The organism is Photobacterium sp. GB-72, assembly GCF_003026095.1.
GTDB lineage: Bacteria > Pseudomonadota > Gammaproteobacteria > Enterobacterales > Vibrionaceae > Photobacterium.
In genome coordinates, this window is sequence record NZ_PYNV01000001.1 from 692058 (window position 1) to 741612 (window position 49555).

General features: G+C 41.1%; 42 protein-coding genes (1 of these 42 running past the window's edge). 16 read left to right on the forward strand and 26 right to left on the reverse strand.

All coding sequences use genetic code 11. The features are described 5' to 3' along the window. The 4 genes from C9J40_RS03125 to C9J40_RS03140 all read left to right on the forward strand — a co-directional run. On the forward strand, nucleotides 1-1136 hold the 3' portion of the coding sequence (locus tag C9J40_RS03125; RefSeq protein ID WP_107245668.1) for an MFS transporter. The gene continues 259 nt to the left of window position 1, outside the view; 1136 of the gene's 1395 nt are visible here — the last part of the coding sequence; the start codon falls outside the window, past its left edge; it ends in the stop codon at nucleotides 1134-1136. A gap of 321 nt (nucleotides 1137-1457) precedes the next feature. Next, nucleotides 1458-2210: an outer membrane protein OmpK gene (locus C9J40_RS03130; protein WP_107205426.1), complete on the forward strand. Its 753-nt coding sequence runs from the start codon at nucleotides 1458-1460 to the stop codon at nucleotides 2208-2210. 116 nt (nucleotides 2211-2326) lie between these two features. Then, a complete protein-coding gene (panE, locus tag C9J40_RS03135) occupies nucleotides 2327-3223 on the forward strand; it encodes a 2-dehydropantoate 2-reductase (RefSeq protein ID WP_233220291.1) in 897 nt (298 codons plus the stop codon). Continuing rightward, nucleotides 3216-3833, forward strand: a complete 618-nt coding sequence (locus C9J40_RS03140) for a DJ-1 family glyoxalase III (RefSeq protein WP_107205424.1) — start codon at nucleotides 3216-3218, stop codon at nucleotides 3831-3833. The genes panE and C9J40_RS03140 overlap by 8 nt, the downstream gene beginning before the upstream one ends. 88 nt (nucleotides 3834-3921) lie before the next feature. Here C9J40_RS03140 and thiI read toward each other — a convergent pair whose 3' ends face one another. The 3 genes from thiI to pomA form a co-directional block, all read right to left on the reverse strand. Next, nucleotides 3922-5373: a tRNA uracil 4-sulfurtransferase ThiI gene (thiI, locus tag C9J40_RS03145; RefSeq protein WP_107205423.1), complete on the reverse strand. Its 1452-nt coding sequence runs from the start codon at nucleotides 5371-5373 to the stop codon at nucleotides 3922-3924. Between the two features lie 364 nt (nucleotides 5374-5737). Then, entirely contained in the window at nucleotides 5738-6661 is a 924-nt protein-coding gene (locus C9J40_RS03150) for a flagellar motor protein MotB (protein WP_107205422.1), read from the reverse strand. An 11-nt stretch (nucleotides 6662-6672) separates the two neighbouring features. After that, complete coding sequence (gene pomA / locus C9J40_RS03155) at nucleotides 6673-7434, reverse strand: flagellar motor protein PomA (RefSeq protein WP_107205421.1); 762 nt, start codon at nucleotides 7432-7434, stop codon at nucleotides 6673-6675. Between the two features lie 347 nt (nucleotides 7435-7781). Between pomA and xseB the strand changes: the two genes are divergently transcribed. The 3 genes from xseB to dxs are packed head-to-tail and all read left to right on the forward strand — an operon-like array spanning nucleotide 7782 to nucleotide 10809. Then, nucleotides 7782-8027 carry an exodeoxyribonuclease VII small subunit gene (gene xseB / locus C9J40_RS03160; RefSeq protein WP_005370105.1) on the forward strand — a complete coding sequence of 82 codons (246 nt, stop codon included), beginning with the start codon at nucleotides 7782-7784 and terminating at the stop codon, nucleotides 8025-8027. Then, a complete protein-coding gene (gene ispA / locus C9J40_RS03165) occupies nucleotides 8017-8919 on the forward strand; it encodes a (2E,6E)-farnesyl diphosphate synthase (protein ID WP_107245671.1) in 903 nt (300 codons plus the stop codon). The genes xseB and ispA overlap by 11 nt, the downstream gene beginning before the upstream one ends. Before the next feature lie 24 nt (nucleotides 8920-8943). Next, nucleotides 8944-10809, forward strand: coding sequence for a 1-deoxy-D-xylulose-5-phosphate synthase (gene dxs, locus C9J40_RS03170; RefSeq protein ID WP_107205419.1), 1866 nt, complete (start codon nucleotides 8944-8946; stop codon nucleotides 10807-10809). Between the two features lie 93 nt (nucleotides 10810-10902). Here dxs and C9J40_RS03175 read toward each other — a convergent pair whose 3' ends face one another. From C9J40_RS03175 to glyA, 10 genes are all read right to left on the reverse strand, one after another. Further along, nucleotides 10903-12990, reverse strand: coding sequence for a hypothetical protein (locus C9J40_RS03175; protein ID WP_107245672.1), 2088 nt, complete (start codon nucleotides 12988-12990; stop codon nucleotides 10903-10905). A gap of 187 nt (nucleotides 12991-13177) precedes the next feature. After that, on the reverse strand, nucleotides 13178-13666 hold the full coding sequence (gene pgpA / locus C9J40_RS03180; RefSeq protein WP_107205417.1) for a phosphatidylglycerophosphatase A: 489 nt from the start codon (nucleotides 13664-13666) through the stop codon (nucleotides 13178-13180). A 9-nt stretch (nucleotides 13667-13675) separates the two neighbouring features. Then, nucleotides 13676-14659 (reverse strand): thiamine-phosphate kinase, encoded by a 984-nt coding sequence (gene thiL, locus C9J40_RS03185; RefSeq protein WP_107245674.1) that lies wholly within the window; start codon nucleotides 14657-14659, stop codon nucleotides 13676-13678. Nucleotides 14660-14791: 132 nt separating this feature from the next. After that, nucleotides 14792-15262 (reverse strand): transcription antitermination factor NusB, encoded by a 471-nt coding sequence (gene nusB, locus C9J40_RS03190; protein ID WP_107245675.1) that lies wholly within the window; start codon nucleotides 15260-15262, stop codon nucleotides 14792-14794. A gap of 2 nt (nucleotides 15263-15264) precedes the next feature. Beyond that, nucleotides 15265-15735: a 6,7-dimethyl-8-ribityllumazine synthase gene (gene ribE / locus C9J40_RS03195; RefSeq protein ID WP_005370076.1), complete on the reverse strand. Its 471-nt coding sequence runs from the start codon at nucleotides 15733-15735 to the stop codon at nucleotides 15265-15267. A 234-nt stretch (nucleotides 15736-15969) separates the two neighbouring features. Then, nucleotides 15970-17073 (reverse strand): bifunctional 3,4-dihydroxy-2-butanone-4-phosphate synthase/GTP cyclohydrolase II, encoded by a 1104-nt coding sequence (gene ribBA, locus C9J40_RS03200; RefSeq protein ID WP_107245677.1) that lies wholly within the window; start codon nucleotides 17071-17073, stop codon nucleotides 15970-15972. 51 nt (nucleotides 17074-17124) lie between these two features. After that, nucleotides 17125-17781 carry a riboflavin synthase gene (locus C9J40_RS03205; RefSeq protein ID WP_105060781.1) on the reverse strand — a complete coding sequence of 219 codons (657 nt, stop codon included), beginning with the start codon at nucleotides 17779-17781 and terminating at the stop codon, nucleotides 17125-17127. Nucleotides 17782-17810: 29 nt separating this feature from the next. Further along, nucleotides 17811-18935, reverse strand: coding sequence for a bifunctional diaminohydroxyphosphoribosylaminopyrimidine deaminase/5-amino-6-(5-phosphoribosylamino)uracil reductase RibD (gene ribD / locus C9J40_RS03210; RefSeq protein ID WP_107245679.1), 1125 nt, complete (start codon nucleotides 18933-18935; stop codon nucleotides 17811-17813). A gap of 10 nt (nucleotides 18936-18945) precedes the next feature. Next, nucleotides 18946-19395 (reverse strand): transcriptional regulator NrdR, encoded by a 450-nt coding sequence (gene nrdR / locus C9J40_RS03215; RefSeq protein WP_107205413.1) that lies wholly within the window; start codon nucleotides 19393-19395, stop codon nucleotides 18946-18948. A 213-nt stretch (nucleotides 19396-19608) separates the two neighbouring features. Next, the gene (glyA, locus tag C9J40_RS03220) at nucleotides 19609-20859 is read right to left on the reverse strand and encodes a serine hydroxymethyltransferase (protein WP_107205412.1); all 1251 of its coding nucleotides are present in this window, start codon (nucleotides 20857-20859) and stop codon (nucleotides 19609-19611) included. Between the two features lie 393 nt (nucleotides 20860-21252). Here glyA and C9J40_RS03225 point away from each other — a divergent pair, with 393 nt between their 5' ends. Beyond that, nucleotides 21253-21867: a YitT family protein gene (locus tag C9J40_RS03225; RefSeq protein ID WP_107205411.1), complete on the forward strand. Its 615-nt coding sequence runs from the start codon at nucleotides 21253-21255 to the stop codon at nucleotides 21865-21867. 58 nt (nucleotides 21868-21925) lie between these two features. Here C9J40_RS03225 and glnB read toward each other — a convergent pair whose 3' ends face one another. From glnB to purL, 3 genes are all read right to left on the reverse strand, one after another. Next, nucleotides 21926-22264, reverse strand: a complete 339-nt coding sequence (gene glnB, locus C9J40_RS03230; RefSeq protein WP_006646656.1) for a nitrogen regulatory protein P-II — start codon at nucleotides 22262-22264, stop codon at nucleotides 21926-21928. Nucleotides 22265-22364: 100 nt separating this feature from the next. Continuing rightward, on the reverse strand, nucleotides 22365-22769 hold the full coding sequence (locus C9J40_RS03235) for a hypothetical protein (protein WP_107245680.1): 405 nt from the start codon (nucleotides 22767-22769) through the stop codon (nucleotides 22365-22367). 178 nt (nucleotides 22770-22947) lie between these two features. Beyond that, nucleotides 22948-26865: a phosphoribosylformylglycinamidine synthase gene (gene purL, locus C9J40_RS03240; RefSeq protein WP_107205409.1), complete on the reverse strand. Its 3918-nt coding sequence runs from the start codon at nucleotides 26863-26865 to the stop codon at nucleotides 22948-22950. A gap of 446 nt (nucleotides 26866-27311) precedes the next feature. Here purL and mltF point away from each other — a divergent pair, with 446 nt between their 5' ends. Further along, nucleotides 27312-28802 carry a membrane-bound lytic murein transglycosylase MltF gene (gene mltF, locus C9J40_RS03245; RefSeq protein WP_107245682.1) on the forward strand — a complete coding sequence of 497 codons (1491 nt, stop codon included), beginning with the start codon at nucleotides 27312-27314 and terminating at the stop codon, nucleotides 28800-28802. Nucleotides 28803-28882: 80 nt separating this feature from the next. On the opposite strand, the gene tadA is transcribed toward mltF, so the two are convergent. Beyond that, on the reverse strand, nucleotides 28883-29410 hold the full coding sequence (gene tadA, locus C9J40_RS03250) for a tRNA adenosine(34) deaminase TadA (RefSeq protein ID WP_107205407.1): 528 nt from the start codon (nucleotides 29408-29410) through the stop codon (nucleotides 28883-28885). A gap of 30 nt (nucleotides 29411-29440) precedes the next feature. Beyond that, nucleotides 29441-30331, reverse strand: coding sequence for a LysR substrate-binding domain-containing protein (locus C9J40_RS03255; RefSeq protein WP_107205406.1), 891 nt, complete (start codon nucleotides 30329-30331; stop codon nucleotides 29441-29443). Between the two features lie 198 nt (nucleotides 30332-30529). Here C9J40_RS03255 and C9J40_RS03260 point away from each other — a divergent pair, with 198 nt between their 5' ends. After that, nucleotides 30530-31660, forward strand: a complete 1131-nt coding sequence (locus C9J40_RS03260; RefSeq protein WP_005370059.1) for an S-(hydroxymethyl)glutathione dehydrogenase/class III alcohol dehydrogenase — start codon at nucleotides 30530-30532, stop codon at nucleotides 31658-31660. A gap of 83 nt (nucleotides 31661-31743) precedes the next feature. Then, entirely contained in the window at nucleotides 31744-32592 is an 849-nt protein-coding gene (gene fghA, locus C9J40_RS03265) for an S-formylglutathione hydrolase (protein WP_045129331.1), read from the forward strand. Between the two features lie 124 nt (nucleotides 32593-32716). Here the strand turns inward: fghA and C9J40_RS03270 are convergent, their stop codons facing one another. From C9J40_RS03270 to guaB, 3 genes are all read right to left on the reverse strand, one after another. Beyond that, on the reverse strand, nucleotides 32717-34273 hold the full coding sequence (locus tag C9J40_RS03270) for an AbgT family transporter (protein WP_107205404.1): 1557 nt from the start codon (nucleotides 34271-34273) through the stop codon (nucleotides 32717-32719). A 437-nt stretch (nucleotides 34274-34710) separates the two neighbouring features. Then, a complete protein-coding gene (gene guaA / locus C9J40_RS03275; RefSeq protein WP_107245712.1) occupies nucleotides 34711-36288 on the reverse strand; it encodes a glutamine-hydrolyzing GMP synthase in 1578 nt (525 codons plus the stop codon). A gap of 111 nt (nucleotides 36289-36399) precedes the next feature. Further along, on the reverse strand, nucleotides 36400-37863 hold the full coding sequence (gene guaB / locus C9J40_RS03280) for an IMP dehydrogenase (protein ID WP_107245683.1): 1464 nt from the start codon (nucleotides 37861-37863) through the stop codon (nucleotides 36400-36402). A 273-nt stretch (nucleotides 37864-38136) separates the two neighbouring features. Between guaB and xseA the strand changes: the two genes are divergently transcribed. Then, entirely contained in the window at nucleotides 38137-39486 is a 1350-nt protein-coding gene (gene xseA / locus C9J40_RS03285) for an exodeoxyribonuclease VII large subunit (RefSeq protein WP_107245685.1), read from the forward strand. Nucleotides 39487-39543: 57 nt separating this feature from the next. Here xseA and C9J40_RS03290 read toward each other — a convergent pair whose 3' ends face one another. From C9J40_RS03290 to C9J40_RS03305, 4 genes are all read right to left on the reverse strand, one after another. Continuing rightward, nucleotides 39544-39789 (reverse strand): zinc ribbon domain-containing protein, encoded by a 246-nt coding sequence (locus C9J40_RS03290; protein ID WP_045150963.1) that lies wholly within the window; start codon nucleotides 39787-39789, stop codon nucleotides 39544-39546. A 409-nt stretch (nucleotides 39790-40198) separates the two neighbouring features. After that, a complete protein-coding gene (locus tag C9J40_RS03295) occupies nucleotides 40199-41074 on the reverse strand; it encodes a metal-dependent hydrolase (protein ID WP_107205401.1) in 876 nt (291 codons plus the stop codon). A 78-nt stretch (nucleotides 41075-41152) separates the two neighbouring features. Next, on the reverse strand, nucleotides 41153-41560 hold the full coding sequence (locus C9J40_RS03300) for an META domain-containing protein (protein WP_107245687.1): 408 nt from the start codon (nucleotides 41558-41560) through the stop codon (nucleotides 41153-41155). Between the two features lie 196 nt (nucleotides 41561-41756). Continuing rightward, a complete protein-coding gene (locus C9J40_RS03305; protein WP_107205399.1) occupies nucleotides 41757-42773 on the reverse strand; it encodes an OmpA family protein in 1017 nt (338 codons plus the stop codon). A gap of 689 nt (nucleotides 42774-43462) precedes the next feature. Here C9J40_RS03305 and C9J40_RS03310 point away from each other — a divergent pair. Then, a complete protein-coding gene (locus tag C9J40_RS03310) occupies nucleotides 43463-44137 on the forward strand; it encodes a winged helix-turn-helix domain-containing protein (protein WP_107245689.1) in 675 nt (224 codons plus the stop codon). Next, nucleotides 44124-44561 carry a hypothetical protein gene (locus tag C9J40_RS03315; protein WP_107205397.1) on the forward strand — a complete coding sequence of 146 codons (438 nt, stop codon included), beginning with the start codon at nucleotides 44124-44126 and terminating at the stop codon, nucleotides 44559-44561. Before C9J40_RS03310 ends, C9J40_RS03315 begins: the two co-directional genes overlap by 14 nt. A 38-nt stretch (nucleotides 44562-44599) precedes the next feature. Here the strand turns inward: C9J40_RS03315 and cueR are convergent, their stop codons facing one another. Next, the gene (gene cueR, locus C9J40_RS03320; protein ID WP_107205396.1) at nucleotides 44600-44995 is read right to left on the reverse strand and encodes a Cu(I)-responsive transcriptional regulator; all 396 of its coding nucleotides are present in this window, start codon (nucleotides 44993-44995) and stop codon (nucleotides 44600-44602) included. Between the two features lie 120 nt (nucleotides 44996-45115). Between cueR and C9J40_RS03325 the strand changes: the two genes are divergently transcribed. Next, nucleotides 45116-48046 (forward strand): copper-translocating P-type ATPase, encoded by a 2931-nt coding sequence (locus tag C9J40_RS03325; protein WP_107245690.1) that lies wholly within the window; start codon nucleotides 45116-45118, stop codon nucleotides 48044-48046. A 180-nt stretch (nucleotides 48047-48226) separates the two neighbouring features. Next, nucleotides 48227-49114, forward strand: coding sequence for a TraB/GumN family protein (locus C9J40_RS03330; RefSeq protein WP_107245692.1), 888 nt, complete (start codon nucleotides 48227-48229; stop codon nucleotides 49112-49114). Nucleotides 49115-49555 lie beyond the last annotated feature (441 nt).

Here is a 49555-nt window from a genome sequence, read left to right on the forward strand (position 1 = left end):
TATTTGGTCGACGTCGTGGCTGGATGTTATTTTCGCAGCTGATCATTATTTTATCGCTATGTGGTATGGCGACCAGCAACCCACAAACTGATCTTCTTCAATTTGCCTTATTTGCGATTGTTGTCGCCTTTGCTTCTGCGACACAAGATATCGTCATTGATGCATTTCGTATTGAACTTGCTACCGTACGCTTACAAGCAGCATTATCTGCAACCTATATGGCAGGCTATCGATTAGCGATGATCATGGCAGGAGCTGGCGCACTGGCTTTTGCTGCATGGTTCGGCTCTGATAGTGGTTATGATCCTGCAGGCTGGAAAGCCGCTTACTTTATCATGGCGGGTATGATGTCAATTGGCGTGATCACCACCCTCTTTGTTAAAGAACCAAAGATCGACAGCTCATCAATTCAAAAAATCGAACATAACTACCAACAAAAATTACAGCAAAAAGGGATAGGTAAAAAACAAGCAAGACTCGCTGCGTGGTTTTATACCGCTGTCGTCATGCCTTTCCAAGACTTCTTTCAGCGCTATGGTAAAAACGCACTACTGATCTTATTGCTCATTAGTTGTTATCGCATTTCTGATGTGGTGATGGGCGTAATGTCTAATGCGTTTTATGTTGACATGGGCTTTACTAAAAATGAAGTGGCGTCTATTTCAAAAGTCTTTGGGGTGATCATGACCTTAGTGGGCGCTGGTTTAGGCGGTATTCTTGTCAGTAAATTTGGCACCTTACGTATTCTTGCCTTAGGCGCTTTATTATCCGCAATGACCAATCTGTTGTTTATGGTATTTACCTATGTTGGTAATAACCTCGAGATGTTAACTTTAGTTATTTCAGCAGATAATTTAGGTGCAGGTATTGCAACCGCTGCTTTCATCACCTTTATGTCTAGCCTAACCAATGTGGCTTTCTCTGCAACCCAGTACGCATTATTTAGCTCTATTATGCTACTTTTCCCGAAATTTATTGCGGGATTCTCTGGCGTTTATGTCGACCATTTCGGCTATAACATCTTTTTCCTCACCACCGCATTGATAGGTATTCCAGTATTATTTTTAATCAAACTCGTTGCTAAGAATGATGCTTTAACCCTTCCTGAAACAACTGATACGTTGGAAGAAAAATAACCTCACCTATGATAAGTAAGGTTTCTGTTGAAAACGGAAGCCTTAACTTACCTTTCTCATGTAAATTGCGAATTTTTGCCACCAAAAAAATTAGCACAGAGTATTAAAGTCAAAAAAAGTTCATTTAAATCGCAATATAAATTCAGATTCATCACATTTTTAATGTAAATGTAATCGATTTCAGCCGATCATGATCACAAAAAGCAAAGGTTTGCGCAAACGTTACATTCCCAAACGAGATATAAAACACTAGAATCAGCGCCAGAAAAACGGGGCGGCCAAAAATCCCTATATTTAGACCATATTGAGTGAGATAAAAACATGCGCAAGTCACTAGTAGCTTTAGGCGTTTTAACAGCAGCATCAACATTCCCAGCACAAGCAGAGTACTTGTATGGTTTTGGTGATATGAGCGTTAACTACTTAGATTGGTCTAACGGTACAGAAGAGCGTGCTGGTCACCAAAAAGACTTCTGGTACTTAGAACTTGAAGGTGGTGCTGGTTTTAGCTGGGGTGAATTATACGGTTTCGCTGACTTAGAAAATGCAGATCAAGGTTCTGATAAAGCACGTACATCGGTTAAAGGTACAATCGCTTACAAAACTGGTATTGCAGAGCTTCGTCTATACGGACAAGTTTACAACACGAACAGCGATGGCTTCACTGCACAAAATAACGTGCTAGGTCTATCTTACGCATTCAACGGTGATGGCTGGTTCTTCAACCCATTTATCGGTTTCCACCACACAATGACATCTGCTGATTGGAAAAATCCTTCATCTTTTTCTGGTATGAATGGCGGTATGTTTGGTTGGGTTGCAGGCTACAACTTTAATGCATTCGGCGAAAAATTCATGATCAGTAACTGGCACGAGTCTGAGTTTGGTCGTAATGACAACTACATGATCGTTGCAGGTGAAGGCGATGATGTAAGCGCAAACGGTGCACTAGCACTATGGTGGAACGCAACGGATCACGTAACAACAGGCATTCAGTACCGTTACGCTTACAACAAGCTAGGTACTAAAGGCAACCAAAATGCTGTAATTTACTCAGTTAAATATAACTTCTAATCAATAAGTTATTGAGTAATTAATGAGAAAAGGCGCTATATCAGCGCCTTTTTTGATCCTGCACTATTTGAACAATGTTACTATCTACATCAATATAGTTAACAATGGATTGCAGTGTGAAAATCACAATATTGGGTGCAGGCGCAATCGGCTCATTATGGGCTATCGCTTTGCAACCGCAACATGATGTTCAAGTTTGGACCCGTTCATCCATAACCCGCTATCCACTCACGTTTCAATCTTTGAGTGGTAAAGTAAGAACTTACTGTTTCAATGCTAATCACATAGATCATTTACAACAAAGTGATTTACTCCTTGTGACAGTAAAATCGTTCCAAGTCATCACCGCCTTACATCCCCTTATTAACGATCTTTCAGCGCGATGCAAGATAGTGATCATGCACAATGGGATTGGAAGCCATGACGCTGTTAAGCAACTCTTTCCTAAACATACTATTTATTATGCCACCACATCCCATGCTGCTTTAAAAACAGCTGAAAGTACGCTACGCCATACAGGGCTTGGACAAACGTTTATTGGCCCATTGTCCTCTGTCATCTCCACTGATAACTCCATCGCTGACATGTTCAATCAAGCATTATCACCGTGCTATTGGCAAGATGACATCATGGAGCCATTATGGAAGAAACTCGCCATTAATTGTGCAATTAATCCATTAACAGCCATTCATCAATGTACTAATGGTGAGCTTGCTAATGAAGGCTATCAAGCCCAATTAATCCAAATTTGTAATGAAGTCACGCTCGTTATGCGAGCAGAAGGCTACAGGATAAAAAATGGTGAGCTTTATCAACAGGCACTCACGGTAATAAAAGCGACCGCTGATAATTATTCTTCAATGAATAGAGATGTTTTTTATCAGCGCCCAACAGAAATCGACTATATTACTGGCTATCTTATTCACCAAGCGAAAATATTCGATATTGCTGTGCCTGTGAATACCCAGTTATGGCAAACCATTACATCTATGGAGTCCTCATATCATGCTTGAACCAATAACGACTGCTCCTCGCGTTGCTGTTTGTCTTGCTCCTGGCAGTGAAGAAATGGAAGCAATTAATACAATTGCGATTTTAAAGCGGGCTGGATTTGAAGTAACGATTGCAAGTACTGCAGAAGATGGCGCACTAATTTTAGAAGGATCTCGCGGGATCAAGCTCGTAGCAGACGTGCCTTTGATCAATGTTGCCGATGAGCCATTTGATTGCGTGGTGTTACCCGGCGGTTTAAAAGGCGCGGAACATTTTCGTGATAGCCCACTGGTAGTTGAATTTGTAAAGCAGCATCATTACGACGGTAAACTGATCGCCGCGATCTGTGCAACGCCTGCGGTGATGTTTATTCCACATCAAGTGTTCACACATTCAATCATGACATGTCATCCTGCTTTTCAACATCATATACCAACACATCAATTACGCGTTAAACGTGTGGTGTATGATAAAAATACACGTCTATTAACCAGTCAAGGCCCCGGAACTGCACAAGAGTTTGCGCTAGAGATAGTGACGCAACTGGAAAATAAAGCCAAAGCGGCTGAAGTTGCAGAGCCTATGGTTGTATGGCCGAATATGCATTACGACGTATTACCACGTACTTAATCTGTTGAGACTAAGTAATAGAAACTCGCCCGATAACAAAAAGCCTCGCAATTACGAGGCTTCTTTTATTTATACAAAGCAGTGGCGATTATAAAGGACGGTAAACTTTTACGTTCTCGAAACCATTCTCTTTTAGGTACAGCGCCTGAAGGCGGCTCATCACACCACGATCACAGTACAGAAGGTACGTCTTATCTTGCGGTAAGTCACCGAACTGCGTTGCTAGCTTATAGAAAGGTAAATGCTTAACTTCGATACCTTCAAGCTCTAATGGGCTTTCATCTTCTTCATCTGGGCTACGAATATCAAGTACAATGGCATCACCAGCGACCTGCTCAACTAATTCAACTTCAGGAGCTTGTTCTTGGCTTTGCTTTTCGATGTCACGAATATCCATCACACGCGCCTCATCAACAACACGATCAAGAATAGAGAAATCAAATTTGTCTTCTTCAATTTCAAGCTTCGCTTTGACCGCTTTTACTGTTGGGCTCTTAGAAATCACGCCACAGAACTCAGGCATGGTTTTCGCAAAGTCTTCAGTGCCGATTTCACGTGCAACATTGATGATATCTTCTTTATCCCAGTTAATCAGTGGACGAAGAATTAGGCTATCTGTTACGCCGTCAATATGACGAAGGTTAGTTAATGTTTGGCTTGAAACCTGACCTAGCGCTTCACCCGTTACTAATGCTTCGATACCGAATTTATCAGCAACTTTACCCGCAGCACGCATAAACATACGCTTAAGGATAACGCCCATTTGACCATCGTCGACTTTCTCTAAAATCTCACCAACAACAGGTTCAAAATCAATCGCGATAAATTTAACTTTTGCTGAAGAACCAAACTTGTTCCAAATATAATGCGCAACCTGCTTAACACCGATCTCGTGTGCAGGACCACCTAAATTAAAGAAACAGTAATGGACTTTACTACCACGTTTGATATGCAAGTAGCTTGAAACACCAGAATCAAAACCACCAGAAATTAAACTTAATACATCTTCTTGTGTACCTAGCGGGAAGCCGCCTAAACCTTTATGGCGGAATAATACAAGGTTCAATAGATTATGTTCAATTTCAATGTTAACTGTCACATCAGGCTTTTTCAGTCTTACTTTTGCAGACTCGATAGCTTGATTAAGACCACCACCGACATAACGCTCAGCTTCAATCGAAGTAAAATCATGCTTACCAACACGCTTAGCACGAACACAGAATGTTTTACCTTCCAGCTCAGGGCCAACAAGCGCTAATGTTTGTTCAAAAACATTATGAAGATCAGTAAATTCCGTTTGCTGTACTTCAAGGGTATGGTGAATACCAGGTGTCTGCGTCAGAATCGCTAAAATCATATCGCGCTTTGATTCATCAGATTCATTAATTTCCAATGAAAAACGGCGGTTATAAACGCTAACAGACTCTGACTGGCGCTTTAAGATGATGCGTAAATTAGACTCAAGAATTTTGATAAAACGCTTACGCACTGAATCACTTTTAACAAAAATCTCTGGGTGTGGCTTAACAATAAATTTCATAACACGCTTCGCTTCACAGGGCTTACAGTACAGAATCAATTCATTAACGGATGATTTTTAACAGATCATATCGTGAAAATTGACAGAGAGTACCAAACGGAATTAAAGGCGCGAATTATACAGCAAGCTACCGACCACTGAAACAAAGATATGAAAACTCACGACGTTATCTTCGATTAGACTTACCGCATGTTATTGGCTTTCAATTATATTTACCTTAGTCATGATCATCTCTGCCAGCAACTCTCATCGACGAAATTCAGCGTAAATATCTTAAGCTCTTGATAAACAGCCACTCTATTTGCCCCAATAAAAATGGCAGCGCTAGCGCTGCCATTATGGTAATAACCTTAAGTACTACAATCTATTGAGCACTAAAGTTACTGCTGATCTCATCACTAAAATGCGGTTTACCTTGCATGATAGATATTTCCACTCGACGGTTTTTAGCTTGCCCTTCTCGAGTTTTGTTATCAGCAATTGGCTGAGTATCTGCCAATCCAACCACCCGCATTTTTGTATGATCAAACCCTTCTACTTTTTCCATTTCTTGCGCTACTGACACTGCCCGCTGCGCTGATAAATCCCAATTAGATCGGTATAACTCTGAATCCAATTTATCACTCGCGGTATGTCCCGTAACTCGAATAATGCCCGGCACATCTTTAACGAGCATCGCAACTTGGCGTACTAATGGCTTAAATTTAGGTTGTAAAAACGCCGAACCTTCTGGGAACGAACCTTTTTCACGAATACGAATTACCAACTGCTGGCCAAGATTCTCAATTTCTATAATTTTGTCACTGATCTCACGTTCTAATGCTTTAGTCAGTATCTCTTTTAATTTCTCTTGTATTTGATCGGCTTCAGATTCGTCATTTTCATTATTTTGTGTCGCCGTTTTTTTACTTTGTCCACCTGTTAGTTTACCCGCATCACGTTGTGTGCCCCCAGCTCGATCAGACTCGCCTTCGTGAAAATCTAATGAACGCTGCGTCATATCAATCGTTTGTTGCATAATCACTTCGATTGGCGTTGGCTCAGGCCGGCCTGGCCTAAACTCTTGCGCAATAACACTTGTACCTTTAGGGATATCATTAACTTCAAGCATATTTTGCACCCCGAAAGCGTATTTCATTGAACCTGCAATTTGCTTAAATTTCAGTACATCCATTTCAGAAAAAGAAAGTAGTAACACAAAGAAACACATTAATAGTGTGGCAAGATCAGCAAAGGTCGCCATCCATGGAGGCGCACCTTTTTTACATTTACAAGATTGCTCTTCCATAAAACTGTCTCTTACTCGTCAAGGATCACACTACGTTTCTTCTCATGAAGGTAGTTTTTCAAATAACCATCAATCACTCGTGGATTCTGCCCATCCTGAATTGCCAGCACGCCATCTAAGATTAAACGCTTATTTAAACGCTCTTGCTCTTTACGCAAGGTTAATTTATCCGCGATAGGTATCGCTACCATGTTTGCCAACATCGAGCCATATAGCGTCGTTAATAAGGCAACGGCCATTGCAGGACCAATAGCTTTCGGATCATCCATGTTAGAAAGCATGGCAACCAAGCCAATAAGCGTACCTATCATTCCCATAGCAGGCGCAACATCACCAAAGGAGGAGAAGATCCCTACCCCTTGTTCATGACGTTCATTGGTTAATGAAATATCTTTTTGTAGCGTGACGCGAACCACATCAGCATCATGGCCATCCACCAGCATATCAATGCCTTTACGCATAAAAGGATTCGTAATTTCCATCTCTTCTAATGCTAAAAATCCACCTTTACGCGCCGCATCAGCCATTTCTACAATTTTGGCAATTAACTCTTCTGGATTATCAGTCTTAAACATAAAGGCTTTAATGGCGATTTTTGCAGCACCAAAAAATTGCCCAATGTTGTATTTCATTAACACAACAAAAGTACTGCCGCCTAATACAATCAAAATCGATGATGTATCGTAAAACATAACCAGATCGCCGCCGAGCAGCATAGCCATAACAATGAATGCGAATGCACCAAGCAATCCTATAAGCGTCGCCAAATCCAAAGCATGATCCTCTTTTGCTAGGTAAAAATAATGGCTTGCGTTTATTGAACATCAATCAACACATCTGAATCTATCACTGAGATAATACGCTCTAAAGACAGCCAAAACTTTAAAGCCACCGCCATATTCACTATTTCGCCAAGGCACTTCTTAGCATTAAATGATGAATGTCATCAGCAAAGTAACTCTTTATCGACCAATTCAGCTTTTCATTTAGCTTTTTATTAACCAATTAATGAAGACTATTTATTAAAATTACTGTCAGCGACACAGATTCCTGTGACATAATTTGACCCCAGTAATTCTCTACGTTATTTTTCGTGCACTTAGATAAGAGTGAAAATGATATGGCAGCAAAAAAACCAGAAAATATGGCATTCGAAGCCGCCCTTGATGAGCTAGATGCCATTGTCAATGAACTAGAATCTGGCGATATCCCACTGGAAGATGCGCTAAAAAAATTCGAACGAGGTATTTCTCTTGCTCGCAGCAGCCAACAAAAGCTGACACAAGCTGAGCAACGTGTAGAAATTTTGCTTCAGGCAGATGATGAAGCTCCACTGACTGATTTTGAACCAAGCCATGACCAATAGTTCTTCTTTATCGCTATCCCTTAAGTGCTATCAACAACGTAGTAATGACGTATTAGCAAACTGGTTATCAACTCAACCATTTGCAGATAAAGCCCTACTTAAAGCCATGCAATACGGAACACTGCTGGGTGGCAAACGTGCGCGTCCTTTTCTAACCTATGTAACCGGTGAAATGTTAGGGGTAACTCAGGACTATCTTGACACGCCAGCCGCTGCGGTTGAGTGTATTCATGCGTACTCATTAATCCATGATGATTTACCTGCGATGGATGATGACGCATTACGTCGTGGTCAACCCACTTGTCATATTGCGTTTGATGAAGCCATTGCCATTCTTGCGGGTGACGCACTACAAACACTGGCTTTTGATATTTTGGCGAATGGACAATTGAGCCAAGATGGCAACACCCAACGTATTGCTATGGTAAGTGAGCTTGCAAAAGCATCAGGCGCTGCCGGAATGTGTCTAGGGCAAGCCTTAGATCTTGATGCTGAAGGTAAACATGTTGGATTAGAACAACTAGAATTAATCCACCGACACAAAACAGGGGCTTTGATTCGCTGTGCCGTCCGCTTAGGAGCATTAGCTGCTGGTGATAAAGGCGTAGCAATTTTGCCGCAACTTGATCAGTATGCAGAAGCTATTGGCCTTGCATTCCAAGTGCAAGATGACATTTTAGATGTGATCAGTGATACCGAAACCTTAGGTAAACCACAAGGTTCTGATCTTGCCTTGGATAAAAGTACCTATCCAGCCTTGCTTGGCTTAGATGGTGCACAAGAAAAAGCACAACTACTTTATCAAGAAGCACTACAAGCATTAGCGGCTATACCCTACAATACATCCCAATTAGAAGTTTTTGCCCGATATATTATCGAACGCAAAAGCTAAATCAGTATAAGCGCCGACACTGTTATGACTTTGGATATCTCAAAATACCCTCATCTGGCCCTCGCAAACACGCCTGATGAATTACGATTATTGCCAGCTGAAAGCCTTCCACAAGTATGCGATGAACTTCGTACCTATTTGTTGAAATCTGTGAGTCAGACCAGCGGCCACTTTGCCTCCGGACTCGGTACAGTCGAGCTTACCGTTGCGCTTCACTACGTCTACAATACGCCTTTTGATAAAGTTATATGGGATGTTGGTCATCAAGCCTACCCACATAAAATTTTAACAGGGCGTCGTGATGATATGGCAACCATTCGCCAAAAAGGCGGTTTGCACCCATTCCCATGGCGCGGTGAAAGTGAGTACGACACACTTTCGGTTGGTCACTCATCAACTTCCATTAGTGCAGGTCTAGGTCTCGCGATTGCAGCAGAAAAAGAAGGCCTAAATCGCAAAGTTGTTAGCATTATTGGCGATGGCGCTATCACCGCAGGCATGGCGTTTGAAGCGATGAACCATGCTGGTGATGTTCACAGCGATATGCTAGTTATCTTAAATGACAATGAAATGTCGATTTCTGAAAATGTCGGCGCGTTAAATAATCATTTAGCCCATTTACTATCGGGTAATTTCTATACCTCTATTCGTGAAGGTGGTAAGAAAGTTCTATCCAATGCGCCTCCTATCAAAGAAATGGTAAAACGCGCAGAAGAGCATATCAAAGGCATGGTTGTGCCAAGCACTATGTTTGAAGAGTTAGGCTTTAATTACATTGGCCCTGTTGATGGCCACGATGTGCATGAGCTTGTTAAGACACTGAAAAACATGCGTAACCTAAAAGGCCCACAATTTCTTCATATTATGACGAAAAAAGGCAAAGGTTATGCGCCAGCTGAAGCGGATCCAATTAATTACCATGCCGTTCCTAAATTTGATTTAAGCCAGAAACCATTACCCAAAGCGAAGGATGCAAGTCCGACGTTTTCTAAGATTTTCGGTGATTGGCTATGTGATATGGCCGCTATTGATGACAAATTGATGGCTATCACACCGGCTATGCGTGAAGGCTCAGGTATGGTGCGCTTTTCTAAAGAGTTCCCAGATCAATACTTTGATGTGGCGATTGCTGAACAACACGCGGTGACACTGGCAACGGGCATGGCAATTGGTGGTTATCATCCTATTGTCGCTATCTACTCAACTTTCCTTCAACGTGGATATGATCAATTAATTCATGATGTTGCTATCATGGATCTTCCTGTGATGTTTGCCATTGATCGTGCAGGCTTAGTCGGTGCTGATGGTCAAACCCACCAAGGTGCATTTGATATTAGCTTTATGCGCTGTATTCCTAACATGGTGATTATGGCACCGAGTGACGAAAATGAATGTCGTCAAATGCTCTATACTGGTCACCAATACCAAGGACCAAGTGCGGTCCGTTACCCTCGTGGTTGCGGTATGGAGGTCGATGTCGATCCTACAATGACAGAGCTTGAAATCGGTAAAGGTATCATTCGCCGTGAAGGTGAAAAAATCGCAATTTTAAACTTTGGCAGCATGCTCGGCTATGCATTAGAAGCAGCAGAAAATTTAAATGCGACTGTTGCTGACATGCGCTTTGTGAAACCGCTTGATGAAGCCTTAGTACTTGAATTAGCAAAAACTCATGATGTTCTTGTAACTGTTGAAGAAAATGCGATTGCTGGCGGTGCGGGTAGCGGCGTTATTGAATTTTTAATGAAAGAGAAGACACTGAAACCAGTACTGAATATTGGTTTGCCTGATCGATTCATTGAACAAGGAACACAAGCTGAACTGCATGAAATGTTAGAAATTGATGGTGCGGGTATCGAAAAGCAAATTCGCACTTATTTAGCTAAGTAATTTCACCGTTCAAATAAGCACTATGAAAAAGGTTTTCTCTGTTATTAATCAGGAAAACCTTTTTCTTTATTAGCCTTACGTTTATTGTTCATCTCAGCCCTTCTCAACTTTCTTTAAAATCACACCCTCATAGCCATTGACTTCAACATACTGTGTCGGCTCACCGAGTGAACCATCGTAATTTACTTTTTGATACAGGCCAGATAATGGTACACGTATCGAATCAACTTGATAAAATTCAGCGTGATTACGGTATTTAGAACCGCGATATAGCACTAACCCTTGTGTATATTGCCGCGCGATAACTCCATCTTTAGGAACATCGTCAAACCACCCTGTTCGATATAACCAAAACCAATTCGCAGGCTCTAATGCAATATCCCCAAATTTTGTCTCATCCGTTGCTACTTTTCCTGTTTTAGATAGCCATTTAACCGCTTCAAAGCCGTTAGGTATGGTCGTTGGTTTACCTATATCAATCGATAATAACTTTTGGGGCTGATACGCCCAATTCTTAGGCTCTCCAGTGCGATACCAAATGGTTTTATTTAGCTGTTTCGGATCGGCATGGGTGTTATTACTGCCATAAATAAAGGTTTGATTCCAGCTGTGGTAGTAGGTTTTATTGGGAATATTAAACAGATAGTACAGGGCTAATCCGGTATAGATATCGTCTTCCCATGCTTGCTGAATTAATGGTGTTTGTTGGCTTTTGCCACCGCGAGTTGTGGTCATTATTAAGCTTTTATCGCCGAGTGCTGCTAACGCATAGCTGTCCCAATAGGATTGTAATCGCTCTAAGCCAATTGCAGGGCTTAAATAATGCTCTCGTAACCAAACATCCACCACCCCCCTTAATTGCTTTGGCCAATCAGGGTATTCCCACAAATTAAGCTCAGAAATATTAGCAGATAGCCACTGACTGCCCGTAGTCGATTTAACTAAATCAAGAAAATCAGACATTTTCGCTGCATAATATCCCGCCGCTTTTGAGGTGCCAGCTCGAATCGGCGCTTCTAATATTTGTCCGCCAAATTGAACATTAAATTGGTTGGTACTGAACAATTTGGCCATATCATCATTGTAAGCACCGGTTAAACCTTGACGTTTCCAATCATATTTATACCAATTAGCATGATTTTGATTAAAAGAGTCATCATTAAAATTAGTCCGATACCAGCAACTGCCCGCCCACATTTTTCCAGTAGGGATCACTCTAGCTTGATGTTTAAATCTCGCACTTGCCGCTTGATTAGCTCTTACTAAAAACTCATCATCATCAACATAACCATCACCATTAGGATCGTTTTTAGGATCCCAACCAGGAAACAACATCGTCGCTGTGGATTGCTGACCAGATGTATTCACAACGGATAACCAAGGCTCAATATTAACGCCTTTCACTTCCGCCTTGCTCTTCCAGTTTAAAACGACTACCCAACTACGATACCCCGCCTTTAATGCCTTATTTCCAGTATTCAGCTCACGTCCTTGGAACCTGGCGTTTGTCGGTAACCAGCGCTGGTTAATATGACCAAACCATTTACCTTCTCGTTGAATCCAATGTACATCTGCTTTTTCTAAACCACCAATATCACCATCATCATTTACTCTCGTGATCCGTAATTCAGGATGCTGATTACTATCAATGACGATATTTTCAAACGGGTAAGCAGCATGAAAAATAATTTGTTCATTATCATTAACGGTTAAAGGAAAACGCGCAGTCAAGAAGTCATTATTTCGAATAAGAATACTTAACATCGATTCGCCATTTAATAGGTAATCTAACCCTTGGCTTTGATCAGGAACGGTAAGTTGAGTATCATTTTTATAATGCATGTAGCCCTTTTCAGGATCGTGCCCATTCAGGTAAGCATGGCGGTGAAGCCACCCTTGCTGTTCATCTGGGCGACAATCAAGTTTGTGTACGTAGATATAACCCATCGCAATGGTCTTTTGATTTAAATCGACATCTTGTAAGCTACCAAATACAACATCAGCATGATCCGCTTCCCAGCGCCTAACTTCTTTAATCGTATTTAATTCCGATATTGCGGTTGGCTGTTGCCAGTTTCCCGTTAACACCCAAGCCGTTTCCGTTGATGGATAAACTTGTCCATCAGCCATCGAAGCAACGGTTAATAAACCAACACTGATTATTTTCAGATAGGTACTCATAGAGCAATCCCTTCTCTCTATCTACATAATTTGAGACTAGTTAAACCGTCAGATTTATGATGAAAAATAAATGATTTTATTAGGAATGCGACACATTATATTTTGTAAAAATTGAGGAGATAAAAACAAAAAAAGCTGCACGAATGCAGCTTCTAAATCAATTTTATAATGTGATCGTTAGGTTTAACTAAAAACCAAGCCAGTAACCAACCACCCATAACGCAATCATTGCCATGAAACCGGCAAGAATATCGTCAACCATAATGCCAAAGCCACCTTTAACATGTTTGTCTAGCCAGCTAATTGGCCATGGTTTTACCATGTCGAAGAAACGGAATAAAATAAAGCCCGTTAATACCCACTGCCATGTGGCTTCTGGGGCGATTGCCATTGTGATCCAAAAACCAACAAATTCATCCCACACAATACTGCCATGATCATGTACCTGCATATCGTTAGAGGTGATGGTACAAATTTTTATACCAATCAACGCAGCAATAAACACGACAACTAAGTACCAGCTAAAAGGTAACTGTGCTAACAGTAAATAGAGTGGAACAGCAGCTAATGTACCCATCGTGCCAGGCACGTACTTCGCTAAACCACTACCAAACCCTGTTGCTAATAAATGCCAAGGGTTACTCATTTTCAATAAATCTTTAGGATTTGTAGACACGCTGATACCTTACTTATTTGAACTCATAAAATGATCCCACCCTGACACTTGCCAATCAATAGGCTCACCTTGTTGTAATAAAACAATACCACTAGATTGAGTTAACTGACCAATACGAGACACTTGAATACCTTTTGCCATCATTAAAGATTCAACTTCAAGACATTGATGCTTCGGTACAGTAAAACACAATTGGTATTCTTCACCGCTGCTTAATGCCAATTGCTGCGCTTGCTCTGGTGTCGAACAATAGGCGATTAGCTCAGAAGATAAAGGAAGCTGCTCGATATAAATTTCAGCTCCGACACCTGAACGTTTAACTATATGATCTAAATCTGCAATTAAACCATCGGAAATATCTAACGCAGCAGATGCAATACCACGCAATGCAATTCCTGCTTCTACCTGCGGTGTCATCATAAAATGACGTTCTTTTAAGGCATAAGACAGAGCAAGATCATGATATGGTTTGTCCGTTAATAATAACGCTAAACCTGCTGCGCTATCACCCAATTGACCGGTCACATATATTGAATCACCTACCTTAGCACCACTACGTGTCAATGCTTGCCCGTTAGGAACAAACCCTTGAACCGTTAGAGTAATACTGAGAGGACCTTTGGTGGTATCCCCACCAATAAGTTGAACATTATACTGTTCAGCTAATTGGAAGAACCCCTCACAAAACTGATTTAGCCAATGATCATCAAACGTCGGTAGTGTTAACGCCAAAGAAACCCAAGCAGGCGTTGCGCCCATGGCGGCTAGATCACTTAAATTTGAGGCTAATGCTTTATGTGCGACTAATTTAGGATCAGCATCTTGCAGAAAATGCGTGCCGGCAACTAACGAATCGGTACTGATCGCTAATTGACACCCTTCTGGAACACGAACTAATGCGCAATCATCACCAATCGCAAGATCAACATCTTCTCGCTTAACATTCTGGTGTTCAAAGTACCGCCCAATTAAATCAAATTCACCTTGTGCCATAATCGTTCAACTCATCCATTATCAGCCACCATTATAATGCCCTTATCTTTACGATTGCTTCATATCAACACAATAGATAAAAAAAAAGCCAGCTAAGCTGACTTCTTTTATCTAGTTTCGTTACTTCGAAAATTACTTTTCTTTACGAAGTATTGGTGCAGCTTTATCAAGTACACCATTAACGAACTTGTGGCTATCTTCCGCACCGAATAGCTTAGCTAATTCGATTGCTTCGTTAATAACAACTTTAAATGGTACGTCTTCACGCTTAACCATTTCGTACATTGCAAGACGAAGTAGCGCAAGTTCCATCTGATCAAGATCCTGTAGAGGACGAGATAAGTATGGACGCATCTTGCTATCAAGTTCTTGGTGGCTTAGTACTACGCCTGTGAACAGATCACGGAAGTAGCTAACATCAGTATGTGGTGCAGCAAGAACTGGCGCATCAGCTTGATGTTCTTCTTCTTCAAACTTATCGCCAGAAAGAAAATGTTGCTCAATATCAGCAACATTACCTTTCGTAAGTTGCCAAGAGTAAATAGCTTGTACAGCAAACTGACGTGCATTACGACGTGCGGCTGGTTTCACAGTAACCCCCATTATTAGGATTCGATTTGGGACAGGACATTAACCATTTCGAGCGCGCTTAGTGCAGCCTCTGCCCCTTTATTACCAGCCTTGGTACCGGCACGCTCAATGGCTTGTTCAATAGAATCTACAGTCAAAACACCAAAAGCAACTGGAGTATTATACTCAAGTGCAACTTGTGCTAGACCTTTATTACACTCACCGGCAACATAATCGAAGTGCGGTGTACCGCCACGAATAACTGAGCCTAGAGCAACGATTGCATCATAACGGTCGCTTTTAGCAACCTGTTGAGCAACAAGTGGTAGCTCGTAAGCACCTGGACAACGAACAACAGTAATGTTGTCTTCGCTAACCTGTCCTTGACGTTTCAGCGCATCTAATGCACCTGAAAGTAAGCTTTCGTTAATAAAGCTGTTGAAGCGTGCAATTACGATAGCAACTTTTGCGTTTGGTGCCGCGATGGCGCCTTCAATTACCTTCATGGGCCTTCCTGTGACTATGTCTTTCCGGTTTGAGAAACCGCGGGAGTCTATCACACTTTGCAATATCTCTGCTATGGACAACCGTCGGTTTCAACAGATTTGTTAATATTTGTTGCTTATCTGTCCTTGATTCGACCAATAAACAGCATTGAAAACGGTAGTTAAAAATAATAATTGTCTTTAGCTACCGCTGATATCAGTTATTTTATCACTAGCATCTAACATTTGGTGAATTTAATCACAAATATACTCAACAACTTCTAAACCAAAGCCTGATAGTGAATGATAACGTTGCGTACTTGATGACAATAAACGCATTTTGCTTACGCCTAAATCAGAAAGAATTTGTGAGCCAACACCAACTTGGCGAGACGGATCTTTCTGTGTCACTTTCACTTTAGGTTGACCTGCTTCTTCCGCCGCAATATTTTTCACTTTATGAATAATGGCATCAGTTGGTTCTTGTTTACTTAAAATAACCAATACACCATTTTCTTCGCTAATGCGCTTCATTGCTGCAGGTAACGTCCATTGCGTTGCACCTGATTGCAGAATATCTTTAAATGTATCTTGCAAGTGAACACGTACAAGTGTTTCTTCACCCACTTTAATATCGCCTTTACGCAGCGCGTAGTGCACTTCGTTATCAATCTTGTCACGGTAAGTGATCATCTCAAACTCACCGAACTCTGTTGGTAATCGACACTCAGCTACACGCTCAATCGTGGTTTCATGATTATTACGGTATTCAATCAGATCAGCAATTGTACCTAATTTAAGGCCATGTTTTTCCGCAAACACTTCAAGCTGCGGGCGACGTGCCATCGTGCCATCTTCATTTAAGATCTCAACAATCACACTTGATGGCTCAAGGCCAGCTAAACGCGCAACATCACAACCCGCTTCAGTGTGACCTGCGCGGGTTAATACGCCACCTTCTTGTGCCATTAATGGGAAGATATGACCCGGCATAACAATATCAGCTGCCGTTGCATTTGCTGCAACGGCTGCTTGTACTGTGCGAGAACGATCAGCGGCTGAAATACCCGTAGTTACCCCTTCAGCTGCTTCAATAGAAACAGTGAAAGGTGTGCCAAACTGTTCGGTATTTTCTTGAACCATTAAAGGCAAGTTCAATTTTTGACAACGGGCTTTGCTCAGTGTCAGACAAATTAGACCACGACCATAGGTCGCCATAAAATTAATAGCTTCAGGTGTAATTTTTTCAGATGCAATAATCAGATCGCCTTCATTTTCACGATCTTCATCATCCATCAGAATAACCATTTTGCCCTGACGAATATCATCAATAATTTCTTTTGCGCTGCTTAAAGCCATAACACTACCCTTAATTCTTATGTACCTTAGCTGACTAGCTAATCATCATATTTAGCCAAGAAAACCCGTTCTCGCTAATAAATCCATTGTGACTTGCGGTTTTTTATCTGCAGCTTTATCACCCAACATTAAACGCTCTAAATAGCGGGCAATCACATCTACTTCAAGATTTATCATTCGGCCTGGTTTGAATGCGTCCATTGTTGTTTCTAATGCTGTATGCGGAACAATGGTTAACTTAAATTCATCACCATTAATTTCATTCACCGTTAAGCTAATCCCATCAACCGCAACCGAGCCTTTTTCTGAGATATATTTCGCTAAATGCGCGGGTACTTTTACCCAAAACTCAATAGCGCGTCCCGTATGGTGACGTTCAATAATCTCAGCAACAGCATCAACATGACCAGATACCATATGACCGCCAAAACGCGTCGTCGGTAACATCGCTTTTTCTAAGTTGACGACCTGACCAGCCTGATAATGAGCAAAAGCAGTACGTTTTAAGGTTTCTAATGACAGATCAGCAACATAGCCTTTACCTGTCAATTTAACCACAGTTAAGCACACCCCATTTGTCGCAATACTGTCACCCAATTTAACATCGGACAGATCAAGATTGCCTGAGTCGACAGTGACAGAAATATCAGCGCCTTTAGGTGTTAAAGCGGTAATGGTTCCAATTGCTTCAATGATACCGGTGAACATGGAGAGTCCTTGCTTCTTTATTCTATTGATTAACAGCGTTTAACGGTGGCTGTAATTTTTACATCACAATCAACCATACGTAGATCTGTAATATTCAGATCGATAACTTGATCCATCGCGGTTAATGGCGATAAATTCATTAAACTACGACTATCAGCCCCCATTAATTTTGGGGCCTGATATAAAATCAAACAATCAACTAATTGTGCTTCAAGTAATCCACCCGCAAGCCCAGCGCCAGCTTCAACCCAAATATGGTTTATGCCATTTTCTGCTAACTTACGCATGAGTAATGTGAGATCGAGTTGTTGGCTATTTTCTCGGGTAGGAATTATCCACTGAGACACGGAGTCAGGCCAATCTTCATTCCCCATTTCTGCGCGTGCCAAAATCGTTTCTCCCGGAAGGTGAAATAACTGATATGCCGGGGTTAATCGGTTTTGGCTGTCAATAATAACGCGAATAGGTTGACGAACATCTGCTTGTGGATATTCATCTTGAATCTGTGTACCCAACTCACTCCAACGCACATTCAGTGATGGATCATCAGCGATAACAGTGGCACTGGTTGATAATATTGCACCAGCTTGCGCACGATGACGTTGAACATCAGCACGAGCATAAGGCCCAGTGATCCATTTACTTTCACCGTTCGCTAACGCTGTTTTACCGTCAAGACTTGATGCCAGTTTTAATTCAACATACGGCATCTTGGTTGTCATTTGTTTAATGAACGCTTTATTAATGGCTTGAGCCTCTTCTTTAAGAAGCCCTACTTGCACATCTACCCCCGCTTTTTGCAACATTTCAACGCCACGTCCAGCCACTAACGGGTTAGGATCAACCATGGCACAAATAACTCTACTTACGCCTGATTTAATTAATGCTTCAGCGCAAGGTGGTGTGCGTCCGTAATGAGAGCAGGGCTCTAAAGTGACATAGGCTGTTGCACCTTTCGCGCGCGCACCTGCTTGTTTTAATGCAAACACCTCCGCATGGGATTCTCCCGCGCGAAAATGAAAACCTTCACCAAGGATTTCATCGCGATTAGCAATAACACAACCCACCTTCGGGTTTGGCGCTGTTGTAAAACAACCACGTTTAGCTAACTGAATAGCGCGTAGCATTAATCGTGTATCAAGGTTAGTAAACATTACACTCAGCTTAACGTTCTAGTTTGGCTATTTCTTCACCAAACTCACGAATATCTTCAAAACTACGGTAAACCGATGCAAAGCGAATATAGGCGACTTTATCGAGCTCTTTTAATGCTTCCATCACTAAGTTGCCGATCATCTCTGAAGGCACTTCTCGCTCTCCAGTTGCGCGTAAACGAGTTTTAATATTATTAATCGCACGCTCGATGTCATCCGTACTCACAGGACGTTTTTCTAATGCGCGTTGAATACCACCTCGAAGTTTTTCTTCATTAAACGGATCACGATTGCCATTGGTTTTCACCACACGAGGCATTACCAATTCGGCCGTTTCAAAGGTCGTATAACGTTCATTACAAGCTAAACATTGGCGGCGTCGGCGCACTTGGTGGCCATCCGCAACCAATCGTGAATCGATTACTTTGGTGTCATTCGCACCGCAAAAAGGACAATGCATTTAGCCTCCTACATTTAATCGCTTCAGTGTAACTCATTTAAAACCGTTAATGAGAATATTCACCCTGTTTTTCTACTCATTTTGATTAAAAAGCCACGAATAGTCGGTTTATTGTTCACTCCGAAAAAGCGCAAAATATAAAAAAGGCTTACCTAGTGGTAAGCCTTTATCATCATAACTCGACAGTTATGTTACTTAATGCATCTAAGTAGATTAAGCGTAAACAGGTAGACGCTTACAAATATCTAAAACTTTTGCTTTTGTTTCTGCAATAACTTCTTCGTTATCAACATTGTCTAAAACATCACACATCCAACCTGCAAGTTGACGCGCATCATCAGCAGTAAAGCCACGACGAGTAATAGACGGTGTGCCAACACGGATCCCTGATGTTACAAATGGGCTACGTGGGTCATTTGGTACACTGTTTTTGTTAACTGTGATGTTAGCGGCACCTAGTGCTGCATCGGCTTCTTTACCAGTGATACCTTTATCGATCAAATCAACAAGGAATAAGTGGTTTTCAGTGCTACCAGAAACAATCTTGTAACCGCGCTCTAGGAATTCACCTACCATTACTTTTGCGTTTTCAACAACACGTGCTTGGTAGTCTTTAAATTCTGGCTCCATTGCTTCTTTAAATGCGACTGCTTTTGCCGCAATAACATGCATTAGAGGGCCACCTTGACCACCAGGGAATACTGCAGAGTTCAGCTTCTTATAAAGATCTTCACCTTCATTAGAAAGGATAAGACCACCACGAGGACCTGCTAGTGTTTTGTGCGTTGTTGTTGTAACAACATGTGCATGTGGAACTGGGTTAGGATAAACACCCGCCGCAATCAGACCCGCTACGTGCGCCATATCCACAAAGAAGTACGCGCCAACTTTGTCTGCGATTTCACGCATGCGTTTCCAATCAACAATTTGAGAGTAAGCTGAAAAACCACCGATGATCATCTTTGGTTTATGCTCAAGCGCTAACGCTTCAACTTCAGCGTAATCAATTTGACCGCTTTCATCGATACCGTATGGGATCACGTTGTAAAGCTTACCAGAGAAGTTTACTGGTGAACCGTGAGTTAAGTGACCGCCGTGAGCAAGACTCATACCTAGTACGGTATCGCCAGCATTCAGAAGTGCCATGTAAACAGCATTGTTCGCTTGTGAGCCTGAGTGAGGCTGAACGTTCGCGTATTCTGCACCAAATAGCTGACAAGCACGGTCGATAGCCAGTTGCTCGGCTTTATCAACAAACTCACAACCACCGTAATAGCGCTTGCCTGGGTAACCTTCAGCATATTTGTTTGTTAGCTGAGAGCCTTGCGCTTCCATTACACGTGGGCTTGTGTAGTTTTCAGAAGCAATCAACTCGATGTGTTCTTCCTGACGAGCTGTTTCTTCCTGAATGGCTGCAAATAGTTCCGCATCATAATCAGCAATATTCATATCGCGCTTTAGCATCTGTATCTCCTAACTCAGCTAAGTTAAATACCATTTTGAGCAAAAACTGAAAAATCGCAATGCTAGGCGCCACGTGGACGCAAACGTTTTCGTCTTGCTTGTTAATTATCGTCTATCTTACATAAATTGATCTAAATCAGGTAGTCCTAATTGTTCTTTTTCTTAATGATTAACTCGGTTTATTTTCAATAGAGCATGAATAATTTTCATCTTGATATACGATTCATGGCTCGATTTTAAATCAAATATAGATGGCAAGTATTTTAACAATAAAATTATTTACAACAGTGTAAAAAATAAATTACAACGCTAAAAAGTGCTTTTCACACGTAAACTTTTATAAATTCTTATTCCCTCTTACTATGGCTTTATTATTTACAAGGAGTTGTTCCATTGAGTCGTATTAAACATCCTGTTCATGAAAATATGATCGCTATTTTAACGGGGACATTTATTGTTGCTCAGGGCATATTTTTTCTACAGCAAAGCCAGTTATTAACGGGAGGCACGACAGGACTCGCGTTACTACTCACCCATTTTGTCGATATCTCTTTTGGTAAGCTGTATTTTTTAATGAACTGTCCGTTTTATTTAATGGCATGGTTTAGAATGGGCAAATCTTTTGCTATTAGCAGCGTCTTATCTGGTGCATTGGTCTCTATTATGGTGGATAACCTTCACCATGTATTAGCTATCAGTTGGCTTAATCCAATTTACTGCGCAGTGATTGGTGGCTTATTGATGGGGCTTGGTATGCTGATATTATTCCGTCATCACACCAGTCTTGGTGGATTTAATGTTCTGGTTTTATTCCTTCAAGATAAATTTGGTATTTCAGCAGGAAAAATCCAAATGTCGATAGATATCTGTATCTTGGTTGCATCCTTTTTCTTTGTTACCCCAACCACTTTATTGCTTTCAATTCTTGGTGCAATTACCCTAAATATTGTCCTTGCAATGAACTACAAACCAGGCCGATATAACCCTGTGGTCCCTGATGTGAATTAGCAATAAAAAAGGAGCATTACAGTCAATGTAATGCCCCTTTTTTGTATTCTTATACAACTTAAATCGCGTCTTCGTCTTCTTCTCCGGTACGAATACGCACTACACGTTCAATATCAAACATGAAGATTTTACCATCACCAATCTTACCTGTTTGTGCCGTTTCAACAATCGTATCAATGCATTGCTCTGCTACTTCATCAGTGACAACAATTTCAATTTTCACTTTAGGTAAAAAATCGACCATGTATTCTGCGCCACGGTATAATTCGGTATGGCCTTTCTGACGTCCAAACCCTTTCACTTCAGACACCGTCATGCCAGTAATACCTACTTCCGCTAATGCCTCACGAACGTCATCAAGCTTAAATGGCTTAATTATCGCTTCAATTTTTTTCATTCTCATCATCCTTTACTGAGCAGAAGTAATATTTTTACTTACAAGCAATTGATTTAATTGCTCTCATTATCGCAGATCCTACAGACAAATTTAAATTTATTTAAACTTCATGCAGTAAGTTTCGATCCATCCTACGCAATAATAAAAAAACTGAATACACTAAAACTACACTATTTAGCCCTAAGATCACCTGATTGCGATAAACACTAGGGACAAGTTCGGGGAGTATCGGAATAATACTGATATTAAGAAACATCGTTGCAGCAGGTATGTAGAAATACAGAGGAAGAAATCCCCATTTTTGACCTTTTAGTAAACCAATAATTGCCAACACGCCAGAAAATAAGACCAGTAAAACGATAATATTTGGCACTATAACTATTTGAGAGGTAGTAAAAAATTGGTCAAATCGGTCGAATTGACGAAAAATGCTTAGCGCAACCAGCACTGCCAGTATTTGGGATGCAATACATAAACGTAAAACTCTGGGAATACCTTCTCCCATATATAATCCTTTATCGCAATAAAAATTCCATTACATCTTATTCCCCAATTATAACCGTCTATTTTCAATTTTTAATGTGATTATTATCAATTAAAGGGTTGAAAAAGTGATTTTTATACAAGAAGAATAAAAAACCGCCATTTCTGGCGGTTTTTTGATTCTTCAACGCTGTTCTTTATTAACCTAAATTAACACGCGCATTTCTAAACATACGCATCCATGGGCTATTTTCACTCCAGTCATCTGGGTGCCATGAGTTTGCAACGGTTCTAAACACACGCTCAGGGTGCGGCATCATGATGGTTACACGGCCATCTGTTGTCGTCACACTGGTAATACCGTTTGGTGAACCATTAGGGTTCGCAGGGTACTGTTCTGTTAGCTTACCGTAGTTATCAATATATCGTAGTGCAACAATATCGGCTTGCTCTAATGCAGCAAGATGATCAGCATTACGCACTTCAACACGACCTTCACCATGAGATACCGCAATTGGCATGTGAGAGCCTGCCATTTCGTTAAAGAATAATGATGGGCTTTGTTGTACTTCAACCAAGCTAAAACGAGCTTCAAAACGCTCAGATTCATTGCGTACAAAACGCGGCCATAAATCAGCACCTGGAATTAAGTCGCGAAGGTTAGACATCATCTGACAACCGTTACAAACACCTAATGCCAACGTATCATTACGGTTAAAGAAAGCTTCAAATTGATCACGCGCAATATTGTTAAACAATACTGACTTCGCCCAACCTTCACCCGCACCTAATACATCACCGTAAGAGAAACCACCACAAGCAACTAAGCCGTTGAAACCATCAAGTTTCACGTTACCCGCTAAAATGTCACTCATATGAACATCTTTCGCATCAAAGCCTGCACGATCAAAGGCTGCCGCCATTTCAACGTGAGAGTTAACCCCTTGCTCACGTAAAATCGCCATTTGCGGTTTAGCGCCAAGATTAATCGCAGGGGCAATAAATGGAGCCGCTACATCATCATTAATATCAAACGTCAGCTTCACATTTAAACCAGGATCTTGGGTATCTTTCTTGGCTTCAAATTCTTGCAATGCGCCAGCTGGGTTATCACGCATCGCTTGCATTTGGTAAGTAGTTTCAGCCCATACGGCACGAAGTTCGGTACGGTTTTGCTCTAGCACTAAGTCATTGCCATTCCAAATACGAACAACATCTTCTTCAACCACAGTACCTAAAATATGGCTGCATGCTTCAAGACCGTTTGCTGCAAGTACCGACTGAACAAAATCAAGATCATCAGTACGTACTTGAATAACGGCACCTAACTCTTCGTTAAATAGCGAGGCTAATACATCATCAACTGCATCTTCACTGCCAGTATTAATATCAACTTCAATACCCGTGTGGCCTGCAAATGCCATTTCCGCTAGCGTGACGTATAAACCACCATCACCACGGTCGTGGTAAGCGAGTAGTTTTTCATCACGTACTAACGATTGCATTGCATAGAAGAAGCCTTTCAGTAATTCAGGACTATCTACATCAGCAGGCTTATCACCCAATTGCTTGTAAACCTGCGCCAGTGCTGTTGCACCTAGGCGGTTTTTACCACAACCTAAATCGACTAATAACAGGCTTGTATCACCTTTATCTGTACGCAGCTGAGGTGTCACGGTTTTACGCACATCTTCAACACGACCAAATGCAGTGATAATCAGCGACAATGGAGACGTCACTTCTTTCTCTTCACCATCTTGTTGCCACTTGGTTTTCATTGACATTGAGTCTTTACCAACAGGAATAGTCAAACCAAGTGCTGGACATAACTCCTCACCGACCGCTTTCACGGCTTCATATAAGCCAGCATCTTCGCCAGGGTGACCTGCTGGTGACATCCAGTTAGCCGAAAGATTGATACGCTTCATATCACCAATATCGCTACACGCAATATTAGTAACCGCTTCACCGACAGCTAAGCGTGCAGATGCGCCAAAATCGAGTAATGCAACAGGTGTACGCTCACCCATAGACATCGCTTCACCATGGTAGGTATCGTAACTAGCAGCAGTAACTGCACAGTTAGCAACAGGTACTTGCCATGGACCTACCATTTGATCGCGTGCAACCAAGCCGGTAACGGTGCGATCGCCAATTGTAATAAGGAAGGTTTTTTCAGCCACAGCTGGCAGACGGAGAATACGCTGCGTCGCTTCAACTAAGTCAATACCACTGCGGTCAATCGCTTGGCCTTCTACTTTTTGTGATTTTACATCACGGTGCATTTTCGGCGCTTTGCCCAATAGAATATCCATTGGCATATCAATTGGCGTATCGTCGAAATGGCTATCTTCTAAGGTTAAATGACGCTCTTCTGTCGCTTCACCCACAACGGCATACGGCGCACGTTCACGCTGACAAATCGCATCGAAAACCGCCATATGTTCTGGTGCAACGGCCATAACATAACGCTCTTGAGATTCGTTACACCAAATCTCTAGCGGGCTCATACCTGGTTCATCGTTAGGAACATCACGAAGTTGGAATTTACCACCACGCTCGCCATCATCAACCAACTCAGGTAAAGCGTTTGAAATACCACCCGCGCCCACATCGTGAATAAAGGCAATTGGGTTAGCGTCACCCAGCTGCCAACAGCGATCAATCACTTCCTGACAGCGACGTTCCATTTCTGGGTTTTCACGTTGTACAGAAGCAAAATCCAGATCTTCTGCCGATTGACCGGATGCCATTGATGAAGCAGCACCACCGCCAAGACCGATATTCATTGCAGGGCCGCCAAGAACAATTAACTTCGCGCCAACTGGAATTTCTTTTTTCTGTACGTGATCAGCACGGATATTCCCCATACCACCCGCGATCATAATTGGCTTATGGTAACCACGTACTTCTTCACCGGCATGCGACGTCACTTTTTCTTCGTAAGTACGGAAGTAACCCAATAGGTTTGGACGTCCAAATTCATTATTAAATGCCGCGCCGCCAAGTGGGCCTTCAAGCATAATATCAAGCGCTGTAACAATGCGGTCTGGTTTACCAAAATCAGTTTCCCAAGGTTGTTCAAACCCCGGAACTTTAAGGTTAGAGACAGTAAAGCCCACTAAACCTGCTTTAGGTTTACCGCCAATACCCGTTGCACCTTCATCACGAATTTCACCGCCCGAACCTGTTGATGCGCCCGGCCATGGGGAAATAGCGGTTGGGTGGTTATGCGTTTCTACCTTCATTAAGATATGAGTATCTTCATGGTGGTAGTTATATTGACGAGATTCTGGATCGGGGAAGAAACGCCCTACTTTTGAGCCTTCCATTACTGCTGCATTGTCTTTATATGCCGACAATACGTGCTCATGGTTTTGCTCATAGGTATTTTTGATCATCTTGAACAATGACTTGTCTTGATCAACACCATCAATCGTCCAATCTGCATTAAAGATTTTATGACGACAGTGCTCTGAGTTCGCCTGAGCAAACATCATCAACTCAATGTCATTTGGATTTCGACCTAGTTTGGTGAAGTTCTCAACTAAGTAGTCAATTTCATCTTCAGCTAAGGCAAGTCCTAAGGTCAAGTTAGCTTGCTCTAATGCCTGGCGACCACCAGCAAGGATATCAACGCTTTTCACCGGTGCAGGCTCTGCTTGTTTGAATAAAGCAGCCGCGGCTTCAAAATCGCCAACAATCACTTCCATCATGCGATCGTGGATTAACGCTTTGACTTGCGCTAATTGTGATGCTGATAGCTCGCAAGTTGATTCAATGTAATATGCGGTACCACGTTCAAGACGCTTAATTGATTTTAAGCCACAATTACGGGCAATATCGGTCGATTTTGATGACCAAGGAGAAATTGTCCCCGGACGAGGGGTAACAAGTAGCAAGGTGCCACAAGGCTCGTGCTCTGCAATCGTTGGACCGTAAGTTAAAAGACTCGCTAGTTTGCTATGCTCATCAGCAGTAAGGGCAGCAGATACATCAGCAAAGTGCATAAACTCAGCATAAATACCTGACACAGGCAGATCGAATTCGCGGCAACGCTCAAGTAGCTTATTAACGCGAAACTCAGACAGTGCGGGTGAACCACGCAAAATTTCCATGTGCAAACGTCTCTCGATTAGCGGTTAAAGAAAAGTAATATTGGCCTAACTCCCAAAAAAATGGGGTAATTACGTCAATGTCACCTCTGATTTATCCCTGATTATTGACTAAATAGATGAATAATCGATTTCGCACCCGCGCAGTATAAGCGATTTTTTTTTGTGACGTAACACCTGACGCAACCGTTTGCGTGTTTTTTTTTCAAACATCCTGAATTTATCAGTAATTTTGACATTAGCCCGATTTTTTGAGCAAAAACTAACCGATAAAACAAAAGGAGACTATTTTTTTGTTTCAATCCGTGAATTAACACATCCAACGACAGGGTTCAGCTTTTCCACTACCGTTCACTTTGATATAAATGACAGCTCATTTTTAAGTTAGGTTAGCTTTGTTGATATACCTTCAATCTCTTACCAATATATACCGTGTACTCATATCATTAATGCTTGCTTTATTATTAAGTGGTTGCCAATGGCAAGAAAAACCGCTTGATCCTTTAGAGCGCATTCGTGAAAGCGGTGTATTACGTGTAGGTACGTTAAATAATCAGCTGTCTTATTATATAGGGGCTGATGGACCAACAGGCCTAGATTATGAATTAGCTCAACGTTTTGCTAAAGAGCTAGGCGTAAAGCTGGAAATGCAAACCATGTTTACCCTCTCAGGCTTATTCCCTGCTTTAAAAAATGACGATATTGATATTGTTGCAGCAGGATTAACGGTAACGCCTCAACGTTTGCAAGGTTTTCACCCTGCTCCTGCTTATTATTATGCCAGCCAAGTGGTTGTTTATAAGAAAGGGAAACGCCGCCCTCGCGATATTGAAGAATTAGCCAATACTGACCGTTCGTTAGCTGTTGTAGCTAGCTCTAGTCATGAACGTAAATTAGAAGAGCTCAAGAAAAAATATCCCAACCTAACATGGCAATCGATCAAAGAAACCGATATCGATGACCTATTACGTAAAGTCGCTAATGGCGAGTTAGATTATACCGTTGCCGACTCTGTTGATGTTGCCCTACTACAACGAACTCATCCTGAATTAGCAATCGCACTTGAACTAACTGAAGATGAACCTATTAGCTGGTTTGTCAAAGACAGTAACAATGACAGCTTATATGCCCTCTTAATTGAATTTTTTGGTCATATAAAACAAAGCGGTGAATTAGCACAGCTAGAAGAGAAATACTTCGGCCATGTCGAACAATTTGATTACGTTGACACTCGTGCATTTTTACGCGCACTCGATAATAAATTGCCTAAGTGGCAAGGGCTATTTAAGAAGTATGCTAACGAGTTTGATTGGCGTTTAATTGCCGCTCTTGCTTATCAAGAGTCGCATTGGGATCCACAAGCGGTTTCTCCAACAGGCGTTCGTGGCATGATGATGCTGACCAATCCAACTGCGAAATCTGTTGGTGTTACTGATCGCCTCAATCCAGAGCAAAGTATTCGTGGAGGTACCGAGTATTTGAGAAAAATGGTTGCCCGTGTGCCTGACAGTATTGATGAGCACGAGAAAGTTTGGTTTGCTCTTGCCTCATACAATATTGGATTCGGTCATATGATGGATGCTCGTCGTCTAACGAAAGCACAACATGGTAATCCCAATACATGGGCTGATGTAAAGCAACGTTTGCCACTATTACAACAGCGAAAGTATTACACGCAAACTCGCTATGGGTATGCGCGCGGTACAGAAGCGGTTAACTATGTTGAAGGGATCCGCCGTTATTACCAAAGTATTATTGGTTTTGAGCAGACGCATAGCGACAATTATGATGGTGATGATGTCACGATTATTAATGGATTACAGACCATCACATTACCGAATAAACTAATACAAACTTCATCAGCGGCAAGAAACACCCTAACTAGCCCTTCTCAGGCGACAGCAACCTCAGCTGCGATTTCGGTCTCGACCTCAAAATAAATCGCCCACAATATAAAATTTAAAAACAAAAAAGCTCAGGTTATCCCTGAGCTTTTTCTTTTCCGTTGTTAGGCGATAGGTTAAAGCGACTGATCATTCGCCATCTGTTGTTTAGCTAATAGCTTTGCCGCTTTTTTCTCTGCTCGTCGACGTTTAAAAAAAGCTTGTAGCTGAGCACGACATTCCTCGACTAATACGCCTGATGTTTGCTCTACATGATGATTGACGCCATCATAGCTAAGTAAATTCATGGTACTTCCAGCCGCCCCTGTTTTTAGATCATCAGCACCGTAAACGACCTTTCCCACACGACAATGCACCATAGCTCCTGCACACATTGGGCAAGGCTCTAAAGTGACATACAATGTAGTATCAATTAAACGGTAATTTTCTAGCACTTTACCCGCTTGTCGCAACGCCATTATTTCTGCATGCGCTGTGGCATCATGTTGACCAATAGATCGGTTCCAGCCCTCACCCACCACTTGACCGTTATAAACAACAACGGCCCCAACAGGTACTTCACCTTCTTCTTCTGCTTTGGCTGCGAGCTCTATCGCACGGCGCATAAAGTGTTCGTCGTTTGGTTCTACTTGTATCGTCATCATTTACATATTCAGTCAAAAATACATTTTAGCTTATACGTCGTAATGGCTAATTCGCGGTAATTTCTCGGCCAAAAAGTCCACCAGCATTCTTATTTTAGGTGATAGGTGACGGTTATGTGGATACAGCGCCCAAATCCCTTCATCTGGCTCTTGGTAGTTAGTCAAAATAGGAACAATGGCACCCGAATCTAAATCTTTATCAATATAGTAATCAGGTAACTGCGCTATACCGATCCCTTTTAATACCGCATCACGTAAACCGTAACCACTATTGCAGTTTAAATTCCCAGAGACTCTAACACTTTTCTCTTTGCCTGATTCTTGAAAACGCCAATGATCATAGTTTCCGATCAAGCAGTTATGGTGACGTAATTCAGAAAGTGAATGTGGTACACCAAATCTTGCAAGATAATCAGGAGACGCACAAACATACATCGTACGAGAAGTTAAACGTTTTGCCATCATTGAAGAGCTTGTCAAACGACCAAGACGAATCGCTAAGTCAAAGCTACCTTCAACTAAATCAACCTGTCTATTGGTCATATCAATAACCACTTCAAGTTCTGGGTATTGCAGCATGAAATCATTCACTAACGGCATGATATATTTTTCACCGTAGGTGACAGGAGCCGTTAATTTAATTAAGCCTTGAGGTGTTCCACGTAAGTTACTTAATGCGCGTTCAGCTTCTTCCAAACCGTCCATCACTTGACGACAGTGCTGGTAATACACATTGCCTTCTTCGGTCAATGACACCTTACGCGTAGTACGATAGAATAATTTCGTATTAAGTCGATTCTCTAAGGCACTGACTTGTCGGCTCACTTGCGCAGTTGAAATACTTAATCGTTTAGATGCCGCTGTAAAACTTTCAGTTTCAGCTACAGCTACAAATTCTGTTACGCCTTCCCATAGGAACATCTTACTTACCTATATTTTGATACCAATAACAGTCATTATTACTGTTAGGTAAAAGTTATTTGCACTTTAACCTAATTATCATTTATTCAGAAATAAATACAATAGTCTTCATCGAATCGAGACAGAGAAATTTCGATTAAACTTAATTACTCTCTACGAATATCAATAACAACGTAGAACAAATAGAAGAGAATTATAATGACTGATAAATTTATCAAATCAAAAGCTGCGATTGCATGGGGTCCAAACCAACCACTTTCTGTTGAAGAAGTTGATGTAATGCTTCCTCGTGCAGGTGAAGTTCTCGTTCGCATCGTTGCAACTGGCGTATGTCATACTGACGCATTCACACTATCAGGTGATGATCCAGAAGGTATCTTCCCTGCAATTCTTGGTCACGAAGGCGGCGGTATTGTTGAAATGATTGGTGAAGGCGTTACCGATCTTCAAGTAGGCGACCACGTTATTCCACTTTACACAGCAGAATGTGGTAAGTGTAAGTACTGTCTATCTGGCAAAACAAACCTTTGTCAGGCAGTACGTGAAACTCAAGGTAAAGGCTTAATGCCAGACGGTACAACACGTTTCTACAAAGATGGTCAACCTATCTTCCATTACATGGGTTGTTCAACATTCTCTGAGTACACTGTTCTTCCTGAGATTTCACTAGCGAAAATCAACAAAGAAGCACCACTAGAAGAAGTTTGTCTACTAGGCTGTGGTGTAACAACAGGTATGGGTGCGGTACTTAATACAGCGAAAGTTGAAGAAGGTAGCACTGTTGCTGTATTCGGTCTTGGTGGTATCGGTCTAGCAGCGATTATTGGTGCAACTATGGCGAAAGCAAGCCGCATCATCGCTGTTGATATCAACGAAGAAAAATTCGAATTAGCACGTAAGTTAGGTGCAACTGACTGCATCAACCCAATGAAGTTCGACAAGCCGATTCAAGAAGTGATCGTTGAAATGACTGACGGCGGTGTTGATTACTCTTTCGAGTGTATTGGTAACGTAAACGTAATGCGTTCTGCACTTGAGTGTTGTCATAAAGGTTGGGGCGAATCAGTAATTATCGGTGTGGCTGGCGCAGGTCAAGAGATCTCTACTCGTCCATTCCAACTAGTAACAGGTCGTGTATGGCGTGGTTCTGCATTCGGTGGTGTTAAAGGCCGTTCAGAGCTTCCAGGTATCGTTGATCGTTACATGGCAGGTGAATTCCAACTTGATGACTTTATCTCATTTAATATGGGCTTAGACAAAATCAACGAAGCATTCGACCTACTACACGAAGGTAAAAGTATCCGTACTATTATCCACTTCGATAAATAAGAATATAATTACATAATAATTAATGCGCAGAGATCATCTTCTGTACCCTATCTCTGCGCCTAATCTGACTGAGAGAGCATCCCATGCCTTTAGAAAACATTAGCTGTAATAAAACTGCTGGCGGTTGGCATAAACAATATACACACCGCTCAGAAGTACTTAATTGCGATATGCGTTTTGCTATTTTCCTACCACCACAAACGGCTGCAGGACAAAAAGTACCAGTACTTTACTGGTTATCAGGCTTAACGTGTACTGATGAAAACTTCATGCAAAAAGCGGGCGCTCAACGTATCGCAGCAGAATTAGGTGTTGCCATTGTTGCACCCGATACTAGCCCACGCGGTGAAGGTGTAGAAGATGATCCTGCAGGTAGCTATGATTTTGGTTTAGGTGCTGGGTTCTACGTGAACGCAACAGAAGCACCTTGGAATCGTCATTACAACATGTACGATTACATTGTTAATGAGCTACCAGCATTAGTTGAAGCGCACTTCCCTGTATCAGATCAGCGTGCAATCAGTGGCCACTCAATGGGTGGACATGGCGCATTGATGATTGCGATGCGTAATCCTGAGCGTTTTTCTTCAGTATCTGCATTTAGCCCAATTGCTAATCCAATGAATTGTCCTTGGGGTCAAAAAGCCTTCACTGGTTACTTAGGTAGCAACACTGAAACGTGGAAGCAATACGATTCAAGCGAGTTAATTCGTAAAGCTGAGAAAAAACTGCCAATGCTGGTTGATCAAGGTACTCATGACAACTTCTACATTGAAGGTCAACTTCGTACCGAAAGTCTAGCTGCCGCTGCAAAAGCAAATAACTACCCGGTAGAAATTCGCATGCAAGATGGTTACGACCATAGCTACTACTTTATGGCAACATTTATTGAAGATCACTTACGTTTCCACGTAGAGCACTTCAACAAGTAATGAGTATGCGTGTCATACTGAAGTATTCACATAATATCTTCAGATGCTAAATAGAAAAAAGCCTCACTATTCTTAGCGAGGCTTTTCTTTTATCTGCTCAAATTTAAATGTTTAGTAACTTAAATTATAAGCTGTATGTGTATGGCGCTTGTACACCTAGAGGAATGCCTAACGCCCAGTAAGCAAGTAAGAAAATTGTCCAACCAACTAACATTGCAATTGAGTATGGCATCATCATTGACGCTAATGTACCGATACCAGAACTCTTCACATAACGTTGCATGTAAACAACAACCAGTGGGAAGAACACCATCATTGGTGAAATGATGTTAGATACAGAGTCACCAACACGGTATGCCGCTTGCGTTAATTCTGGAGAAATTCCTACCGCCATTAGCATTGGAACCATGATAGGACCAATCAGTGCCCATTTTGCCGATGCAGAACCCACTAACAAGTTAACACTCGCCGTTAATAAAATCATACCCACAATCGTTATCTGGCCTGGCAAATTCATTTCTTGCAGTAACTGCGCGCCAGATAGTGCTAATAGCGTTCCCAGGTTAGATTGGGTAAAGGCTACTAGGAACTGAGCGATGAAAAAGACCATGACCATAAAGCCTGCCATACCAGCCATTGTAGTAGACATCGCTTTAATTACATCGCTGCTTTGCTTAAAGGTACCAGCAACGCGACCGTAAATGATCCCAGGGATCACGAACAGGATAAAGATTAGCGGTACGATTGATTGCATTACCGGTGCATTAAACGCTGCTATTTCACCCGTTGGGGAACGCAGTGGTGATGATTCTGGCCATACCGCTGCAACTAATAGTACGATACCAGCAACCATTGCCCAACCCGCGTAAGAAAATGCTTTACTTTCAAGTTCAGTGAAAGAGCCCATATCAGGTGCTTCTTCCGCATCTTCATCGATAGCTGTTTTACTTAAACGAGGCTCAATCACTTTATCTGTAATGTACCAACCGATACCAATGATCACGATAGATGATAAACCAGTGAACATTAAGTTCGCTAGTGGGTTCACAATGTAGCTAGGATCCATAATACGTGCAGCTTCTTGGGTAAAGCCTGCAAGTAATGGGTCAATACCAGACGGAATAAAGTTTGCTGAGAAACCACCTGATACGCCAGCGAATGCAGCCGCAATACCCGCTAATGGGTGACGACCTGCCGCATGGAAAATAATACCACCTAGTGGAATAACCAGAACATAACCCGCATCAGCTGCAGTATGTGAAACAATCGCAACTAAAATTAACATTGGCGTTAATAGTTTAGCAGGGGTCACATTCAGCATCTTCTTTAGGCCAGTATTGATAAAGCCAGAAGCTTCAGCAACACCAACACCTAACATTGCCACCAGTACAATACCCAATGGGGCAAAGCCAGTGAAATTCTTCACCATATTGGCAAGGAAACTCGCCAACGCATCACCTGTTAAAAGATTGTTTACTTGTACAACTTGTTGTGTAACAGGGTGAACTAAACCAAAGTCAAACTGAGACATAATCGCGGAAAGTACCCAAACTGCGATTAATCCCCAAAAGAATAATAAAGCAGGATCTGGGATCTTATTACCTGCTCGCTCAATACCATTTAAAAACTTATCCATAGCACTTGATGGCTTCGGTGCTTGATTTAATGTTTTTTCGTTCATGGCAACTCCGTGCCCCCATATTGGTTACGTCTGCAAAGTGGACTTACTTTAGTAAGTCTCATTGTTTTGCCTTTCAGCTACTACGGCTGAATTTAGGTCGGGTGATTGTAGCGAAATACAATAAAAAAAAAGCCATATCACCTAACGAATAACTAAACCTTATTACGGAAGATTGTAACCAAGCATTAACCATAAACAATAAAGCAACAACTCAATAAACAATTAAAAACATAAGCACCAACAAATACAAAACAAGTCTCAATCGCTTAGTTATACCTCTAGAAAATCCCCTCCAACAAGTAACCTTACGTGAAGCATGTCTTTCCTCATTTTCATCTTCATTTGAATGGATATCTATAAAATATGAGCAATAAAAAACCCTAGTAAGTCACCTTACTAGGGTTTGATGTTTGCTCAGTATTTTTCAGTAAGAGAGATTATTCCCACTCAATCGTTGCTGGCGGCTTACCTGAAATATCGTAAACCACACGAGAAATACCATCGACTTCGTTGATAATACGGTTCGATACTTTGCCAAGGAAGTCGTAAGGCAGGTGTGCCCAGTGTGCTGTCATAAAGTCGATTGTTTCTACTGCACGTAACGATACAACCCAATCATATTTACGACCGTCACCCATTACGCCAACAGAGCGAACGGGTAGGAACACGGTAAATGCTTGTGATACTTTGTTGTAAAGATCGGCTTTATGAAGCTCTTCAATGAAGATAGCATCTGCACGACGAAGTAAATCACAATACTCTTTCTTCACTTCACCTAGAACGCGTACACCTAAACCAGGCCCAGGGAATGGGTGGCGGTAAAGCATGTTGTAAGGTAGGCCTAACTCAAGACCGATCTTACGCACTTCATCTTTAAATAGCTCTTTTAATGGCTCAACTAGACCCATTTCCATATCGTCTGGTAGACCACCTACGTTATGGTGAGATTTAATCACGTGTGCTTTGCCTGTTTTCGATGCTGCAGATTCAATCACATCAGGGTAAATCGTCCCTTGTGCTAACCACTTCGCATTTTTCAGTTTCTTAGATTCTTCATCAAATACGTCAACGAATACATGCCCAATCTTCTTACGTTTCGCTTCTGGCTCATCAATACCTGCAAGTGCTGATAAGAAACGATCCTCAGCTTGAACATGAACAATATTTAAACCAAATTTATCGCCAAACATGTCCATCACTTGTTGACCTTCATTTAAACGAAGCAGGCCGTTATCAACAAATACACACGTTAGCTTGTCGCCAATCGCACGGTGAATAAGCATAGCAACAACTGATGAGTCTACGCCGCCAGAAAGGCCAAGAATCACTTCATCGTCACCCACTTGCTCTTTAATACGAGCAATAGCATCTTCAATGATATTTGCTGATGTCCATAGCTTTTCACAGCCACAGATATTCATTACGAAGTTCTCAATTAACTTCATACCTTGACGTGTATGCGTCACTTCAGGGTGAAACTGAACACCGTAAAAACGCTTCTCTTCATTCGCCATTGCTGCAAATGGGCACGTTTCTGTTTCTGCAATTTTGATAAAATCTGACGGGATTTCTACCACTTTATCGCCATGGCTCATCCACACATCCATTAATGGTGTGCCGTCTTTGGCTGTTGCGTCTTGAATACCTTCAAGGAAATGTGTTGGTTCAACAATTTTAACTTGTGCGTAACCAAATTCACGCTCAGATGAACCTGCAACTTTACCGCCTAACTGCTCAGCCATGGTTTGCATGCCGTAGCACACACCAAATACAGGTACACCTGCTTCAAATACATATTGTGGTGCACGTGGAGAACCGGCTTCCGTTACACTTTCAGGACCACCAGAAAGAATAATACCGTTTGGCGCAAATTCACGGATATCGGCTTCATCAACATCCCAGCTCCAAAGTTCACAGTACACACCAATTTCGCGAATACGACGGGCGATTAGCTGTGTATATTGAGAGCCAAAGTCCAAAATAAGGATACGTTGTTCATGAATATTTGTGGTCATGGTCATTAGTGAATGTTCTCGAATAATTTTATATATTGGGAGCAAAGGCTCTGCTCCCGATGTTATTTCTTACTGACGTAATAGTTAAACCCAAAGATGAGTGGGTAACAATTAACCCATACGGTAATTAGGTGCTTCTTTAGTAATAGTCACATCATGAACGTGTGACTCTTTCATGCCAGCCCCTGAAATACGTACAAATTCAGCTTTAGTACGAAGCTCTTCAATCGTTGCTGAGCCCGTTAGGCCCATGCTTGAGCGTAAGCCACCCATTTGTTGGTGAACGATTTCTTTTAGGTAACCTTTATAAGCAACACGGCCTTCAATACCTTCTGGTACCAATTTGTCAGCCGCATTATCAGTTTGGAAATAACGGTCAGAAGAACCTTTTGACATTGCGCCTAGTGAACCCATGCCACGGTATGATTTGTATGAACGACCTTGGTATAGTTCAACTTCACCCGGTGCTTCTTCAGTACCAGCAAACATAGAACCTACCATTACACATGATGCACCAGCGGCAATCGCTTTACACATATCACCAGAGTAACGAATACCGCCATCAGCAATAACAGGAATACCGTATTGATCAGCAACAGATGCCGCTTCTGAAATTGCGGTAATTTGTGGAACACCAACACCTGTAACAATACGAGTTGTACAGATTGAACCAGGGCCGATACCAACTTTTACTGCACTCACACCTGCTTCAATAAGAGCACGCGCACCTTCAGCCGTAGCGACATTACCGCCAACAATTGGAAGATTAGGGAATGCCGCACGCGTTTCACGAATACGTTGTAGAACGCCTTCAGAGTGACCGTGTGAAGAATCGATAAGCAGTACGTCTACGCCAGCTTCAACCAAAGCAGCTACACGCTCTTCATTACCAGCACCAGCACCAACCGCAGCACCTACACGTAAGCGGCCGCGCTCGTCTTTACAAGCATTAGGTTTACGTTCTGCTTTTTGGAAGTCTTTTGCAGTAATCATGCCTTTAAGGCGGAATTCATCATCAACAAGTAACACCTTTTCAACACGGTGTTGTTGCATGATAGCTTCAACTTCTTCACGAGATGCGCCTTCTTTAGCCGATGCTAAATCTGCTTTAGATGTCATCACTTCTTCAACTGTCTTTGAAAGATCAGTAACAAATCGAACATCACGACCTGTAATAATACCAACTAACTCATTGCTATCTGTTACTACAGGGTAACCAGCAAAACCGTTCTGCTCTGTTAATCGCTTAACATCAGCAATCGTTGCGGTAGGTTTAACAGTCACAGGTTCAGAAACAACACCTGCTTCGAACTTTTTCACCATGCGAACTTGATCCGCCTGCTGTTCGATAGACATATTTTTGTGAATGAAACCGATACCACCTTCTTGAGCAAGACCGATAGCTAAGCGACCTTCAGTCACAGTATCCATTGACGCTGACACCATTGGGATATTAAGAGAAATATCTTTTGTCAGTTGAGTGCGCAGATCGGCAGTGTTAGGTAGAACGGTTGAATGGGCAGGAACCAGCAAAACATCATCGAAGGTTAAAGCTTCTTGTTTAATTCGTAACATTGCAATATCTCACACCGAATAGGGGTTTAAAGAAGGATAAAATATTGCGGTCGAATTATACGTATGAAGCAAACGTTTGGCTAGATTTTTTTTAATTTTTTTTCTTGACACATTTTAATTGATAAGTAATATATTTCGGTTAACTATCCGGTGATGCGGTCAAGGAAATACGGCCAAGATCTGTCCATTGATCTGCCTGTATACTTTATGTCTTATTCGGTTTTATTTTGACCGCCTGCCTACTACTTCATTCGATAGCAGGTACCATTCCTAGTGACCACTTTTTCCCCTCAAAGCCAAACGAATAGTCGTATTTACACGGTTTCTAGCTTAAATGCACAAGTACGTCTCGTACTTGAAAATGAAATGGGTGTAGTGTGGCTTATTGGTGAGTTATCTAATTTTTCGATGCCCGTTTCTGGTCATTGGTATTTCACCCTGAAAGATTCACGTGCCCAAGTTAAATGTGCCATGTTTAAAGGCAGTAATCGACATGTGACCTTTAAACCTGCCAATGGTAATCAAGTATTAGTTAAGGCGCGTTTGTCATTATATGAACCACGTGGTGATTATCAGCTGATCATTGAAAGTATGCAGCCAGAAGGCGATGGTCGCTTACAACAGCAATTTGAACAATTAAAAATGTCGTTAGCAGCGGAAGGTTTATTTGCGCAATCACTCAAACAAACGCTGCCAGAACAACCTAAACGAGTAGGTATTATTACCTCAAAAACAGGCGCGGCTCTGCACGATATTTTACAAGTATTGCAACGTCGTGATCCGAGTTTACCCATTGTGATTTATCCAACCATGGTACAAGGCGAAGGCTCTGCAATTTCTATTGCACAAGCGATTGGTCGAGCCAATACTAGACAGGAATGTGATGTATTAATTGTCGGTCGAGGTGGCGGTTCACTGGAAGATCTTTGGGCATTTAATGAAGAAATTGTCGCGCGAACCATTGCCGCTAGCCAGATCCCCATTGTCAGTGCGGTTGGTCATGAGGTCGACGTCACTATCGCAGATTTTGTTGCCGATGTCCGTGCACCAACACCTTCTGCTGCCGCTGAGTTGATCAGTCGCGATATGACTCACCAAACACAATTACTCGATCGTAAAAAACAACAATTACGCCATGCTATCAGGTCGTATTTATCACACTCTTTGCGCCAAGCAACTCAACTACAACACCGTTTAGAGCGTCAGCATCCACAGCTTCGTTTAAATCAGCAGCAGCAACATCTTGATGAAATTAGTCAACGCTTAGTTCAAGCGATGCAAAAAAAATTACAAAAGCATCAACAACATATCGATAGTAATAACTATAAAATATCACTTTACTCCCCCGCTACGTTAGTAAGCAATGCACAACGAAATTTAGAGCGGAGTGAACGAAGACTCTATGATGCTTTAGACCGTAAGCTGCTAAATGCAAAACATAAATTAGCGGTGGCGGCAGAAAAACTAGAAACAGTAAGCCCACTAGCAACTTTGGCCCGTGGTTATTCTATTACTCGAAATGAGCAAGGTGATCTAATCAGAAATACATCACAAGTTAAGCAGGGGGATAAACTTATCACCACAGTAACGGACGGTGATATCCATTCCTGTGTTATCAAATAACCATAGTATCTGTTAACAAAAATGGCGCTATTTAGCGCCATTTTTTATACATTCTATTTAGCGTGTCTCAGCACGCATTTCAAATTGTACCTTAACCCGAGATTTAGACTTTAACTCATTGCAATGATTACAAAAATAACTTGCAGAACCACACGCTTGTAATCTTTCTAACTGCTCATTGCAATCAGGACAAAATACATGTTTCTCAACTTGTTGTTGGCAAAAATCGCAAAAATAGCCGTGATCTTTCCAACTTAATAAGCTGCTACATTGCGGACAAATATTTTCAACGTTATCAGCCATGCTCTTCGACCTCTGTACAAAATTTACATCTTCGAATGATTATTAAGTGCGGTAATCAGAAATACAATTATCTTGCGCGTAGAACTTCATATTCATCACAAAGAATTATCATAAATAAGTTTTTTCCATTATTCGACAATCATAAAACAATCAATTTAGATCAACACGATGATCAACATGCTTAGTGGTGATCTTCTTTTAAAACAAACCTGATCAGCTAACAGGTATCAAAAGAACATTTATCAATACACTTCCCGAAAGCATAAGTTACATATACTGTATTTGGATTTTAAACGGGATATAAATCCAAGTAATGATATTAAAACACAATGATCATGCATTATATAAATGAGGATCTTTCTCTTTATAAGCATAACTCAGAGAATAAAATCTAAATAAACGTTTAATATTACGCTTTCACACTCTTGGTATACATCACAATCTCTTGGTCTGAATTCACTTTAAAATTAACGGTAACTGATTGATATTCAGATAAAGATAAAATATGAGTTCCACCACAAGGGATCTCAATAACGCCCTCAGAGCCTAAATTACATTGCCAATAACGCGAATCTGTCAGATGATCACCTTCTCGCCTCATTACCACAGCAGTTTTTAATGCTACCCAATCACTGAGTTGCAGATTAATACGCTCAGCTACAACATTAAGTTCTGCTAGTAGATCTGCGCTGTTTAGCCCACGCTTACGTAATGTTTTACCTAAACGATACGTGTCAGTACTGAGATCGGGCGTCACTTCACTTTTTTCTTGGGCATAGCTATGAAAATCATAAAAACCAAGCTCATCTCTACGAGTCGGCTCTTTTCGCCAGAAGTCATTATGAAGAACTTTATTTAACGCTAAAGAAGATAAATGCCCCGCACTATGTCCACGACTCAAACTTTGCTGATATTCCCTATCAACAGACAATGTCACTGTATCGCCAATATCAAAGTCTATTGTTCCTGTAATAATATGAACAACAACAAACACCCATCCTTCCGTATCCCGTTTAACCGGAATGTCTTGGGCAATAAAAAGATTGTTTGTTGCTAGCTCAATAGCACCAACGACACAATTGTTAACCTGATACTGTTTATCAGCATGAATAATCATCCCTTGATCAGCAGGATGATCAGGCCAAATATGGCTAACAGGATGAAAAGGGGTCGACTGGGTAACAACATAATTTTCGTCACCTGAATGACTTATCATTAGTACAGTACTATCAAGCAACCATTGTTGTTGAGTAAATACGACTTGCGTTGGCGCGATAACAGGCATCTTCTATCCTTAGTTCTACTTATAAAAAAGCCCAGCACAATGGCTGGGCTCTACATAAAATTAAATCACATAAGACAATCAACTTGCATTAGTTTTTTCAAATACCAAAAACTTATCGCCATCATCAACAATGAGGCTATTGTTAATCACTTCAATACTTGTCGCACTGCGTAACACATTTAGCATATTATTTTCTTGTTTAACTAACTCAGGTAAACACATTTTGCGCGTGACAAATGGAAGCGAAAAATCACCGACTGGCTCAACCTTACCTTTAAAAACATTACAACCGGTAAAACCTGTTACCTTCATGTTTGATTCAATATTTAATGATGGTCGATGCTTTGTAATACCGGGGATCTCAACTCCACCTTTTAGTTTCCAATCACCAACCATTTGTGCTGATTTTTCAAATTGCTGGTTGGAAAAGCACCCAGTTAATGAAATGGTCATTAATGCTAATAAACATAACGTTGTTTTTTTCATTATTAGTCCTTACAACATATCTTAATTCATTCTAATTAAATCGCTTACGCTTGACGTACACAGTCCTCCGCATTAAGCGCGACGAATTAAAAGTGATTTAATGAGAATGTGATTAAAAAAATAATGCCGGTGAAAATATCACCGGCATTAATTTATCTTAGTAATAAAATACTAGATAGATGTGGATCAGTCTTAATTACTTAAGGATGATCTGTACTGAACGCTGAACGTAGTTAGTATTAGTCGCAGAGTCAGTTTTAAGTGGGTTGTTGTAACCTACAGAAGAAACAGTTAGACGAGATGCGTCGATACCGTTAGCTTCTAGGTATTTAGCAACGTTTGCTGCACGCTCTGCAGAAACTTTTTCGTTAACTGCAGCAGAACCAACTTTGTCTGCACGACCAATGATTTGAGCGTTAACTTCTGGGTTAGCTTGCATAGTTGCAATAACTTCACCTAGGTTGTAACGGCCGTAGTCATTTAGCTTAGTTTGACCATTTTGGTATGGTAGAACGTAAGAAGAACGAGTTGGTACTTGAGACTCAACAGCTACTTCTTTAACTACTTCAACGTTGTTAGTAACAACCATTGGAGTTGCTGGTTGACCGAACTTGTAAGTCATACCCCAGTACGCTTGAGTTAGATCAGCGTGACCGTGTGAAGTACGTAGGTCTTGGTAGTAATCAGCACCGATTTGAGTAGATAGTGCATGAGTGATTTGGTAAGACAGACCTAGACCAACTGTTGGTGAGAAGCTGTCAGACTTCATGTGTAGCGCGTTGTTTGCAAAGTTCTTGTTATCAGCGTAGATGTATGTAGCACCTAACTTACCGAACGCAGATAGTTTTTGAGTTAGAGGTAGGTTACCTTTCACACCCAAAGTACCTAGGTGCATGTCAGCATTACCTAGATCATGCATGTAATCGTAGCTACCGTAGATACCGAAGTATTGGTTGAAGTCGTAACCAGCATCTAGTTTAACACTTGGTGCTTCACCGTTTGCAGAACCAGGGAACTTAGAAATATCGCTGTTAGATACGTAACCCATACCTAGTGCGCCACCAACCCAGAAACCAGATTGATCGTAAGAAGGAGCAGTTTGTGCAGGCGCTGTAGCTGTAGTGCTAGTAGTTGCATCAGCTGCCGTAGCAGATGTAGCAACACCTAGAGATAAAGCTGCTAGTACAGATAGAGATAGAGATTTCAATTTCATGTTTAACTCCATTGAGTAATGCTTAAACTTTTTAAGTCTGCTTTATGTAGTGCGTACTATTTTTTTAATGTGTATCGCAAAGCAGTTATTGTCAGGAACGGGGTGTATTTTGTGACGAATACGATGTTATGGCAAGTAATAAAAAATGATGTTCACAATTATTTTGTGTTTTTCACCACAAAAAAAATCGGACTTCTGAAAAATAGTTTTTTCAGAAAAAAAAGGAGATAAAGGAAAATACAAAACAATTCATCTAGAAAAAACAGTTCTAAAAAAAGATAAAAAAACCATGTAAAAAAACATAAAGCAATAAAAAACAAATAATTAAATAGTTCTTTTTTATGATTCCAGCCATCTAAAAACATTACTTTATATAGGTGTATTGAATTATCAAAAAACGTTCAAAGATTAATTTATCTGCACAATGTGGTATCTGCTACTTTTATTATCTCTTCCATAAATAAATTTTTTTGTTAGCATCAATGCTGACAAAAAAGATACTGGATTATTTTTTGTTTTTCTTTCATCCAATACATGTTACTTAAGTCTTCAATTTAGACAGAGTAACTGCTAAAAATTGCGTAGTTTATCCCGCTGCGCCAAGATACATTTAGCACTATAAATAATAACAATGATAAATACGTTAAAAGGCGACTATGGTCTTTTGTAGATAGTGAATAGGTAAATCAATGATTATATATAAGCAGGGTAAAGATAGCTTTGAACCCCAAAAAAGCGCTTATTCTACACCTGATACTACAACCAAACTCAGTGCTAGTGAGACAAAAATACTACAATACTTAATTGATAATAATGGTGAGATTATTAGCCGCGATAAATTACTGGAGATCGGTTGGCCTGATAAAGTCGTTGTACCTAACTCATTAAATGTTGCTATCGCTAATTTACGCAAAGCTTTTAAAACAAAAAATGAAATTATCATTACGATAAAAGGGGCTGGATTTACGATTGCTAAAAACACTTTTATACAGCATAAAATCCAACCAGAGATCGTATCAGACAGTGACCATATAACGACTAGCCAAAGTGCAACCGCATCTTTAAATAAAGAAGAGAATGTAACTGCATTATTGGATAATAACGGTGAGCAGAAAAATGACACCACAGCAAAACAACCGTTATCAAAGATAGCAAAAATTGGTTGTGGTATATCCATGATTGCATTATTAGCATGGATAGGACTTTGGACCAGTAGTTGGCAAACACCACCCTGTGTATCCGTTAATAATCAGCAGATCTGTGGTAATATAGAGCTTCTTAACTTAAATGAATTGCCTAAAAACCTGCCATCGAAAGGCACTATATATATAGATTCAGCAGGTAAACTGTATGAAAAAAATTAAATACATCATCATGGCCTTAGTTGCTCTGATGTTATTTCCAATTATTAACGGTATGGGTTGCGACTTTAACTATAAATTAACCACTCCCGGCCATGAACAGTTCGGCAGTTGTAAATTTGGTCAATACACCTTAATAGACTATCCCGACCCAAAACAAGATAATGGCTATACCGTATTAAAAGGACTGTATTTTTACGCTTTTGGCAATGCGGCAATATTAATCACCAGTAATGAAGATCACACCAAGAAAATTACTGATTCTTCGATAGAGAGCTTAAACTTTGCAAATAAACGTTTTTGGTACCAGCTTTCGTTACAAAGACTGAATAAAGATGAACTTGTGATTTTCACAAAGCATCCAAAACCCAAGCTACAAGTGATCCCTTACGACGGCACACTTGCAATGACTGACAGTAATTCATAATCAGAATTAATAACAGGTGCTAATTTTCTAGCGCCTGTTTATTCTTGTTGTACTAACCCTTCCAATATCGGACAGGTTGAATTTTTATCTCCAGGACATTGCTTCGTTAATGCTTCTAGTGTTTTCTTCATCTGTAGTAATTCATTAATCTTAATATCTATCTCTTTTAACTTTTCTTCCGCCTTTTGTTTTACATCACGACTCTGACGACTTGAGTTCATTGATAACGTTAATAAATCACGGCATTCATCAAGAGAAAATCCAATCATTCGAGAACGTTTGATCAACAGTAACTCTGAAATATGGTTTTGATTATAATAACGATATCCATTAGCACCTCTAGGAGCTGGGCTTATCACACCTTTCGCTTCATAAAACCGAATAGTTTTTGCTGTTAGCCCTGTTTTTTCAGCGACTTCACTTATATTAATCATCTTTATCCTTCCACGTTTTATCTATTCTTTAAAATACACCAAACATACCTTGACCTTACAGTAACTGGAAGGTTTATTCTTACTTCATCCTTTAAATATAGTAAGGCGTAAGGGCTCAAAATGAATGCTATTACTCTCCCACTCGCGAACGTCCATTGCATGAGCTGCGTAAATAAAATACGTTCAGCTTTAGCAACATTGCCCGACTGCCAAATTATCGATATAGATACAAAGCAAATTACTGTAAATAGTGAAAGCCCACTAAAAACAATGTCTGAAAAGATCAATGCATTAGGCTATCACGTCGGTTTCCACTATCAACTTGCACTAGCTGGTTTATCATGTGGTCGATGCGTGGCTAAAGTTGAAGCCGCACTAGCAAGCCGGAATGATATTTTCAGCGCTAGTATAACGAAAGAAACAGCTGATATAACGGGCTCTCTAAGTGAGCAAACACTTACCGATATTATTACATCACTGGGTTATCAAGTAATACCTGCTTCGTCGGAATTAGAAAAAGACACACTGATGTTTACTCTATCAGGGCTTTCATGCGGAAAGTGCGTTGCCAAATTGACAGAGAAACTAAAAGCCAATGATCAGATCAAAATCCTTGCTTTAGATAAAACGCATGCAGAAATTAGAACAATACTTACTGCAGAAGATGTCATTTCCATTATTACAGAGGCTGGCTACCAAGCAACACAAACAACTATAGATGACAAATTAGCTCAACCAGTAAACACCAATGAGCAAGAGAACAAGGATGATAAAGCGCTAAATGCTCTTCTCTCATCTGAAAGTTCTCAGGTTCAACAGTTACTGTTATCAGGTATGACATGTGCCAGTTGTGTCGCCTCTGTTGAAAAAGCGATTAAGCAAGTTACAGGTGTTGATACCGTCAGTGTAAACCTTGCGGAGCGTACAGCACTTATCTCAGGTAATCCTGATATAAAAGCCGTTATTACCGCGATTACTGCAGCCGGTTATGGCGCTGAAATCAGTGAAGATGAACAAACTCGACGTCATCGTCAACAACAACAAAATACTCAAACATTTAAAACACACTTAAGAAATGCATTTATTGCACTTGGCTTAGGGGTTCCTATGATGGCTTGGGGGATCTTTGGCGGCAGTATGATGATCGACTCAACCACCAGCCAATTGGCATGGGGATTTGTTGGCTTAATCACCCTATTATTGATCGTAACTGTTGGTAAAGATTTCTATCTCAATAGTTGGAAAGCATTTAAACATCATCGCGCTACTATGGATACATTAGTTGCGCTGGGGACCGGTGCTGCTTGGCTATTTTCAATGTTAGTTGTGCTTAAACCTGATATGTTTCCAGCTGCTGCTCGCCATGTGTATTTCGAAGCAACAGCCATGATTATAGGTTTAATTACATTAGGCCATGCCCTTGAAGCTCGCGCCCGTAGTCAAACATCGAAAGCATTAGAGCGTTTAATCGATCTACAACCACAAACGGCTATCGTAGTTGAAAACGGCGTGGAAAGTGAGCGTCCACTTAATGAAATAAAAAGTGGGATGACGTTACGTCTTCGCCCTGGTGCAAAAGTCGCTGTTGATGGTGTCGTCATTGAAGGTAATACCTATATAGATGAATCGATGCTAACAGGTGAGCCTCTTGCTGTTCACAAACAGAATGGTGACAAAATCAGAGCAGGGACGATCAACCAGCAAGGAGCATTACTCTTTAAAGCTGAGCATATTGGCAGCGATACAATGCTCGCTCGAATTATCCAACTCGTTCGTCAAGCTCAAAGCAGTAAACCTGCACTTGCACGCTTAGCTGATACTATTTCAAGTATCTTTGTGCCAAGTGTCATGATCATCGCCATTATTACTGCCATGGTGTGGTACTACTTCGGTCCAGCACCGTCATCGGTTTATATGTTAGTCGCAGCGACAACCGTACTTATCATTGCTTGTCCTTGTGCATTAGGGCTCGCTACACCAATGTCAGTGACTGTAGGAGTTGGACGCGCAGCAGAGCTAGGAATTTTAATTCGTGATGCTGAAGCTATGCAGCAAGCAGCCAACATCAATACTGTTGTGTTAGATAAAACAGGTACGCTCACTGAAGGAAAGCCACAAGTGGTAAGTATTCAGAGCTATACCGCTCTTACTGAAGATCAGCTATTACAATTAACCGCTACCTTAGAACAAGGTTCGGAGCATCCTTTAGCGAATGCTATTATTGAATCAGCGAAACAAAAAGATCTGACTCTCAGTCGAGTAACAGAATTTAAAGCCATTGCAGGTATGGGTGTGTCAGGCACTATTGATACAAGCAGCGTGATACTGGGAAATGAAAAATTAATGACCCAATACAATGTTGATATCAATCAAGCCCAAACTGACTTTGATAATATCGCCTCTCAAGGTGCAACACCTGTTTACTTAGCGAAAAATAACCAACTTATAGGAATTATTGGCATTAGCGATCCTCTACGTAGTGACTCACTAAGTGCGGTTAAACGAATGCAAAAAATGGGTCTGACTGTTGTGATGCTAACGGGTGACAGTTATAAAACAGCACAAGTTATCGCGACTAAATTAGGCATTACGGATGTAGTTGCTGATGTGCTACCCGATGGTAAAGCGGAACAAATAAAACAGCTTCAACAACAAGGTAATCGAGTTGCCATGGTCGGTGATGGTATCAACGATGCTCCGGCTCTTGCATTGGCAGAAGTCGGTATTGCGATGGGAAGTGGTACTGATGTTGCAATAGAAAGTGCGCAGTTTACATTAATGCGTCACTCTCTTCATGGAGTGGTTGATGCATTAGAGTTATCTAAAGCAACTTTGCGAAATATGAAAGAAAACCTATTTGGTGCTTTTATTTACAATAGCTTAGGTATTCCTGTTGCTGCAGGTGTATTGTACCCACTCACGGGGGCATTACTCAGCCCAGTCATTGCGGGGGCTGCCATGGCGTTATCATCCATAACGGTAGTTACCAATGCCAATCGACTTCGCTTATTTAAACCTAGCTACCAAGCTAAATCAGCACAGGAGAAATAGTATGTGCTTGTTATTAGGCATTGCTGCTATTGCATTAATTATTTGGTGGTTCTGGCTTCACCCTAGTCTTCGCTAACCAAACTAACACCAAAGGCTACTATCAGTAGCCTTTTTTATTACTAATCAGGAATATTTTGTTATAACTAAGAAAACGTATAATTTCTTATTTTAAGGCGATGAATGTTTAAATCCTTACTTTCGAAAATTCTGGTGCTGCTGCCATTTATTTCTCATCATGCATTCGCAGAGCCCATTGTTTGGAAAATTTATGACACGCAACGCCAGTTCTATGTATTAGGTTCAATACATGCGGGTGAGAAAGACATGTTTCCATTACCAAAGGCTTTTTTAACGCAATGGAAAGATGCTGATGCATTAATTGTTGAAGCAAATATACTCACTCAATCAACATCGACCATCGAACAATACCAGCCACCATTAACCCAAGACAAACTCAATTCCGAACAACTCCAAACGCTTCAAATAATCACAACATCACTACAACTTCCTTATGAACACCTTATTGCTCAGCCACCATGGTTGACAGCAACTTATCTCCAGCTTGCACTCGCTAAGCAACAAAATCTATCGACCGATCAGGGTATCGATTATGTGTTATTGAAAAGAGCGCAGCAGCAAAATCTACCAATTAAGGCATTTGAAACGGTTGAGCATCAATTAAACCTGCTTCAAAACTTACCTGAAAATGGCACTAACATGTTGTTAGAGACCATCAATAACTGGCAACAAACAGAGCAAGCACTGAAATGTTTAGTTAATGTATGGAAACAAGGCGACAGTAAAAAATTTACCGAACTATTCAACGATACCCAATTTGATCCAGAAACCAACGATGCCTTAATTTTTTCTCGGAATCGTCAATGGACAAAAATACTCAGTGAATCAGAAGATTATCAATCAGGACGGTTTATGGTTGTTGTCGGCGCATTTCATTTAATCGGAGAGCAAGGACTTCCCGCTTTGATGGAGAAAGAAGGATTTACTGTTGAAAGGATCACCACAGGTGTTACGGCACAGTGTGATGGATGGGAAAAGCTAACGTCATAAATACCAACACATGGCTGTGTAAAAACACTTTAAATCGTATTATTTACTCACAGGGTTTATAAACATCAGATGTAAAAAAGCCCCGTTTTTCAACGAGGCTTTTTATAAGTGGTCGGTGAAGAGCAGGTTTTTAATAGATCAGGAACCCCCGCCCCTCTGGTCCGCCATTTACCTAGAGCTGTGATGCTCTACCAAACATGCTATTCAACAAAATATGAAAGACATCTGATGCAAAAAAGCCCCGTCTTTCGACGAGGCTTCTAATAAGTGGTCGGTGAAGAGCAGTTTTTTAATAGATCAGGAACCCCCGACCCTCTGGTCCGCCATTTACCTAGAGCTGTGATGCTCTACCAAACATGCTATTCAACAAAATATGAAAGACATCTGATGCAAAAAAGCCCCGTCTTTCGACGAGGCTTCTAATAAGTGGTCGGTGAAGAG

What these genes read in the sequence shown, in the direction of transcription:
- C9J40_RS03130 (WP_107205426.1), top strand. Translation starts at nt 1,458, where the DNA reads ATGCGCAAGTCACTAGTAGCTTTAGGCGTTTTAACAGCAGCATCAACA.
- C9J40_RS03140 (WP_107205424.1), top strand. Translation starts at nt 3,216, where the DNA reads ATGCTTGAACCAATAACGACTGCTCCTCGCGTTGCTGTTTGTCTTGCT.
- thiI (WP_107205423.1), bottom strand. Translation starts at nt 5,373, where the DNA reads ATGAAATTTATTGTTAAGCCACACCCAGAGATTTTTGTTAAAAGTGAT.
- C9J40_RS03150 (WP_107205422.1), bottom strand. Translation starts at nt 6,661, where the DNA reads ATGGAAGAGCAATCTTGTAAATGTAAAAAAGGTGCGCCTCCATGGATG.
- xseB (WP_005370105.1), top strand. Translation starts at nt 7,782, where the DNA reads ATGGCAGCAAAAAAACCAGAAAATATGGCATTCGAAGCCGCCCTTGAT.
- ispA (WP_107245671.1), top strand. Translation starts at nt 8,017, where the DNA reads ATGACCAATAGTTCTTCTTTATCGCTATCCCTTAAGTGCTATCAACAA.
- dxs (WP_107205419.1), top strand. Translation starts at nt 8,944, where the DNA reads ATGACTTTGGATATCTCAAAATACCCTCATCTGGCCCTCGCAAACACG.
- C9J40_RS03175 (WP_107245672.1), bottom strand. Translation starts at nt 12,990, where the DNA reads ATGAGTACCTATCTGAAAATAATCAGTGTTGGTTTATTAACCGTTGCT.
- thiL (WP_107245674.1), bottom strand. Translation starts at nt 14,659, where the DNA reads ATGGCACAAGGTGAATTTGATTTAATTGGGCGGTACTTTGAACACCAG.
- nusB (WP_107245675.1), bottom strand. Translation starts at nt 15,262, where the DNA reads ATGGGGGTTACTGTGAAACCAGCCGCACGTCGTAATGCACGTCAGTTT.
- ribE (WP_005370076.1), bottom strand. Translation starts at nt 15,735, where the DNA reads ATGAAGGTAATTGAAGGCGCCATCGCGGCACCAAACGCAAAAGTTGCT.
- ribBA (WP_107245677.1), bottom strand. Translation starts at nt 17,073, where the DNA reads ATGGCTTTAAGCAGCGCAAAAGAAATTATTGATGATATTCGTCAGGGC.
- C9J40_RS03205 (WP_105060781.1), bottom strand. Translation starts at nt 17,781, where the DNA reads ATGTTCACCGGTATCATTGAAGCAATTGGAACCATTACCGCTTTAACA.
- ribD (WP_107245679.1), bottom strand. Translation starts at nt 18,935, where the DNA reads ATGTTTACTAACCTTGATACACGATTAATGCTACGCGCTATTCAGTTA.
- nrdR (WP_107205413.1), bottom strand. Translation starts at nt 19,395, where the DNA reads ATGCATTGTCCTTTTTGCGGTGCGAATGACACCAAAGTAATCGATTCA.
- glyA (WP_107205412.1), bottom strand. Translation starts at nt 20,859, where the DNA reads ATGCTAAAGCGCGATATGAATATTGCTGATTATGATGCGGAACTATTT.
- glnB (WP_006646656.1), bottom strand. Translation starts at nt 22,264, where the DNA reads ATGAAAAAAATTGAAGCGATAATTAAGCCATTTAAGCTTGATGACGTT.
- C9J40_RS03235 (WP_107245680.1), bottom strand. Translation starts at nt 22,769, where the DNA reads ATGGGAGAAGGTATTCCCAGAGTTTTACGTTTATGTATTGCATCCCAA.
- purL (WP_107205409.1), bottom strand. Translation starts at nt 26,865, where the DNA reads ATGGAAATTTTGCGTGGTTCACCCGCACTGTCTGAGTTTCGCGTTAAT.
- mltF (WP_107245682.1), top strand. Translation starts at nt 27,312, where the DNA reads ATGCTTGCTTTATTATTAAGTGGTTGCCAATGGCAAGAAAAACCGCTT.
- tadA (WP_107205407.1), bottom strand. Translation starts at nt 29,410, where the DNA reads ATGATGACGATACAAGTAGAACCAAACGACGAACACTTTATGCGCCGT.
- C9J40_RS03255 (WP_107205406.1), bottom strand. Translation starts at nt 30,331, where the DNA reads ATGTTCCTATGGGAAGGCGTAACAGAATTTGTAGCTGTAGCTGAAACT.
- C9J40_RS03260 (WP_005370059.1), top strand. Translation starts at nt 30,530, where the DNA reads ATGACTGATAAATTTATCAAATCAAAAGCTGCGATTGCATGGGGTCCA.
- fghA (WP_045129331.1), top strand. Translation starts at nt 31,744, where the DNA reads ATGCCTTTAGAAAACATTAGCTGTAATAAAACTGCTGGCGGTTGGCAT.
- C9J40_RS03270 (WP_107205404.1), bottom strand. Translation starts at nt 34,273, where the DNA reads ATGAACGAAAAAACATTAAATCAAGCACCGAAGCCATCAAGTGCTATG.
- guaA (WP_107245712.1), bottom strand. Translation starts at nt 36,288, where the DNA reads ATGACCACAAATATTCATGAACAACGTATCCTTATTTTGGACTTTGGC.
- guaB (WP_107245683.1), bottom strand. Translation starts at nt 37,863, where the DNA reads ATGTTACGAATTAAACAAGAAGCTTTAACCTTCGATGATGTTTTGCTG.
- C9J40_RS03290 (WP_045150963.1), bottom strand. Translation starts at nt 39,789, where the DNA reads ATGGCTGATAACGTTGAAAATATTTGTCCGCAATGTAGCAGCTTATTA.
- C9J40_RS03295 (WP_107205401.1), bottom strand. Translation starts at nt 41,074, where the DNA reads ATGCCTGTTATCGCGCCAACGCAAGTCGTATTTACTCAACAACAATGG.
- C9J40_RS03300 (WP_107245687.1), bottom strand. Translation starts at nt 41,560, where the DNA reads ATGAAAAAAACAACGTTATGTTTATTAGCATTAATGACCATTTCATTA.
- C9J40_RS03305 (WP_107205399.1), bottom strand. Translation starts at nt 42,773, where the DNA reads ATGAAATTGAAATCTCTATCTCTATCTGTACTAGCAGCTTTATCTCTA.
- C9J40_RS03310 (WP_107245689.1), top strand. Translation starts at nt 43,463, where the DNA reads ATGATTATATATAAGCAGGGTAAAGATAGCTTTGAACCCCAAAAAAGC.
- C9J40_RS03315 (WP_107205397.1), top strand. Translation starts at nt 44,124, where the DNA reads ATGAAAAAAATTAAATACATCATCATGGCCTTAGTTGCTCTGATGTTA.
- cueR (WP_107205396.1), bottom strand. Translation starts at nt 44,995, where the DNA reads ATGATTAATATAAGTGAAGTCGCTGAAAAAACAGGGCTAACAGCAAAA.
- C9J40_RS03325 (WP_107245690.1), top strand. Translation starts at nt 45,116, where the DNA reads ATGAATGCTATTACTCTCCCACTCGCGAACGTCCATTGCATGAGCTGC.
- C9J40_RS03330 (WP_107245692.1), top strand. Translation starts at nt 48,227, where the DNA reads ATGTTTAAATCCTTACTTTCGAAAATTCTGGTGCTGCTGCCATTTATT.